Source organism: Clostridium paraputrificum (genome assembly GCF_900447045.1).
Lineage (GTDB): Bacteria > Bacillota > Clostridia > Clostridiales > Clostridiaceae > Clostridium > Clostridium paraputrificum.
Genome location: NZ_UAWH01000014.1, coordinates 547,843 through 605,513 on the forward strand (window position 1 = coordinate 547,843; position 57,671 = coordinate 605,513).

Here is a 57,671-nt window from a genome sequence, read left to right on the forward strand (position 1 = left end):
AGGCATGGGAATATGCCAATACAAGAAAAGGCCACTGGAAAATCTCCGGTAGCCCAATTCTAAGTAAATCACTTCATAATAAATATCTAGAATCAATAGGATTCGTTAGTCTTACACAAACATATCAAATGAAACATTAAATTCTAGTGAACCGCCGTATACCGAACGGTACGTACGGTGGTGTGAGAGGACGCTAAATAAAATAATTATTTAGCTCCTACTCGATCGTCTAGGAAAATATGAAAATTTTAAGTAACAAAATCTTATGGATACAGAGATTGAGTGTGAAAAAGAAAAGGGGTAACATTATGAAGAAAGTAGTAGATATAATTGTTGTAGGATTTGCAATATTTTCAATGTTTTTCGGAGCAGGAAACTTAATATTTCCCCCATACATAGGTATGGCTTCAGGAAGTGGCTGGTTAATAAGTTACCTAGGATTTATTATTTCAGATGTAGGTATGATACTTTTATCAATTATTGCTATTGCAAAGGCTGGTTCTTATCAAGCTGTTTTAGGAAGGGCAGGTAAGAAATTTGGACTTGCTTTGGAAGTTATTATAATGCTTTGTTTAGGGCCTATACTTATTATACCAAGAACTGGTGCAACGACTTTCGAAATAAGTATTGCTCCATTAACTAATTCAATTGGCCCTGTTATGTTTTCTATTGTATTCTTTGCTTTAACATTTATTTTAACAGTTAAGCCAAATAAGGTTGTTGATATTATAGGTAAGTTTTTAACTCCTATACTTTTACTTACATTAGCTGCATTAATAGTAAAAGGGGTATTGTCTCCATTGGGTGAATTAAGTAGTGCTAGTGATTTACAAAGTTTATTCTCAACTGGACTTGCTCAAGGGTATCAAACCATGGATGCACTTGGATCAGGTGGAATTGCCGCACTTATTATAGCTACATTTTTAGCTAAGGGATACAAAGATAAAAAAGAAGTTACAAGCCTTACTATAAAATCCTCATTAGTAGCAGCAGTAGGGCTTATATTGATATATTCTGGATTAGCGTACTTAGGAGCTACTGTTTCTAATATTTATAATACTAGTATATCTCAAACTGCATTACTAATTGCTATAACAAAAGGTTTATTAGGCTCCTCTGGAGGAATTTTATTAAGTATAGTAGTTGCTTTTGCTTGCCTTACTACATCTATAGGTTTAACTTCTGTTACAGCTAGATATTTTGAAGAACTTAGTAATAGAAAAATTAAATATCAGCATTTGGTTACGTTGATTTGTGTCTTTAGTGCTGTTATTTCTAATTTTGGTGTTGATAAAATAATTTCTATAGCAGCTCCAATATTAACAATACTTTATCCAGTAGCTCTTGTTTTAGTTTTAATGGTATCTTTTAAAAATATATTTACTAAGGATTCTATATATAAAGGTGCAGCTTATGCTACTTTACTTGTAAGTACTCTTACTGTTATAGATAGTTTAGGTATTAATATAAACTTTATTCATGCACTTCCTTTTGATAGATTAGGATTTAATTGGATAATACCAGCAATAATAGGAGGAATACTAGGTACTTTTATTTTTAAAGATAAGTCAATTGATTTAACGATGGATGTATCATAAGAATATAAGTGAAGTTTTACTGTGTATAATAAAATGACCCAACAGTTAAAATTAGCTGTTGGGTTATTTTGTGAATTTCACTATATAAAAAAATCCTTACATAATGTAAGGATTTTTTTTGGTTGCGGGAGCAGGACTTGAACCTACGACCTTTGGGTTATGAGCCCAACGAGCTACCAACTGCTCCATCCCGCGATATTAAGTTTTAAGTTTGCATCAGCTAACTTGTATTCTTAGTATATAGGTTAGGTATTATAATGTCAAAATTAAAATGCACCATATTATGTTGTGAGAGAAGAAGAGGTTATTTAGAAGCATATATACCTCTAAATGCTATATAAAACAAAAAACTAGAATAATCATAGAGATTAAAAAACAAAAGAAAATTATTGATTGGATATTACAGATGTATGAAATATCTAAGTATTAGCTAAATGCTAACTATTTTTACTTTTATATTCTTTAAAAAGAATAACTATAAGTGATATTAGCAGAAGTAAAGTCACAAGGGGAAGAAATAAAAAAAGTATTGAAAATCGTCCTATTAATGAATCATCTCTAAATATTGGAGCAAGACTTGCGTCAGAATATTTAACATTAAATAGTGGAATTTTACCTTCAGCAGAATCATTATATGTCCCAACAACTTTTCCATATATATAAAAGTCCCCTAATAAGACAGGGTCATTTACAGCATAATTAGGAAGATTACCAGTAAGTTGTATATATTTTGGATTAGCATCTGGATAAGTATTTTTAATAGTATTCCAAAGCTTATTTTTATCTTCTTTTAAGTAATAAAGAGGACCTGTTGTTACTTGTAAGTGAACTTTTATTTTAATGTCATCTTTAGATAACTCTTTTTTAGGAGTAATTCTAGTAGGAATAAAGTAATATAGTGTTATTGGAATAAATAATAACAATGCTATAATAATACACAATTTTATTTGCTTCATAAAATCAATCCTTCTAGTATTATAATAAAATATTATATTACTAGTTGAGATAAATGGCAAATTATATCGGGTGAGTGAATAAAGATAATAGAATTATATATTTTAATTTATACTTTAAATTAATGAGAAAAGTATTTAAAATATATACAATAAATGTAAAATTAGGTATAATTAAACTGTGGGAAACCATAGATATGATATTTATTTTTGTAGAGAGAGGAGGGAGATTAAAAAGTTAATAAATTAATTCGAAATCATATCTATTAATTATAGAAAGTGTTAAAAAGTTCATAGTAGGGTAAGGAGTAATATTAGAAAATAAAACTAGGAAGATTTAGGAGAGGAAAATATGAAAAGTAGAAATTTAAAAAATACGAAAAGATTTACCTCATTACTCTTAGCAAGTACTCTAGTATTATCTGTAGTAGATTTAGGTTCAGTGAAATTTGTAAAAGCGGTAGATACGCAATTTGCAGGAGAAGAATGGTATGACCAAATTAGCACTATAGAAGTAAATCGTGAGTCAGCAAGATCTACATTTACTCCATATGAAACTATTGAAAAAGCATTGAAGCATGAAAAGTCAGCATTAGATAATCTAGATGAAACAGGTTCAAAGTGGTATCAAAGCTTGAATGGAACATGGGATTTTAAGTGGGCTGAAAAACCTGCAGATCGTGAAAACGATTTAAGAGGTGATGAAGCTAAAAATTATAAGGAAGACTGGAATACAGAAGGCTGGGATAAGATTGAAGTCCCAAGTAATATACAAACTCAGAGAGATGAAAATGGTGATTTTAAATATGACACACCAATTTATACAAATCAGACATATCCTTGGGCAAATTATGAATCAGTAAACTATAATACAAATGGAAAGGATAAGCCTGTTGCACCAACTGTTAAAAATAGCGTTGGCCAATATAAGAGAACTTTCGTTTTACCAGAGGACTGGGACGGTAGACAAACCTTTGTTTCTTTCCAAGGCGTGGAATCAGCATTCTATTTATATATAAATGGAGAAAGAGTAGGGTATGCTGAAGATAGTTATACTGCTGATGAATTTAATATTACTGAATATCTTAAACCAGGAGAAAACACAATTGCAGTTGAGGTATATAGGTGGTCAACAGGAAGCTATTTAGAGAATCAAGACTTCATTCGTTTAAGTGGTATTTTTAGAGATGTATTTTTATATTCAAAATCAGATGTAGAGATTCGTGATATTTTCGTGAAAACTGATTTAGATGAAGAATATAAAGATGCTGTACTTACATTAGAAACTGATGTAAGAAGTTTAAGTCCAGAGAAGTCTGGCAAGTATACAGTAAAAGCTGATTTATACGAAATAGATAGTGATAAGAAACTTTGGAATGAACCACTTTCTTATGATATAGAAGTAAGTGCAGGAAAAGCTACAGTTGAAGAGAGAGCAGATGATAAGGGACAAAGGGGGACAGGATCTAAAGAGGTTACTAACCCTAAAAAGTGGTTTGCAGATACACCAAATCTTTATAGATTGTTAATTCAATTAGAAGATGAAAATGGTAATGTGATTGAAACAACTTGTCAAAGAGTTGGATTTAGAGAAATTGATAAAGTTGATATAAATGAAGCAGGTCAAGAGCAAGCTCAAATTAATGGTAAAAAGATCATGTTTAGAGGAACTAATAGACATGAGACTGATCATATAAATGGTAGAGCTCTTACAAGAGAAGATATAAAAGAAGACTTAGTAACAATGAAACAATTCAATGTTAATGCAATTAGGACATCACATTATCCTAATAATCCATATACTTATGCGTTAGCAGATGAATTAGGCTTGTATATATGTGATGAGTCAAATGTTGAATCACATAAAGGGGCAATTGAAGCTGATATACCATCAGGTGAGTCAGAGTGGAATAATTCTGTTATGGATAGAACAATAAATATGGTGGAAAGAGATAAGAATCATCCATCTGTTGTAATTTGGTCTTTAGGAAATGAAGCAACTTATAGAACTTACCCTATGAATGATAGTTATTGTTTTTATAATTCTACTCAATGGATTTTAGAACGTGATCCATCAAGATTAAGAAAATATGAAAGAGATAACCGTTATACAAAGGGAAATAGAGAACAATCAATGGTAGATATTTATTCATCACAATACTGGGGAGTATCATCAGTAGTTGGACACGTAACTAATACCAATAATAAGGCTCCTTATATTCAATCTGAATATGCACATGCCATGGGAAATGCACTAGGAAACTTTAAAGAGTACTGGGATGTATTTAGAAATTATGAAAATGCCCAAGGTGGATTCATATGGGATTGGATGGATCAGTCAATTGCTACAAAGATTAAAAATACTACAAAGTATTACGTGAAAAATGCAGATGGAACTGAATCAGAAATAAAAGGAACATTGGAAAATGGAAGAGAAGGAAAAGCCTTAAGAGGAAAGACTTTTGTTCCAAGTGTAAATGCAAATAGTGATGAATTAACATTATCAGCATGGGTGAAATTAGATGGAATGACAGGAAGCGATCAAGCGATCATTTCTAAAGGTGATAATGGTTATAATTTAAAAATATCTAAAGCAAACAATAAAATTGAGTTCTTTGTAGATGGATGGAGCAGTGGTACTTTAACTGTTGATTTTCCTAGTGAAAAAATAGGAAAGTGGACAAACATTGTAGGCACATATGCAAATGGCAAATATTCTTTATATATAGATGGAGAAATGGTTGGAGAAAAGAGTATCTCAAAGAATACTCCAGTAGATAGCGTAAGCTATAATATAGGAATTGGTGATGACCCACAATACAATGGCCGTGCTTTTAACGGTTTAATTGATAACGTGATGGTTTTAAAGAAAGCGCTTACTAAACAAGAAATTCAAGAAAACTACAAAGTTCCTCAAGAAGATATAGTATATTCTATGAATTTTAATGAAAATGAAATTAGAGAAGAAAGAACAAATTACCCAGAAGGAGAATATTTCTTTGGATATGGTGGAGACTGGGGAGAAAAAGTTACTGATAATGATTTTTGTGCAAATGGGCTAATGAATGCAGATAGAACTCCATCTGATGAGTTGTATGAAGTTAAAAAAGTACATCAAGAAGTTTCATTCTATGATGACGGACAAGCTAAAGATGGAACAGTTAGAATAGTAAACGAATTCTTAAATACAAACTTAAATGAATACGATATAAGTTGGAAGCTTTTAATTGATAATGGAATTAAAGCTCAAGGAAAGCTTTCAGAAGAGCAAAAAAATATTTTACCTGGTGAAGAAAAGACTATTCAATTAGATTTACCAGAAATGCAAATAGTAGAAGGTTCTGATTATATATTAGAATTCAGTGTAACATTAAAAGAAGATCAACCATGGGCAGGAGAATACTATGGACATAAGGGTGATGAGATAGCTTTCGAGCAACTTATGTTAAACTATACACCAGAAGTGGCTCGTCCATCTATTGATGTAAGTGAAAATGATCCAATAAATGTAGAAGAAAAAGAGGATTCAACAGTTATTACTGGTGGAGAAAATAGCGATAAATTCTCTGTTACAGTTGATAAAAATACTGGATATATAACAAATTATACAGTAAATGGAGAGGTTCTATTAAAAGAAGGACCAAAACCAAATTATTGGAGAGCAAGAGTAAGTAATGATCCAAACTTTACAGATGGTATGAAAAATGCAGCTGATAATTTTAAGGTTAATAATTATACTGTAGATGTAAAAGATAAGGTGGTTTCAGTACATGTAGATGGAACTATTGAAGGAATAGATTCACCAAACTCAATTGATTATATAATTTATGCAAATGGTGATATTGTAGTAAGCAATAGCTTTACACCAGCAAATTCTAATGCAGTTGGCGAAATTGCTAGAATTGGTATGAAGATGATAGTTCCAGAAGGATATGAAAATATCACTTATTATGGTAGAGGGCCTCAAGAGAACTATATCGATAGAAATACAGGGGCTAAGATTGGAATTTATAAGGATACAGTAACTAATTCCTTCTCAAATAAATATGTTAGACCACAAGAGAATGGAAATAAGACAGATGTTAGATGGACTGCTTTAACCAATGGTGAAAATGGTAAAGGTATAATGGTAGTTGCCGAGGATAAGATGGAAACAAGTGCACTACATTATAAAGCTGAAGACATCTATAATACTTGGAAGAACTTAGGCCACCCATACCAAGTTCCTACTATCGATGATACTGTATTAACAGTAGATTATGCTCAAAGAGGTCTTGGTAATGCAAGCTGTGGTCCTGGTCCATTAGGTGAATATATTTTAAATAAAGGTGAAACTTATACACATTCATTTAGAATTACTCCAATTACAAAAGCTGCATCTAATGATAGTGAATTTGTAAAAGAGAGAATGGAAAATAGTAAGTTAAATCCAAATTCAATAATGCCAGTTACTGATATAACTTTAGATGGTGTTTCTTTAGATGGATTTGAGCCTTTAAGAACTGAATATAATTATGAGTTATTTGATAAAGAAGGGCTTACATTCCCTAAGGTAGAAGCTGTTGCTACAGATGAAAATGTAAAATTAGAAATTACTCAGGCTACAAAGGAAAATCCTGTAGCTACAATTAAAGCAACTTCCTCTTATGGTATAGAAAAGATATATACTATAAAGTTTAATTTAGTAGATCAAATGTATGTAAGTGACATGGAGTGGATAGTTGATAAGGGCGGATACAGTTCAAACCAAAGGGATCTTTGCACATGTGGTAGTCCTTTAGGTGTTTGGGTTGATGGAGTTAAGACTTCATTTAAAAAGGGTGTTGGATCACATGCACCTTCTGAAGTAACAATTAATGTTGAAGGTAAAGATGCTACAAACTTTACTGCAATTGCAGGAATTGGAATGGAGCAAGGTGGAAATAGTAATGTTAACTTTGTAGTAAAGGTTGATGGTAAAGAAGTATTCCGTAAGAATGATGTGATGTTTAAAACTTCAGTTCCAGTAAATGTAGATATTCGTGGAGCTAAAACAGTATCACTTATTACAGAAACTAATGGTGCAGATTCAAATGATCATGCTGTATGGGCTGATGCAAAATTGGTAAATACTGTAACAAAAGTAGATTTAGAATCTGCTATAGCTGAATATGAAACAATTGCTGAATCAAAGGATGATTATACAGCTAATAGTTTTGAAGCATATACAGAGTCATATAATAGTGCAAAGGATATATTATTATCTGAGAATGCAACACAAAAACAAGTTGATGATGCTACAGAGACTTTAATTTCTGCTAAGAACTCTCTTGTTTATATTAAGGATTTAAAATTAAAGGTAGAAGAATATGAAGCATTAGATAAAGATCTATTTGTTGAAGAAAGTTATAATAAGTTACAAGATGCATTAGTAAAAGGAAATGAAGTATTATCAAATCCAGCAGCAACAAAAGAGCAAGTAACAGAAATAATGGCTCAACTACAAGATGCATTTGCAAATCTAATTCCATTAGATGAGAATAGAAAAGCTTTGATTAGTATTATTGATGAATTTAATAAGAAGGATGAAGAATCTTATACAGAAGCATCATGGAATGCTTATAAAGAGTTTATTGATAGTGTTATCGATACACTAAATAATCCAAAGGCTACTGATGAAGAAATTCAATTAATAATATCACAAGCACCAGGAAAAGTTGAAGCATTAGTAGATTTAACATTATTAAAAGAAGCTATTAATAATTTAGTTCCTCATGATGAAGTAAATTATACAGTAAATTCATGGAGTGAATATATTAGTACAGTAGAATCAGCAAAAACAATATTAAACAAATCAGATGCAAGTAAAGATGAGGTAAATGCAGCAGTAGAAAGCTTAAAATCAATAGATGATAAGCTAGTTGATGTATCTGAGTTGAAAGAGTTAATTTCACAAGCTGAAAAGTTAGAAGAGAAAAATTATGAATCTGATGCTTGGAAAACATTAAAAGAGCAAATTGAAGAAGCAAAAAATGCATTAATAGATGGCTCAAAAGATGAAATAACAGGTATCATGAAGGCGTTAAAGGATGCAATGGATAATACAAAAGTACCTGAAAAACCAGAAAATCCAAATCCAGAACCACCAGTTGATACTCCAACTGAAAAACCAGGGGAGACTCCTGGACAAGGAAATGGTAGTGGAACTAATGGAACTGTTACAACTGGAGATAGAAATAACGTATGGCCTATAGTAGCTGTAAATGGTATAGCTATGATGGTTGGTGGATTCCTATTTATGCTAAAGAAGAAGCATTAATTTTGAAATAATAAAGAATTAAGGGGCTGTATAAGGATAAGGTAAAAAACTTAATCTGATACAGCCCATTTTTATTTTTGTTAGTTATATACTAAAAAGTTATGTCTATTAGCAAACTACAAGAAGAACTTTTATTCTTCAGAGGTATTTTGAAAAGTATATTTTCGAAACTAAGAAAATGAAACATTAAATTCTAATGAACCGCAGTATAACGAATGATGAGATGAAGATAAATAAAATAATTGTTTAGCTTCTACTTGGTTTCTTGAAATTATTATTCCTTGGAACCTTGAAAGAGTCACATAGATAAATATAGGATAAAATACATAAATTGTAATTAAAAATTACAAAACTTCTATCTTATATTAAATTCAATTATTATATATCATTAAGAATGTAAGAGGGAAGTAATTGGAGGAGATTAAAGTGTTAAGTGGAAGAATGTTAAAGGTTATTGATTACTTACAAATTAATAATGAAACAACATATAAAAAGATTTCAATAGATTTGGAAATAAAAGAGCGATACATTAGATATGACATAGATAGAATAAATGATTTCTTTCATATTAAAAATCTACCTTTAATAGAAAAGCAATCAAAAGGGTGTATTGTCTTTCCGAAGTCAATTGAAGTTTCTGATCTAACTAAAGAAAACGACTTCATTTATTCTCAAGAAGAAAGAACCTCTTTAATTTTATTAATTTTATTAATAGATAACCAAAGGTTAAAGATTAATAGATTAAGTAAGGATTTTCAAGTGTCAAGGTCAACTATTAAAAATGATATGAGTTTTATTGAAGGAAAATTATTTGAGGAAGGTATAAAAATATCTTATACAGATAGATTTTTCTTAGATGGACCTAAAAATAAGAGAGTAGCCTTGATGACAAAGGAGCTTATAAAATATGTTTATTTGCTTAAGGATGAAAATCTAAGTTTAAACACCTTTGAAGCATATGCAGTAGAGGTAATAGAAAAGGCTTTTGAGGGAGTATCTTTAAAGGAGGTAATTGAATGGATTGATGATTTACTTGAAAGTATGGATTGTATATTAAGAGAGGATTTCTATAAGTGGTATGTAGCAAATGTATTTACTGTAATATGGTTTGTAATTAGAAGTAAGGAGAATCCGTTAGAGTCAACAATTAATAGTGAGTACTCAGATAAGTACAATGAATTTATGAAAAAACTTGAAGCAATTATTAATAAAGAGATTGATTATAAAAAACTTAAGGTACTTAATAGGCTGATTAATTATGTAAACAAAGATGTAGTACTAGATGGAGATTTTGATTTGATTTATATGGAAACTATAGTTTCTAAACTGATAGAAGCTATGTCCAAAGCTATGAATATTGATTTTACCAAAGATAGTATATTAATTGATGGACTGTCGAATCATATAGTCCTATTAATAAAAAGAGCTAAAGGTAGTATATACATTAACAATGAAGTACTCTCTATAATTCCTCAAAAGGATATTGTGGTAGTTGATACTTTAGCAGCGCTTATTAAAGATATCGAGGGATTAAGAGAAGTTACTGATTATGATGAAATATCATATTTAGCAGTTCATTTTATAGCTAGTATGAGACGCTTAACAAAAGCTACAAACAAGCAAGTATTATTAGTTTGTGGACATGGATATGGCAGCACTAATATGTTAAAGGAATCTTTACTAAATGAATACCAGATAGATATTGTTGATATAATTCCAGTATATAAATTAACTAGTTATAGCAATTGGAATAATGTTGATTATATTATATCTACAACAAAACTAAATAATTCATGTATTAAAAAATATGTTATCGTCAATCCGATATTATCCAATGATGATTATGCAAGTATTGATAGGCTTGGTATAGAAAGAAAGAGTACTGTATTAAATTACAACTCAATTAACGAAAAGTTAAATTTTTTAAAAGAAAAAGACAGAAGAAAGGTACTTGATATTATAAAAAATGAATTGGGTTATGGTAGTGTTATTACTTCTACGAGAGTTAATAGTATTAGTGGTTTATTATCGGATGATTGTATAGAAATAATGACTGGTAATAATGGATGGAGGGAAGTAGTTAAAGAGGGTATTGGATTGCTTGAAAGACAAAAATTTATAGATGAAAGATATGAAAAGGATATTATAAAGACGATAGAAAGTGTTGGATTTTATTCAGTTACTGATAATCTATTTGCACTTATACATGGTAGAGGGGATGAAGGAGTAAATCGTAGTTGTATGAGTCTGATTGTTAGTAATGAACCAGTGGAGTTTGGAGAAAAAAAGGTAAAAATAGTTTTTTGTTTAGCAAGTAAGGATAAAAAAGAGCACATTCCAGCTATGGTATTACTAATGAGAATGATAAAAAGTACTAGATTTATTGAAAGACTAGAGAATGCAAAGTCAATAAAAGAAATTAAAGAAATACTATATGAAACAGAAATGGAGGTTGCTTTTTGAATGGAGTCTATTATAAAGAGGGAATGTATCGTATTTGATATAGATGAAAAAGAAAAAGAAAAAGCAATATTAGAATTAGTAAAAAAATTAAAAAATCAAGGGAACATTACAGATACAGAAATGTTTTTGGAAGATGTCTTAGCAAGAGAAAAATTATCACCAACTTCATTAGGAAATGATATAGGACTACCCCATGGAAGGACAGAAAACGTTTTAAAAACAGCTGTATGTTTTGGAAGATTAAAAAATAAAATATTGTGGAATGAGGAAACAGGAGAGTTTGCTCAAATAATAATATTAATAGCTGTACCTAGTAATGATGAGGAAAACACTCACATGAAGATTATATCAAGATTAGCTAGAAAGCTAATGCATAAGGAATTTATAGATAAGTTATTTATTGGTGATAAGGAAGAAATATTTAATATATTAAAGGAAGGATTAGGTGAATAAAAATGGATTGGAAAAAAAGTTTAGCTACACTAAAAAAGCATGTATTGACAGGAACATCGCATATGATTCCATTTATAGTTGCAGGAGGTGTTTTATTTTCACTATCGGTTATGCTAAATGATGTTCCAGCAACACCAACTGAAGGATGGTTAGCAGGATTAGCAAAGATAGGGGAAGCAGGATTAACATTATTCATACCAGTTCTAGGAGGGTATATTGCGTATTCTATTGCTGATAAACCAGGTTTAGCTCCTGGTATGCTTGGTGCTTATTTAGCCAAAGAAGTAGGTGCTGGTTTCTTAGGCGGAATGGCTGCAGGGTTTATCGCAGGCTATGTTGTTAAGCAATTGAAGAAGATTAAATTACCAACTTCATTGAAGTCATTAGGATCTATATTCTTATATCCATTAATAGGAACATTTGTTACTGGAGCTATTGTAATTTGGGTAATTGGAACACCAATTGCAAGCCTTATGGAAGGATTAACAAATTGGTTAGCTGGAATGGGAGATGCAGGTAAAATTCCACTAGCTACGATTCTAGGTGGTATGACAGCATTTGATATGGGTGGTCCTATAAATAAAGTTGCTACATTATTTGCACAAACTCAAGTAGACACATTACCTTATTTAATGGGAGGCGTAGGTGTTGCTATATGTACTCCGCCAATAGGGATGGGACTAGCTACCTTATTAGCTCCTAAAAAATATAATACAGAAGAAAAAGAAGCAGGTAAAGGTGCTCTTTTAATGGGATGTGTAGGCATTACAGAAGGTGCAATACCTTTCGCAGCAAATGATCCACTACGTGTTATTCCATCAATTATGGTAGGAGCTGCAGTAGGAAATATTATACCATTTTTACTTGGGGTACTAAATCATGCTCCTTGGGGAGGTCTTATAGTACTACCAGTAGTTGAGGGTAAAATTGGATATATTATTGGCGTAGTTGTAGGGGCATTTGTAACTGCAATAATGGTTAATTTGCTTAAGAAGGAAAACACTAATAATGAGAAGATTAAAGTAGATGAGGAAGATTTTGAATTAGAGTTTGAAGAAGTATAAACATGGAAGGAAGATTGATTATGAAAGTTGTTGGAGTAACATCATGTCCATCAGGAGTTGCACATACTTATATGGCAGCAGAAGCGCTAGTTTTAGCAGGTAAAAAACATGGAGTTGAGGTTATTATTGAAACTCAAGGGGGCGCAGGAATAGAAAATCCTTTAACTAAAAAAGATATAGGTGAAGCAGTATGTGTGATATTAACTAATGATGTCTCAATTAAAGGAGAAGAAAGGTTTAAAGGTAAAAAGGTTATAAAAATGGGTGTGTCTGATGTGATAAAAAGAGCAGATGCATTAATAGAAAAGATAGTGAAAAAATTTAGCTAATATTAAAGATTAGTCAATTATTTAGAAAGTAGATATAGGTAATAAAATTATTGTATCTACTTTCTTTATTAGTACTAGATGAGACGATTTTCGTTATGTGGTCATAGAAGCTAAATAAATTAAATATAGAGAAAGGAAGAAAAAAATGAAAGTTAAGAGTAAAAAAATACTTACGACTTTATTAGTAACGGCTTTTACTGTTTCAACAATGAATTGTACTACTGTTTTTGCAATGGTAGATAAGTTTATTCCAGAAAAACAAGGAAAAAAGGTTCTATTTGAAACATCTTTTGAAGATAATGAAGAAAATAAAGAATTTTTAGAGACAACTATTGATAATACAAAAGGAAGTATTAATGTATCTGGTCTTGAAGAACCAGTTTTTATTGATGGAAGCATAAACAACAAAATTATAAAATCTAGTATTAAGTCATGCAAATCGCATAATGATAATGAAATTGCACAAAATTTATTTGATGATTCAACAAATACAAAATTTTTAGCTTATAATGGAAGCGCTATAAATGAATCAAATCCAGTTTGGGTTTCATTTGAAGTTAAAGATAAAGTAAAGGTGGATCGTTATCAAATTGTATCAGCTAATGATTCGCCAGAGCGTGATCCCAAGAGTTGGAATTTATTTGGATCAAATGATGGAGATGAATGGACAAAAATAGATTCACAAACAAATCAAGTTTTTAACAAAAGATTTGAGCGAAAAGAATATAGGATAGAGAATCCTTCAGAATATAAGTTCTTCAAGATAGTAATTAATGAAATAGCAGGCAGTAATCGTACTATGGGGCAATTTTCAGAATTAAATCTTGGAACTGGTATAAAAGAAGATAATAATACTATTGAGAGTATGACAACAACTATTTCTAAAGGACCAACAGGAACTTGGAATCAAGCTTCAGGTAAAGGATGGAGTGGAACTAATGCTTTAAAAGTAGCAGGTACCCATATAGGAAATGAAAGAGCTTATTCATATAATGTAATTTATGAAGATTTAAATATAAAAGTAAAAGAAAACACAAATTTAAGTTATAAAATTTTTCCTAGTATGATTGATGAATCTGATTATGATTATGATTATACACAAATGCATATTGCAGTTGATGTAGAGTTTACAGATGGATCATTTTTAAGTGAGTTAGGAGCAATTGATCAATATGATACTAAATTGAATCCTCAAGCACAAGGAGATAGTAAGATATTAACAACAAATCAATGGAATTATATAGCAAGCAATATAGGAAGCGTTGCAAAGAATAAAACTATAAAAAATATTCTAGTTGCATATGACAATGATGAAAACACTAAGTCTAATGATGCTGAATTTAAAACATTTATAGATGATATAGAAATTTATAATGAAAAGTTGGTTGAATTTAAGCATAAATCTGATTATGTAAATATTTTACGTGGAACGAATGATTCACCAAGTTTTTCACGTGGATTAACTGCACCAGCAGTAACAGTACCACACGGATTCAACTTTTTTGTGCCAGCTACAAATGGAGATGATAACAAAATTTACAATTATCAATTAAATGGTAACACATTTAAACATATTACTATATCACATGAACCATCATATTGGGTTGGAGACCGTGGAACATGGCAATTTATGATTAACACTTCAATAGATATTGGAAGTGTTAATAGTGGAGATGAAATTAATTCGTCTGCACGTCAGGCTGAATTTTCACATGATAATGAAATAGCAAAAGCACATTATTATTCAGTAACTTTTGATGAAGGTTCTAATGCAAGTAATTCACAAATGGAGGTTACTCCAACATTACATGGAGCTGTTTCAAGATTTACATTTGATAAAGATTCAGAAAATAGAAATATAATATTTGATTCTACAAGAGCCTCTGGAACATTAAAATATAATAAAGATGGAAGTTTTGAAGCGTCAAGTAATCATACTAGTAATGGTATGCAGACAATGTATATATATGGTGAGTTTTCAGAAAAGCCCGTATCTACAATAGTACAAAACTCTAAACAAGGAATTGCAAGCTTTGATAGTGATGTTGTTGAATTAAAACTTGCTACTTCATTTATAAGTATAGATCAAGCTAAAAAGAATCTTGAACTTGAGATTGGTAAAAATGATGATTTTAAGTCAATATTTAAACAAGCTCAAAACACTTGGGATGAGACTTTAGATACTATAGATGTTAAAGGAGCTACTAAGGATCAATTAACAACATTATATTCAAATTTATATAGATTAAATGCTTATCCTAATTTATTATCAGAGAATGCTGGAACAAATGATGAGCCGGTTTGGAAATATAAATCTCCATATGGAAACCATGATGTTGTAGATGGAACATTATATTATAATAACGGTTTTTGGGATACTTATCGTACAGCATGGGCAGCATATGGATTATTTACTCCAGAAAAAGCTACAGAATTATTAGATGGATTAGTTCAACATTATAATGATCAGGGATATGTACCAAGATGGATTGCACCTGGAGGTACTAATTCAATGGTTGGTACAAGTTCAGATATTATTTTTGGTGATGCCATTGCAAAAGGAATAGAATTTGATTGGCAAAATGCTTATGAATCTGCAATTAAAAATGCAGCAGTTGCAGTGGATTCCTCAAATTTAACGAATGGTGGACGTGCACAATTGAATACATCTATATTTGAAGGATATACAGCACATAATATACAACATGAAGGTTTTTCGTGGTCAATTGAAGGATATATAAATGATTATGGAGTTTATAAATTAGCTAAGAAATTAGGTTATGAAGATGAAGCAGCGTACTATTTAAACAGAGCACTAAATTACTCTAAGTTGTTTAAATCTACTGGTGATAGTGTAGAAGATAAGTGGTTAAGAGGAAAGAATGCTAATGGAGATTGGTCATACTCTGATGAAGAATTTAATCCTTTCTTCTGGGGAGATGATTACACTGAGACAAATGCATTTAATATGTCAGTTTCTGTACCTCATGATGGTCAAGGATTGGCTAATTTATATGGTGGTAGAGCTGCATTAGGAGAAAAGCTTGATACTATTTTTGAAACCAATGGAGACTATTGGGGATATGGAGCGGAAGAAAGTATAGGTGGTATCCATGAACAGAAGGAAGCAAGAGAAATTAAATTAGGACAATATGGACATTCCAATCAACCATCTCATCATATCCCATACATGTATAATTATGCTGGCCAGCCTTGGAAAACTCAAAAATATGTAAGAGATATCTTAGATCGTGCATATGTTGGAAGTGACTTGGGGCAAGGGTATATTGGAGATGAAGATAATGGTGAAATGAGTGCTTGGTATATATTCTCAGCACTTGGATTCTATCCAGTTTCAATGGGAAATGATGAGTATGCTATCGGTTCACCATTATTTGATGAAATAACTGTTCATTTAGATAATGGTAAAGACATTAAAGTAATAGCTAACAATAATAGCGATGAAAATATCTATATTCAATCTATGAAGTTAAATGGAAAAGAATATAATAAAAATTATATAAAACACTCAGATATTGCTAGTGGTGCTACTATTGAATTCGAAATGGGAAGTACACCAAATACAAATTGGGGATCAAGTGAAAATTCACTACCTACATCAATTACAGATGGAGATGAATTACCAGACCCATTAGAAGATGTAACTATAGCTAGTGTTAAAGAAACAAGTTATCCTAATAGCAGTGATCTTGTAGATAGCTTATATTCAAATGTAACAGAATCTAAGAATCTTTTTGATAACAATTCAAATACTGCATCTATTCTAAATGAGAGTGGTAAAAGTGAAGTTATTTATACCTTTGGTAAACCAACTAAAATTTCAATGATGACTTTGACCTCTGGAAAGGATGGAAGTGCTCCAAGTGGATATATATTAAGTGGTAGCCATGATGGAGAAGTCTGGAAAGTTATAGATGAAAGAGATGAACTTGAATTTGAATGGCAACGATATACAAGACCATTTAAACTACCGGAAGAGAATTGTGAAGGATTTATAAAATATAAAGTAGAGTTGATTGGCGGAGAAACATTAGCAGAAATTGAGCTGTTGGGACAAGAAGGAGATACTTCAACAATAGATAAAGATACACTTAATAAATTAATAATTAATGCAAAAGTTATTGATCAAAGTAATATGACAAAAGTAGCAAAAGAGTTACTAAATAATGCAATAAAGAGTGCTGAAGAAGTTGTTAATAATGAAAGTTCAACTCAAGAAGAAATTATTAATAAATATCTGGAGTTAAAAAAAGTTATAGACAGAGTTAATTCAATTAGGATAGCGAAAAACCGAATAGAAGCTGAGGAGTTTAGCTCTGCACATTCAGATATAGTAAATGATGGTGAGAATATTGGTGGCGTAAAGAAGAACACTTGGGCAAAATATAATGATATTGCTTTTGATGGTAATGAGGATAGTTTAGAACTTTATTATTCAGCTCAAAAGAAGGATGCTGGAGGATATGTTGAAGTTTATATTGACGGTATGGAGGGGGATCCAATTGCTAAGATAGATGTTCCTATAACAGGTGATAATTGGAGTACTTATGTTTTAGCAGAGGGAAATTTAATAAAGGATGTTGAGCCAGGATTACATGATATATATTTAGTATTTAGAAATGATACGGATACACCGTATGTTTCAAATGTAGATTATTTTAGATTTGGAAATAAAATAGATGCTAATGTCAATGTAATTGGAGAAGGTAGTGTCAGTGAAGGAATAGCATATGAAGGCAGACCTTATACAATAACTTTTGATGGTGAAGTAAGTCATGTATTTGTTAATTGTGTAGAAGTAGAATTTGATAAAGCAAAGAATTCGTATACAATAGATAATTTGACTTCAGAAACCGAAATTGTTGTTGTGTTTGGAGATTTATTACCTTATAAAATTATAACAGAAGTCCAGAATGGTGATGCTACTGTTGAATTAAGTAAATCAGAAGCAACTGGATATGAGGAAGTATCATTAATAATTAAAGATATTGAAAAAGGAAAAGTATTGTCATCAGTTAAACTTAACGGTGAAGAACAAACAATTCCAAATTCAGTTGATGGGGTTTATACAATTAAACTGGTAATGCCGTTTGAAGATGCAAAGGTAGAAGTTATTCTAGAAGATAGAGTTGAGATGATGAATGTTAAAGTGAATCCTTCAGAGAATGGTGAAATTTCTACATCGGCTATAGATAACCAAATTGCAAAAGGTGATGATCTACTTATTAGTATTATTCCAAACGAAGGATACAGATTAGAATCATTAATTATAAATGGAAATGATATGACAAGTCTAGTAGAGTCTAATAAATTAGTCTATAAAGGAGTAAGTGAAGATTTAGAGATTAGTTCTAAATTTGTTATCAATACAAACAAAGAAGAGTTACAAAAAAATATAAATTTAGCAAATGATGTGGTGGAAAAAGGATTTTTAGAAGGTGTAAGTAAAGAAATAGTTGATGAATTTAATAATGCATTAGCGGTAGCAAAAAATATAAATAATAATTCAAATTCTAATCAAGAGGATATTAGTAAGGCTAGTATTGATTTAAGGAATTCAATAAAAAAAGTTATGGAATTTGAGAGGGTTAATAAAGATGAGCTTAGACAATATGTTGGTGATATTGAAAATATTGATTTAAGCGTATATACAGAATCTACTGTAGCTGAATTCACTAAAGCATTAAAAAATGCTAGAGATGTTTTAAATAATGAATTAGCTACTCAAGAAGAGGTTGATAAAGCATTAAGTGATTTAAAGGTTACTAAAGGTTCTTTAACTAAAAAAGAGGAAAATACTAATAAAGAGAATGGAGAATCAGAAAAACCAGGCGGTATTAATAGTGATAGTAGTAATAGTCTGGATACTCCTAAAACAGGAGATGTTTCATCAATAAGTCAATATATATATGCTATTGTTAGTGCAGGTGGTGGATTATATTTATTATTAAAAGGAAAGAGAGAAAGTTAAATAAAATAAACTAAAGCTAATATCGAGAAGAGCTATAAAAAAGAGTTAGTCAGATGAAAGCTGATTTCTGTATTGTACAGGAGTCAGCTTTTTTTGATTAAGTTTTATTAAAAGAATAAAAGTGTTAACAGATATATTTTTAAAATAGTATAATATAATAAAATTTTTAGGGAGAAGGATTATGTTAAGTAGTCAAAGGTATTTAACTTTATCACTAGAACTACATTTGTTCTTTGGACGGATTATGAAGGAACACTCTATTTTTTTGGAGGCTAGCTTTACCCCAAAAAACTCCAAACTTTCCAAGGAGGCAGATAGTTATAAAGTAAGGTTTGAAAAACTTCTATTAGATACTATTCGAATAAGTGATGGATTTCCAAGGAAATCAGTAATAGATTCTGGAGAAATTTTCACTGACTATACTTTAAGTACAGAAAAAAAGACTCAGTACTACACAGGAATTGACATAAATTCTAAGATAACTATATTAGAGAAAGCTTTAGGTTGTGAATCTAAAAAACATATTGATTCTAAAATGTTAAAGTCTGTATGTGAAATTAATAATCGAGCTAAAAAGTTGGTTAGTGGCCTAATAGAGTTAAAGGAAAGAATTTTAGATGAAATGCTATGTTGCAAGCTATTTACAGTTAATTATCCTTTACTTATTGAGCATATTTTACGTGAAGCCAAGTTGTATTATTCATATATAGATGCACTTGAGAATGATAAAGATATTGAAGAAGAGGATATGGTAAAGGTTGAATTATTTTGGGATCAAATTATGATGGAACATTCTTTGTTTATAAGAGGACTTCTTGACCCAAGTGAAAAGGAACTGATAAGCACAGCAAACCAGTTTGCAAATGAGTATAGTGAGTTAATTAAAAAAACAGACAATAAGGATATTATGCTTATAGAAGGAGCTCCAAATGATACATTAGCTGAAACAATTAAATTAAGAGATTTTAAGAAAGCAGGTGCAGAAGGTATAGATGATTGTAAAATAAAATCTATAATATTACCACTTCTTGCTGACCATGTTCTAAGAGAGGCAAATCACTATATAAGAATATTAAATACTTATGAATAAAAGATAATTATAAGGATAAGAGTAGTTATTAATAAAGGAATTTGTTAAAAATTAAGTAAAAAAGGAAAAATAATAATGCTATTGACTAATTTCGACACTGTAATATATAATGAATCCAAGAAAACTAGTCCTTTAAATTAAATCCAGAGAGATTAATAAGGTCGAAATGATACGGCAGAGATAAAATAAAAAGATGCACGAGTGAATATCTTTTTATTAAGTATAACGACCTTTCTATATAGAAAGGTCGTTTTTTTAAAATATGAGTACTGGTTTTCCTAAATATAAAATTTAGGGGGATAAAAAATGGAACAAAAGACAAAAAAACATGATAGTGACTATGCACTGGAGCATGTACATAAAAGAGATAAAAAAGGGTTCTTTTCAATGTTTGTGGTTATGCTTGGATTTACGTTTTTCTCAGCAAGTATGCTGACAGGAGGAAATTTAGGGACAGGCTTACCATTAAAAGATTTCTTTATAGCAGTATTCATAGGAAATTTAATACTAGCATGTTATACAGGAGCATTAGCTTATATAGGAGCTGATACTGGACTTTCAATGCACTTATTAGCTAGATATTCATTTGGTGAAAAAGGTTCATATTTAGCATCATTTGTAACAAGTATTACTCAAATAGGTTGGTTTGGTGTTGGAATAGCAATGTTTGCAATACCAGTAGCAAATAGATTTAATATAAATCTATACTTATTAGTAGGAATTACAGGAATACTAATGACAGCAACAGCTTACTTTGGTATGAAGTCACTAACATTGTTAAGTGCAATAGCAGTACCAGCTATTGCAATATTAGGTAGTACATCAGCTATAATGGCAACAAATTCAGTTGGTGGAGTTCAAGGATTAATGAATATAGACCCAACAACAAAGATGACATTAGTAACAGCTGTAACATTATGTGTAGGATCATTTATAAGTGGAGGCACAGCTACACCAGACTTTGCAAGGTTTTCAAAGAATAAGAAGGTTGCAGTTTCAACAACTGTAATAGCATTCTTTATAGGTAACTCACTAATGTTCTTATTTGGAGCAGTTGGAGCAATGGTTACAGGAAATTCAGATATAGCGGATGTTATGTTCTCACAAGGGTTAGTAATACCAGCAATATTAGTTTTAGGTTTAAATATATGGACAACAAATGATAATGCAATATATACAGCTGCATTAGGACTTTCAAATATAACAAAATTGCCTAAAAAGCAAATGGTAATCATAGGTGGATTAATAGGAACTGTAGGTGCAATATGGTTAAACAATAACTTTACAGCATTCTTAACATTCTTAAATTCAATGTTACCTCCAGTAGGTGGAATAATAATAGCAGATTACTTCTTCGTAAAGAAGAGAAAGTATGATATTATAGAAAAAACAGAATTTAAAAATATAAACTGGGTAGCTATAGTAGCCTTCTTAGTAGGGTTCATAGTTGCAAATGTTGTTACAGTGGGAGTTATAGCATTAAATGCAATTATAACAACAGTGTTAGTTTATGTAATAGGAACAAAAATAACTAATAAATAAGGTGATGATAATATGTTAATCAAAAATGTTAAACTTCTAGATAGAGAAGGGTTATTTGATATAAGAATTTTAGAGGGAAAGTTTAAAGAAATAGATTCAAGCTTACAAGCAGTAGAAGGGGAAGAGGTTATAGAAGGAAATGGAGCTTTAGCATCTGCTCCATTTATAGAACCACATGTTCATTTAGATACCACTTTAACAGCAGGAGAACCTGAGTGGAATAAAAGTGGAACTCTTTTTGAAGGAATTGAAAGATGGTCTCAAAGAAAAGAATTTTTAACTAAAGAAGATGTAAAAACTAGGGCTAAAAAGGCAATAGAGTGGCAAGTAGCAAATGGAATTCAATTCATAAGAACACATGTTGATGTTACAGATGAGAGTTTAGTTGCTTTAAAGGCGATGGTTGAAGTAAGAGAAGAAGTTAAGGATTATGTTACATTGCAAATAGTAGCCTTTCCTCAAGAAGGAATTCTTTCATATCCAAATGGATTAGAACTAGTTGAGGAAGCTATAAAGCTAGGTGCAGATGTAATAGGTGCTATACCTCACTTTGAATTTACAAGGGAGTATGGAGTTGAATCTATAAATAAGATTTTTGAATTAGCAAAAAAATATAATGTATTAGTTGATGTTCACTGTGACGAAATTGATGATGAACAATCAAGATTCTTAGAGGTTGTAGCTACAAGAGCTTTAGAAACAGGTCTTAAGAACAAGGTAACAGCTAGTCATACAACTGCAATGGGATCATACAATAATGCTTATACTTATAAGTTATTTAGACTTTTAAAAATGTCAGGAATAAATTTTGTTTCAAATCCTTTAGTTAATACTCACCTACAAGGAAGATTTGATACATATCCAAAGAGAAGAGGTATTACTAGAGTTAAGGAGCTTGATGAAGCAGGAATTAATGTATGCTTTGGACATGATGATATCTTTGACCCATGGTATCCAATGGGAACAGGAAATATGTTAGAAGTAGTTCATTTTGGGTTACATGTATGTCAAATGATGGGATATGATGATATAAATGAATCCCTAAAGTTTATCTCAACTAATAGTGCAAGAACATTAAATATAGAAGATAAATATGGAATAGAAATAGGTAAGCCAGGTAATTTAATTTTATTAAATGCTGAAAGTGGTTATGATGCAGTAAGAAGAAGAGCAGAAGTTTTATACTCTATAAGAGAAGGTAGAGTAATAGCTAAAACATTGCCAAGTAAATCATTTATAAATTTAGAAGAGGAAAAAGAAATTACTTTTAAAAGATAATACTAAAAGAGCTAGTTTATGCTAGCTCTTTTAATTTTTAAAACAAAGCATCAATGGTATTAATTGTTATAATTGAAAGTATATTGTACAATAAAAATAATAAGAGAATTTATGGATGGGGGAGATATAGTGTATTCATATAAACAGTTAACAGATCCCAATAGTATAAATATGATTAAAAAAGCTCATGGAAAATTTTTGATTCCGCTTATAGTATCAATGGTATCTATGGTGAATATAATATTAGCTCTGTTATTTTATTTTGCTACTAAAGATATGTTTTTAAAAACATCTTATCCTATATACATACTTCTAGCTTTAATTGTACTACAGATAATTTTAGGGGTAACGATATATGGAAAGTATATAAATAAAGTAGTTATAGACTTGAAGAAATCCCATGGAGAAATTGAAATTAATTTTAATGAAAAGGGACTTACTATTAAGAAGAATGAAACATTAATAGAAATTTCATGGGAAGGAATTAAAGAAGTTAGAATATATGATGGCTATATAATATTTGTTAGTAAAAATTCTTGTGTATTAAACCGTATTATGACTTTTGATGGTTTTAATGTTGAAAGAGATGTAATAATTTCTGATATAGAAAAATATAAAGAGGTGAGGTGGTATTACAATGAATTTTAAATTTTCACCTTCTGAAAATGAATTTGAATATAGGGAGTATATTAACTATAGGGTAGGTAGTGCGGTGGTTAATAAAATCTATATGTCCTGTTGTGTAAAGTTATTAGGGTATATACTGGTATTTATAAACGTATTTAAGCTTTTTAATAAATATAAATTTGCATCTAATATTACTACAGCTATTTTATTATTATTTTTAGGAATAACAGTTATAGTAATTCTTATATGTTTATTAGGAAAAAAGATAGGTATGAAAAAATATAAAAAGCAATTTGTTGATATAGATACTATATATTCTTTTAAAGTGGATGAGAATAAAATATGTAGAGAAAATAAATATTCCTATATTGAAGCACCACTTAAATCAATAACTCAGATAATAAAGATCCATTCTGGATTAATTATTAAGTTAATAGATATTAAGGAAGATATATTTATTCCAAGTAAATCTTTGCCTATTGAAGTAAAGGAATTTATCCATTATATAGAGGATAAGAACAGTGAATTAGAAGTGAAGGAATATAAGAGCAGTAGTAAAAAGAAATTATTTAAACTATGTTTAGAGGGGTATGGATTACTTATTATTGCAATTATTTTAGGGCTTGCACTATAAAACAATATTTTAAAAGGGATATAGCATAAATATTTAGAACCACATCTCTTTTTCTTTTATTTAGATTTATTGATAAATTATATTGCTATTGAGATGTTATTCATTTGTATGGATTAAGAGAGTAATTCTAAAAGTAATATAGGGAGGGATTTAGTGTCAAATAAAAAAGTAGTGAAGAATTTATTTAGTATAGTTTTATTAGGAATAATATTAGTTTCTATTTTTATATTATCTTATTTGCAGCCTATTTATGCTGATGATTATAATTATGCTTTTATTTTTGGGACAAGCGAGCGAATTAGTAATTTTAGTGACATATTTAAGTCTTTAGGAATTTTTTATAATAGCTGGGGAGGAAGAGTAATTCCTATGTTCTTATCACATTTATTTTTATGGTGGGGACGAGGTATATTTGCAATTTGTAATACAATAGTATATTTTATATTTTGTTTTTTAATTTATAAATGTACATTAGGAATTAATGATGAAGAAAATGATTGGTTTAAGATATGGATAGTGCATATGCTAGTACTATTTGGGGCTCCTATTGTATCAGAAACTATATTATGGGAAGTTGGTTCTTTTAATTATTTGTGGTTGATGATGTTATCTATGTTATATATATATCCATATTTATTAGACTTTTTTGGCAAGAAAAAACTAAATGATAACTTAAAAACGTATATAGTTATTACTATATTAGGGTTTTTAGCAGGAATGGGGAATGAGAATGTTGTTCCTATTATTATAGGAGCTAATCTAGTTTATATTATTTATTCTAAAATAGTAGAAAAAAGAATTAAAATATGGAGTATTGTAGGGGGGATATCTGCATCTATAGGGGCAGCTGTTCTAATGTTATCTCCAGGTAATATTATTAGATCAGAAGTAGAATATAATGAATATAACATTCCAAGAGATATGAGTGTTAAATTTAAAGAAAACTATCTTCCTGTTTTAAAGATAGTACTACAACGGAATTACTTAATAATATGTCTTTTATTCTTTGCTTTATTAGCTATATATATTTATAAGTATGGGTGCAAGAATAAAGAATTAGTTATATCCCTACTATTAGTATTATCTGCGATTATCTCTAACTTAATGATGATATATCCAAGTACCTATTCAGTGAGATCATCTTTTGGTGGAGGAATATTTATTATTTTAGGAACATGTATACTTGGTTCTAAATTATATTATCTAATTAGTGAACATAATATTTTATTTTGGTCTATTACGTTAATTGGGTTTTTGTTGATATTTGGAACTATAATTCCGTCTATAAAAAATGGAGTTTATTATAATAAAGAGTATTCTTCAATGATTAATTTTGTAGAGAGTGAAAAATCTAAAGGAAACTTGAATATAGAAGTAAAGGCGATAAATTATAAGAAAAATAGGTTTTTTAGTGGATTTGATTTTAGTAATAACAAAGACTATGTTCATAATAAATACTTTAGTAAATATTATGGTATTGATAGTATAATAGCAAATTAGTGAATAAAAGTAGCTTAACGTAGAGTTAGGCTACTTTTATTTTTTATTTCTTAACACAAAAATAAGATTTTTTAATAAATATATTATAAGAAAATTATTTGGAGGAGAATTATGATAAGTAAGGAAAAGTACATTGACTTATCACTAGAATTGCATCTTTTTTGGGCTAGAATTATGAAAGAGCATTCAATTTTTTTAGAGGTGGGATTTACAGATAAAAATAAAAAGTTAGCAAAGATAGCTGATAACTATAAGTTTAAGTTTGAAAAGATATTACAGGATGTAGTAAAAGTAAGTAATGGGCGAATTGGACAAGAGCTATTAGATTCTGGAGAAATTATTACTAAATATACTTTGGATGCAGAAAAGAAAACAAGATATTATACAGGAATAGATATAAATACTAAAATTACCTTGATGGAAAATAAGCTTGAATGCAAAGTGAATAAAAATGATAATGACAGAATTATAAGTTATATAAAGAATATCAATAATAGAGCTATAAAATTACTAGATGGATTAATTGAGTTTAAGATAAAGATATTAAGTGATGTTTTATGTTGCGAACTATTTACACTAAACTATCCAATGTTCAATGAACATTTAATAGAGGAAGCAAAGACTTATAGAGCATACATAAAAGAATTAGAAAATAATAAAGATATAGAAAAGAGCGATATTAGAAAAACAGAATTATTTTGGGATGAGATTATGATGGAACATGCGTTGTTTATTAGAGGTTTACTAGATCCTAGCGAAAATGAATTAATTGTTAAATCAAATAAATTTGCTAATGAATTTGAAAAGTTAATAAAGAGAGCTGAAAGTATTACAGATGATACAAAGTTAAGTGTTACTGATGATACTTTATCACAAACTATTAAGCTAAGAGATTTTAAGAAGGATGGAACAAAGGGAATATTAGAATGTAAAATTAGATCAATAATATTGCCTCTTCTTTCTGACCATGTTATAAGAGAAGCTAATCATTATATAAGAATTTTAAAAAAATATAATAAATAGCCTTTAGGAGTTAGCCAATTGACTAACTCCTTTCTATTTTTATATAAGATCCCTTAAGGGACTTTTTGATTGCGTCTTTATTTGTCTGTCTAATGTATGAAGATAAATTAGATATTTTATTTAGTGTATTATTTATATAGATAGTAGGGTCAATTATTCTTAATTTATTGACTTTGTATATATCATAGTTTGAGTCATCTTCTACTACTTTTGTATTTGGAGAAATAGAATTTAGTAAATTAATTATTTCAGAGTTTCTTGAGGAACTTAAAATAGTTAATAAATAATTGTCATCCTTTAAAAAGTCTTCTAAGGTTATTATTTTTTTATTTAAGGCTAATTTCAAAACTTCTGCAAATTTATAATTAGAATATATATTTAAAGGGTCCATAAAGAAATCAAGAACTTCTTTGTAATAAGTTTCTACAAACCATTCGCCTGTTTCAAGGGATGTAACTACTATTTCATCATTAATAACCCTAATATTAGTTAGAAATTTTTTTATATCTTCAATAGTAATTATCCCATTGTTATACATATCTCTAAGAGTATAGTCTATTCTATCTGCACAAAGTTTAGGAGCTGATTTTTCTAATATGTTCCACCTTTCATGATGAAGCAAAATATCTTTATAATTGTAACCATTGCTTTCTAATATTTTGGGGATATCTGAGTTATTTATTACATCTTCTAAAATAATTTCATGGTAGTCTTCCTTTTTATTATCTAAAACAGTATCAATAACATGAGAAAAAGCAGTATGTGAAATATCATGAAAAAGTCCTGCAATCTGTTCTTCAATACTTCCACCTAACAATCTAATTAATAGCATAGTTCCAATAGAATGATCATATCTAGTAATATTCAATTTTGGATTAACTAAAAAACTAGCTCCACCTTGATGAATTTTTTTTAATCTTTGAATTTCCTTTGTATTTATTAAAATCTCAAATATGTCTTCTACCTGGAATTCTCCATATAATATATCTTTTATTATCATTTTTATCCTCCTTAATTAGGATTTTATAATATGAAATAATATTTTATCACAATTTTATTTTATAATGAAACTAAATATACAATTCTATCATCATTATAAGTGAAGGGTGGGAACGCGCGTGGAGATTAAAGCTATGAGTGAAGTAAGTTCAGAAGAGATATTAGTATCAGTTTATAACGAAACCTATGAGGATATTTTTAAATATATATTATCGAAATGTAGAAATATAGATGATGTAGGCGATTTGGTTCAAAATACATACCTAAAGTTTTATAGAGCATTATCAAATAAAAATATAAAAGATTATAAAAAGTATCTTATTAGGATTGCAAGAAATGAGGTATATAGACATTACGGTATTTTAAAGCTCAGTCAAAATTTTATTCCTGTTTTTTCCTCAGAGAGCGAGGAAGAGTTTCTTAATTTAAAAACAGATTTAAAGGTTGAACACAACTATGATGAAAAGCTACTTTGTGATTCTATATGGAAATATTTAAAGGATAAGGACTCATTAACTCTTAAAATATTTATTTTATATTTTAGCAAGGATTTAAAAATAAAAGATATAGCTAATATATTAAAGGTTAATGAGTCTACTGTAAAAAATAGGCTCTATAGAACTATGAAAGAAATAAATAAGGAATTTAATTTGTAGGTGATAATTATGAATAAAAAAGATTTAATAAAGAAATCAATAGATGAAAACTTAATTTCTAAAGACGAAATATTAACTAATATTTTAAAAAGAGTTAATGAAGAAAGAATAACTACAAATAGTGATATAGATATTATGATATTAACTTTGATTAGCAGAAAAGATATGTGTGGATATGAAATATTGAAGGAAATTGAAATTAAATTTAGGGGGAGTTTTACTTTAAAAGAAGGAGGAGTATATCCAATACTTCATGGACTAGAGGGGGAAGGGTTACTTACCTCTTACTGGATAGAGGATGAGATTAATAAAAAGTATTATAGATTAACTGATATAGGAAGAGAGTATATGTCCAAAAAGGAAGAGAGTACTGATTATAATAAAAGCACAAGAAGAGCGTTGAACTTGGAGGGTATGGGATGGAAGTAAAGGGAGAAGAGAATATAATTAAATATTTAGAGTCTGTTTGCCTTAAGATTAAAAGTAAGAGAGCACACAATCAAATTAAGGAAGAATTATATGCTCATATAGAAGAAAAGAAAAAGGATTATATTAAATGTGGTGATAGTGAAAAAATAGCAGAAGAAAAAGCATTAAGAGATATGGGAAGTTCTGATATCTTGGGAGAAGAATTGAACAAGGTTCATAAGGAAAAGTTTAATTATAGAATATTAATTACAGTTGCCTTTCTAATTATAACAGGGATAATTACTATGTATTCATTAAGAGGAAATGCATATAATTATTGGGGAAATGAATATTTTTTTATAAATAAGATGATTATTTACACTACTTTGGGGATAGGAGCATTTCTATTAATATCATTTTTTGACTATAGAAAAATAAAAAATAAGTCTGCGCATTTATATATATTATCAATAGCTTTATTTATAGTTTTATTTTTGTTTAATAGTCCTGTAAATAATATTAATAGTTGGATTAATATTGGACCAATATCTATTAATGTAAGAGATTTAGCAGTTAATATATTCTTAATTTCATTAGTAGGAATTTTTAAAGATATTAAATGGGATACAAAAAAAGGAATGATTTATGGAGTGATTTTAAGCTTTATTCCCTTAGGTTTGTTGATGATATTAAAGTATTCTTTAGGAGTAGCAATAGTATATACAGTAACATTAATATTTTTATTATATATAAGTACTAAAAATAAAAAACTTACTTTTTGGTTAATGTTTATGTTTATAATAGCTTTAATTTTAATCTATAGTCAGAACAGTTATGATAACTATTTACATAATATTATAAAAGAATTATTAGATTCATCGGTGTTTATAGGGAAAGGAACGAGAGTTAATCTAGAGATAATTCCTAATAATATCTCAGATTGTATTATATCATCATTAATATACAGCTTTGGATGGGCATTTGGAGTGTTAGTATTATGTTTAGTTTTATTTTTAATTATATATATGTTTAAAATTAGTGGAAAGATATGCGATATCTATGGAAAAAGATTAATTATTATAATATCAAGTATATTTGCATGTCAGTATATATTAGGATTTTTATATAATTTTGGAATTTTGAACTTTTATTCTGTTTCAATACCTTTTATAAGTTATGGAGGTTCCAATATAATAATAAGCTTTCTTGGGATTGGAATTATAATGAATATATACATGGGAAAAAGCTTAAGGGGAGAGTATTAATATGCTAGGAATGAAATTTGCATTTATAGTAGGAAGTATAATAATTCTTATTATAGAAATGATTAAATTTATAAAAAGGAATAAAGAAGAGAAGTTTTTGAACTTTAGAGAAGTTATGAGTTTAATGTTTAAATTTTATATACTTATGGTTATTATAGTAACATTTTTTCCTTTAGTGATAGGTGGTTATATAGGAAAACCATCTATGAATATAGTACCGGTTTTTAATACTATAAAAGATATATATGAAGTACCAATAGAAATGGAGAGTTATATGGTTAGATTTTGGATTAAAAATATACTTGGGAATATTCTTTTATTATTGCCTCTAGGAATATTCATACCAATGTTTTTTAAAAGACTAAGAAGTTTTAAATCAACAGTAATTACTTGTGCATTGGTATCATTATCTATAGAGGTGGTTCAGTATATATCTATGTATTTTGGAAATTTTAGATCTTGTGATATAGATGATATTATTTTGAATACTCTTGGTGGAATGATTGGGTTTATAATTTATAAGGTGATTGATAAAAAAGCTGATTTAAGAATAGAATTTTAGTGTAAGAGAAGAGTGAGTTATCATTTCATTAGTTATTTCTAAAAGAATAGAAATATAGAGTACTCCTAGAAAAGCTTATATTGGTTATTTTTTATATTAATAAAAGATATGACAAATTAATATAAATTGATATAATAAAGTTATAATCATAAAAAGTGGGGTGCACTTAGATGCTAAAATATGAAGAAATAGCAGAGGATATAAAAAATAGGATAGAATCTGGAGAGTATCGCCCTAATGACCAATTACCATTAGAAAAAGAAATGTGTGAGAAATATGGAGTAAGTAGGATTACTATTAAAAAAGCTATGGACAAATTGGTGATGAGGGGATTAGTAGTGAAGAGAAGAGGAGCTGGAACTTTCGTAAAGGACATTGATGATAAAGAGGTTTCTCATATTAGTACATCATATCAGTTTGAAGGATTTTCAAAGACTTTTAGCGATAAGACAATTATATCTAAAATTGTAGAATTTAAAGTGATTAATGCTGAGGGAGAAATAGCAGAAAAATTAAAAATTTCAGAAGATGAGTTTGTATATTATATAGTAAGAGCAAGGTATGCAGATAAAGTCCCATATGTAATGGAATATACATATATGCCAATAGATCTTATACCTGGTGTAAAATTTGATACGCTTAAAGGCTCTATATATGAATATATAGAGAATAAATTAAATCTAAAGATAAAAAGTGCTCATAGGACAATAAGAGCATCTTTACCAACAGCAATAGAACAAGAGTATTTAGAGATAAATGAAAACTTTCCTATTCTAGAAGTAGAACAGACAGCCTATTTGGATACTGGTCAAGCATTTGAATATTCAAAATCTAGGCATAGAAGTGATAAATTTGAATTTAAAAGCATTAGTATAAAGTAAGGTAAAAAGAGACTTTGGATAAGTCTCTTTTTATTATTTTAGCAAATAACATTACCTTATTAATTAAAAGATATATCTTTTTATTGACAAAGGATATGATGTATTGTATATTTAATGTAATGGATTCCATAAAAGGTGATATCACTATCTAAATATTTTGGGAGAGATGATAATTATGAATAAATTTACGTCTTTAATTGAAGAAAAGTTATTACCCATTGCAGGAAAATTAGCTTCTAGTAGAATATTGTCTGTATTACGTGATGCATTTATGCTAAGTTTTCCATTAACTATCGTTGGTTCACTTGCAGTAGTAGTTATGAATTTGCCTTATTTGGACAAGCTTATAGGAGCAGATGGCGTTGCAGCAATTAATAATATTTTTGGTATATTACCTTCGGCTACTATGAGTATAGCTACATTGTTTGTGGTAATAGGTATAGGATATTATTTAGCTAAAAGCTATGATGTAGATGCAATATTTGCAGCAGGTGTAGCGGTTGCAGCATTCTTAGTATTAACTCCACTTACTGTTACTGCGGATAATGGAACAGTAATTAATGATGTAATTCCAATTGCTAGATTAGGGGCAAAAGGAATGTTTGTAGGTATTATAGGATCCTTTATATCGACAAGAGTTTATGTTTGGGCAATTAAAAGAAATTGGACAATTAAGATGCCAGATGGAGTGCCACCAACAGTTGCAAAATCATTTGCTGCATTAATTCCTGGATGTATTGTAATCGGTTTATTCTTAGTTATAAGAACTATTTTCACTTATACACCATGGGGAAATATACATGATTGTATATATGAAATAATTCAAATGCCATTAATATCATTAGGTAGTGGACTTCTAGCAACTTTAGTTGCAATATTTGCAATTCAAATATTATGGTTCTTTGGATTACACGGTCAAATAATTGTAAATTCAGTATTAGATCCAATTTGGAATACTTTGTCATTAGAAAACTATGAGGCGTTTGTAGCTGGAACAGATATTCCTAATGTAATTACAAAACAATTTATTGAAACATTTACTGTTGGAATGGGTGGTACAGGTATGACCCTAGCAGTAATAGTTGGAATATTTATATTCTGTAAGAGTAGACAAATGAGAGAAGTGGCAAAACTTGCTGCACCATCAGGAGTTTTTAATGTTAATGAACCAATAATATTTGGTTTGCCAATAGTAATGAATCCAACAATTTTAATTCCTTGGGTTATAGCACCAATGTTAGTTGTAGCGGTGTCTTATTTTGCAATGAAGACAGGATTAGTTCCAAAAACAACAGGTGTTGCTGTACCTTGGACAGTTCCAATGTTCTTTAGTGGAATTTTAGCAACAAACTCATTAAGAGGGGGATTATTGCAAATAGTTAACTTTGCCATAGTATTTGTTACATGGATGCCATTTATAAAATCATTAGATAGATTTACAATCAAAAATGAAGAAAAATTAAAAGCTGAAGAAATAAATTAAATAATTAACTTTAAAGAAAGTGAGTAGTAGTATGAATAAAAAATATGTATTCCCAGAAAACTTCTGGTGGGGCTCTGCAACATCTGGCCCTCAATCAGAAGGGAGATTTAACAAAAAACATGATAGTGTATTTGATTATTGGTATGATATAGAGCCAGAAGCTTTCTTTGATAGAGTAGGACCAAACATAGCATCAAATTTTTATAATAGTTATAAAGATGATTTAGCTATGCTAAAAGAAATAGGTTTAAACTCTTTTAGAACGTCAATTCAATGGACAAGATTAATAAAGGATTTTGAGACTGGAGAAGCAGATGAGGATGCTATAAGGTTCTATAATGATGTTATAGATGAGTGTATAAAAAATGATATGATTCCAGTCATGAATCTACACCACTTTGATATACCGGTAGATTTGTATGATAAGTATGGGGGATGGGAATCGAAACATGTTGTAGACTTATTTGTTAGGTTTGCAGAAACAGCATTTAAATTATTCGGGGATAGAGTTAAGTACTGGACAACATTTAATGAACCTATAGTTGTAGTAGAAGGTGAATATTTATATCAATTCCATTATCCAAAGTTAGTTGATGGTAAAAAAGCTGTACAAGTATTATATAATCTTAATCTTGCATCAGCTAAGGTAATTGAAGCCTATAGAAAACAAGGGCAAGATGGCAAAATAGGTATTATTCTTAACTTAACACCTTCATATCCAAGAAGCAATGATAGTAAAGATTTAGAAGCTGCAAAATTTGCAGATGATTTCTTTAATAATTCATTCTTAGATCCTGCTATTAAAGGAGAATTTCCTAAAGGATTAGTTTCTACATTAGAAAAAGATAATGTATTATGGAATTCAACTGAAGAAGAAATGAGTATTATAAAGAATAATACAATAGATTTCTTAGGAGTTAATTATTATCAACCAAGAAGAGTTAAAGCTAGGGAAGTAGAATTTGATAATAGAAATGGTTGGATGCCAGGTAAGTACTTCGAAAATTATGAGATGCCAGGAAGAAGAATGAATCCATATAGAGGGTGGGAAATATATCCTCAATGTATGTACGATATTGCTATAAATATAAGAGATAATTATAACAATATTCCTTGGTATATATCAGAAAATGGTATGGGAGTAGAAGGAGAAGAAAGATATATTAATAATGAAGGAATTATTGAGGATGATTATAGAATAGAATTCTTCGAGGAACATCTACAATATCTTCATAAGGGAATAGTAGAAGGATCAAACTGCTTTGGATTCCATTCATGGACTCCAATTGATTGTTGGTCATGGTCTAATGCTTATAAAAATAGATATGGATATATAGCTGTAGATTTACCTACACAGATAAAGACTATTAAAAAATCTGGAAGATGGATAAAAGAAGTATCACAAAATAATGGATTTTAATAATAAGGGTGGCAATTATGCCACCCTATTGTTGAAAGGAGAGCTTTATGAAGGAAAATATGATTTTTAATGATGACCAGTATCAGTTAAGAGAATTTCAAGTTGATAGGATGAAAGAGGTTATAGTTAATAATAGAATTTCCAAAGAAAATGGAGTTGTTTTTTATGGAGATTCTATTGTTCAAGGATATGATATTAATAAATACATTCCTGAAATAAATGATAAATATAACTGTGGTATAGGGGGATTTACATCAGAAACATTGCTATGGATTTGTGATGAGGCGGTTATAAAATACAAACCATCCTTAGTATATATTTCAGTTGGAACAAATGATTTAGGAAATACTAATATGAGAAGTCCTAGAGAAATAGCGTTAAATATTGAAAAGTTAATTAGATTAGTTAGAGGAAATCTTAAAGAAGTAAAGATAATGATTGCTTCTACTACACCATGTGATGAAAACAAACAAGGCCCTAAGGCGGGAAAATGTTTAAGAACTAATTTCAATATAAGTATAGTAAATAAAGAAATTCAAAATATTTGTAATAGATATGAGAATGTTGAGTTTATAGATATATATAGTACATTATTAGATAAAATTAGTGGGAATATCAAAGAGATTTATACTACAGATGGATTACATCTGACAGAAAAAGGATATGAAAAAATAACAGATATAATAAAACCTAGAATATTACAGTTATATAACGATTAATTTTTGGAGGGAAATATATGAGTAATTATATTGTTTTTGACATTGGAGGTTCATCAGTAAAGTGGTCCATAATGAGTAAAATGGGAGATATATTAACGAAGGATAAGATAAAGGTTGTTGACAGTGTAGATCAATTTTTTGAAGAACTATCTAAAATAGTTAATATTAATAAAGACAATTTTAATTTAAAAGGAATAGCTATAAGTTCACCAGGTGCTGTTGATTCTATAACTGGAATTGTAGGTGGTGCAAGTACAATTCCTTATATTCATGGACCAAACTTTAAAGAAATATTAAAAGAAAAAACAGGATTAGATGTTGCCATAGAAAATGATGCTAATTGTGCAGCATTAGGTGAGTGTTGGCTTGGAGCAGCTAAAGAAGAAAATGATTGTGCTTTTGTTGTTTGTGGCTCTGGAATTGGAGGGGCAATAGTAAAAGATAAAAAAGTTCATACTGGAATACATAAGCATGGCGGAGAGTTTGGTTATTGTATTGTAGATTATGATAAAGATGGTGAAGAAAAATACTTAACATGGAGTAGAGTTGGATCAACATCTGCTTTAGCTAGAGCTATTTCTCAAAGAAAAGGTTTAGAAGAAAAAGATATTGATGGGCTTAAAGCATTTCAATTATATGATGAAGGAGATATCATAGCTGTTGAAGAGGTTAATAAGTATTTTAGATATATGGCTATTGGAATATACAATATTCAATATACTTATGATCCTGAGGTTATAGTTTTAGGTGGAGCTATAAGTGAAAGAGAAGGGTATATTGAAAGTATTAATGAAAAGTTAGATGAAATTATGTGTAATAATACTGATGGTAAAATAAAGCCTATTGTTAAGAAGTGTATACATGGAAATGATGCTAATATGATAGGCGCATTATATAACTTGTTAAATGAAAGGTAGGAATATATAGTTATGTATCCGATAAAATTTGAAAATTTATATTATGAAAAGATTTGGGGAGGAAGAGATTTTGAAAGTTTTAGAGAAAATTTACCACATGGAGATATAGGTGAAAGCTGGGATATAGCATGTCATCATAACGGAATGAGTATAGTTTCTAATGGATATTTAAAAGGAAAGACTTTTGAAGAATTAATTAAAGAGTATGGAACAGAATTGTTAGGAGAAAGTTTTGAAAATAAAGAGTTTCCTTTATTGGTAAAGTTAATTAATTCAAAAGAAAAATTATCTGTACAGGTTCATCCAAGTGATGAATATGCAAAGAGGGTAGAAAATTCTTTAGGAAAAACTGAAGCATGGTATGTGGTAGATGCAAAGCCAGGAGCTTCTTTAATAGTTGGAACAAAGAATTGTGATAAGGCGATTTTTGAAAAGGCTATAAGAGAAGGTAAGACAGAAGAATATTTAAATAAAATTGAAGTGAAAAAAGGGGATTGTTTTCTTATAAATAGTGGATTAGTACATGCTATTTGCGAAGGTGTTATTATAGCGGAGATACAACAAAGTAGTGATATAACATATAGGATTTATGATTATGGAAGACCAAGAGAAATTCATGTGGAAAAGTCAATGGATGTAATTGATTTTAATTTAAAGCCTATAAATGCTAGTGGAAAAAAGCTTGTTAGTTTTTGTGGTTATGAGAAAGGAATATTATGCGCTAGTGAATATTTTACTATAGAAAAATATGTTGTTAGTAGTGAAGTATCAGAAAATAGTGATATAAATAAATTCTTTATATTTACTTGTGTTGATGGGAAGGGAACTATTATTTCAGAAGATGGGACAAAGATGGATATACTAAAGGGAGATAGTATTCTAATACCTGCTAAATTAGGAAAGTACACAATACAAGGAGAGTTAACTTTGTTAAAGAGCTATGTATAGAGGTAATAAAGAGATGAAATATTATATTGGAATAGATATAGGTGGAACAAACCTAAGAGCAGCTTTATTTGATGAAGACTTTACGTTGATAGATAAATTTAAAGTTGGAAATGAGGTGCCAAAAGGGCCAGAGTATAATTTAAATAAAATAGTAACTAGAATTAAAGAGGTATGGAATTATAAGAGTATAGTTGCTGTAGGGGTAGGTTGTCCAGGGCCTTTAGATATAAAAAAAGGAAAGATTTTAGTAGCACCCAATTTAAGAACTTGGGAATGTTTTAATGTAAAAGAATACTTTGAAAAAGAATTAAATTTACCAGTTAAAGTTAATAATGATGCTAATGTAGCAGCACTTAGTGAAGCTATAATTGGTGCAGGAAAAGGCTGTGAAAGTGTATATTATGTAACTTTATCAACAGGAGTTGGTGGAGGCTTTATATATAAAGGAGAGATTGTATCTGGATTTAATAGTATCGCAGCAGAAATAGGAAATATGATTATAAATGAAGATAATTATAAACATTCAAATATGAATCTTGGCGGTCTTGAAGGGCAATGCAGTGGAAGCAATATTGCAAGAATTGCTAGTTCTAAATTAGGAAATAAATTAACTGCCAAAGAAGTATTTGAGGGAGCAAAAGAAGATAATAGTGTCTTAAGTGATATTATAAGAGATTGGGTAATTAATGTGTCAAAGGCTATAGCAAATATAATAGTTACAGTAGATCCTGAAGTTATAGTATTAGGTGGATCAGTTATTATTAATAACCCTGATTTTATAGAAGATATTAAAGTTGAAGTAAAGAAAAGAGTTTTTGAAGGAATAGAAGTGAATATTAAATTAGCTAATATGGGTGATGATGCAGGATTAGTTGGCGCTGGAATACTAGCTGAAAAGTAGAGAGAGTAATTCTATAGGTACTATAAAGATAAAGTAAATCAAGAAGACTTGGCATGTGGCCAAGTCTTTTTTAGATTATGTTACCATAGAATGCATAAATATAATTGAAAATAAATTACTTTTATAGTAACTTTACTATTATAATAAAATATAGATTAGATGTAGGAGGATAACTATGGCAACTAGTACATCAATAACTGAGAAGACAAGAGTTAAGGTTAAAGAACCTAAAAGATATAAGGTTATTATGCATAATGATGATTTTACCTCAATGGAGTTTGTTATATTTGTTTTAATGAATATATTTAATAAAAATGAAATGGAAGCTAATGATTTAATGATGAAAGTACATAAGGGTGGAAGTGCTATGGTAGGTACTTATTCTTATGATATAGCAAGAAGTAAGGTAGAAGAAACTACATTATTAGCAAGACAAGAGGGATTTCCATTTAAGGTTACTATGGAAGTTGCATAGGAGGAAAGAAAATGAGACTATCTGCAGTAGTAGAAGAAATAGTTGTTAAAGCTATAAATTATGCCAAAGAAAATAATCATGAATATATAACTCCAGAACATTTATTATATATGACAACATTTAATGAGGATTTTAGTAAGGCTTTCAAAAATGTTGGTGGAGATACTATTAAATTACGTGAGGACTTACAAGGATATATTAATGAAAATATAAATATTATTGAAGGACATGAGCCTCAAGGAAGCCACTCTTTCAATGAAGTGATTTTATATTCATCATCTAGAGCACAAGCTAGTGATAGAAATCAAGTTGAGTTATCACATCTTTTAGATGGTATTATAAATTTAGAAGAGAGCTACGCTGCTTATTATCTGTTGTCTCAAGTTGAATGGACTGACCTTTTATATGAGTTATGTGATTTGCAGGGGGAAGAAAGAGTAAATAAAGAGGTTATAGCTGAAGAGGGGGAGAAAAAAGAAATAAAGGATGAAGGATGGAAAGCTTATGTAACCTGCTTAAATGATGTAGTAGAGGGTTATTCACCTCTTATAGGTAGAGAGTTAGAACTTGAAAGAACTATGCAAATTTTATGCAGAAAATATAAGAATAATCCTATACACATAGGTGAGGCAGGGGTAGGGAAGACTGCCATTACCTTTGGGCTTGCAAGACTTATTAATGAAGGAAAGGTTCCAGAGAAATTAAGTGATTCTAAAATATTTTCAATAGATTTAGGTGGGCTTTTAGCTGGAACTCAATATAGAGGAGATTTTGAGAAGCGTTTTAAAATGGTTATGGATGGAGTAGCAGAGTATTCTAATCCCATTCTTTATATAGATGAAATTCATAATATTGTTGGGGCAGGAGCAATTAACGGAGGAACTTTTGATGTATCTAATATGTTGAAGCCATACTTAACAGAAGGTAAGATAAGAGTAATTGGGGCAACAACTTATGATGAGTTTAATAAGCATTTTTCTAAGAATAAAAGTTTACTTAGAAGGTTTCAAAATATAGATATAAAGGAGCCTTCAGTGGAAGAAACTATAAAGATATTAAGCGGGTTAAAAGGTTATTATGAAGATTATCACGGAGTAAAATATTCTAAAGGAACCTTAGAACATGCGGTAGAATTAAGCCATAAATATATAAATGAAAGATATTTACCTGATAAAGCAATTGACTTAATTGATGAAGCAGGTGCTTATAGAGTAATGCATCCATTAAAAAAGAAGGTTCAAACTGTTGATAATAATCTAATAGAAGAGGTTTTATCTAAGATTTGTAATATACCAAAACAAACAGTAGAAATAGATGAAGTTGAAAAGTTAGGAAAGCTAGAAGATGAACTAGAGTCCCAGGTATTTGGTCAAGAAGAAGGAATAAAAGAAGTAGTTAAGGCAATAAAGCTATCAAGGGCAGGACTTAATGATGACAATAAACCTGTTGCTAGCTTATTATTTGTAGGACCAACAGGTGTTGGTAAAACTGAAATTGCAAAAACTCTAGCTAATATTTTAAACATAGAACTTATAAGATTTGATATGAGTGAGTATGTAGAAAAACATACTGTTGCTAAGTTAATAGGAGCACCTGCTGGGTATGTAGGATATGAAGAGGGAGGACTATTAACAGATAGTGTAAAAAAGAATCCTCATTGTGTGCTATTACTAGATGAAATAGAAAAAGCCCATAGTGATATATTTAATATTCTTCTTCAAGTTATGGATTATGCTACATTAACAGATAACCAGGGGAGAAAAACGGACTTTAGAAATGTAATTCTTATAATGACTTCAAATGCAGGAGCAAGTAAGGTTGGTAAAAGTTTAATTGGGTTTGGAGATAGAGAGGTCACTAGGGAAGGAATAACTGAAGAGGTTAAGAAAATTTTTACTCCAGAGTTTAGAAATAGATTAAGTAAGGTGGTAGTATTTAATCCTATAAATAAAGAAATGAGTAGAAACATTGTAGTAAAGCAACTTAATTTATTAAAAGATAAGTTAAAGGAAAAGAAGATAGATTTAAGCTGGGGAGATTCTTGTATAGATTTTCTTGAGAATAAAGGAATTAGTGAAGAATATGGTGCAAGAGAGATAATAAGAGTTATAGATAAAGAAATTAAATCTCTACTTGTAGATGAAATTCTTTTTGGAAAATTAAAAAATGGTGGTAAATGCACAATAGAATATGAAAATAATGGAGTAAAGGTGATACAGCAGTAAGCTGCATCACCTTTTAAATTAGAATTTGTTGTAATGAATTTTATTAAAGTTAAATGAGTTTTCATCATAAGGTATTTTTTCTTCATCCTTATACCCTAAAGCAATTATGCTTAGTACACCATAATTATCTGGTATGTTTAATACATTTCTTACTTCTTTTTCAGAATCATCATTTTCACCTTGTCGACTTCTCATTTGTATCCAACAAGATCCTAGGCCTAGACTTTCAGCTTCAAGTTGAATTAAGGTTGAAGCAATAGAAGCATCTTCTATCCAAACATCACTTGTTAAAGAGTCACCAATTACAACTATAGCAACAGGTGAAGTTTTCAAAGCAAGTGTGCCCCTGTTTTTACACTTTTCAAGTTTTTCTAAAGTAGACTTTTCATTTACTACTATTAATTCTACCGGCTTTTTGTTCATAGAAGATGGTGCAAGAAGTGCCGATTTTATTATTTTATCTATTTTGTCTTTTTCAATAGGTGTATCTTTATATTTTCTTATGCTTCTTCTACTTTTTAATAGTTCTAACATATAATCACTCCATAATTTCAGATTAATTATATTATATCATTTACTTATAAAGAATTTATAAATAGATATACTTTTAGATATAGATTTTCATATAATATTAAAAAATTAACTTTAAGGAGAGTATATGTTTAATAAATCATGCTTAATAAAAAAATATATGTTGTATGGCGTTATTGCTATAGTTCTTATTTCATCATTAAGTCACTTTTTATATGGTTTTAGTGGCAATATAAAGATTGTAGGAATTTTTACACCAATAAATGAAAGTATATGGGAACATCTAAAATTAGCTTTTTATCCTACGGTATTATGGTGGGGGATTGGATATTTTATATACCGCGGAAAAATGTATATAGATATAAGAAAGTGGATTGTATCTATGGCAATATCCATAATTATAAGTCCTATTATAATAATAACTTTTTTTATACTTATACAGGTGCCTTTGGCATACAAAACTTAGTACTTGATATATTTTCGCTTATACTGGGGGTTTTTATAGGACAATTAATTGAATTAAAGTATTATGAGAATTATAAATATAATAAAGTAGTATTTTATTCTTTGTTGTTTATTTGTTTACTTGGTGTAGTTCTATTTACTTACTTTACATTTAATCCACCTAATATTCCACTTTTTGTTGACTCAACTACTGGACTTAGAGGAATTTATTTGTATTAATAAATATATAGAGAATATGGATGGGAGTATAAAAATGAAGACTAAGTTTTTAGAAGAATTAAATCAAGAAGACTTAAGACCTAAAATTATGGGATTAACTTTTAAAGGTGATGAGGGATATTATAATAGATATAAGAATGAAATTTTTCCTGAAAGGGTTATGAAAGAAAAAGGGAAGGGGGAGTATTATAAAGAGTTTGAAAGGTGTATTAATGACTTTAAAGAGATACAGTATAATGAGAATTTTATATTTATCTTTTCTAATATACTAGAGGAAGATATTTATGTGGGAAGTAGATTTAATACTTTAAGAAATTTAGATAAAAGTGAAGAGATAGAGGTAGATGTAGAAATAAAAGCTATAATACATGAGTGGTTTTTACTTCCTTATAAATGTATAAATAAATATCATAAAGGTATTTGTCTTTTAGAATTTAAAAATGGAATACCTGATATAATTAGGAATATGAAGGTGTACCATAATGATTTCAATAATGATTATGCAAATATTGTATTATTAAATAGAGGTGTTACTAATGATTAAATATAATTTTAAAGAATTAACAGGAGATGTTGTTACAAGGGATGACTTTAGATATGAAGAGAGCAGAATGAGTTGGAATAGGGCTATAGAGAAATATCCTCTTGTAATTATTTATTGCAAAGAAAAAAACGATGTTAGAAATTCAGTTCTTTGGGCAAGAAAAAATGAGCTTCCAATAAGAATTAGATCAGGATGTCATAACTATGAAGGGTATTCCACAGGAAATGATGTGGTAGTTATTGATGTTAGTAAAATGAATAATATTTACATAGATGAAAATAAAGGAAAAGTAAAGATTGAAGGTGGAGTTAGAAATAGAGAACTTTATGAAGCAACAGGATCTAAAGGGTATCCATTCCCTGGAGGAGGATGTCCTACAGTAGGAGTTCCAGGACTAGTACTTGGAGGGGGCTGGGGATATTCTACTAGATTATTAGGATTGTCTTGTGATAGTTTAGTAGAACTTGAATTAATTGATTATATGGGTAACTTAATAATAGCCAATGAGAGAGAAAATAGTGACTTATTTTGGGCTTGCAGAGGTGCAGGAGGAGGAAATTTTGGTGTTGTAGTATCAATGACTTTTAATATTCCTAAAAAGATTGATATGGTTACATTAATAAATATGGATTTTCCTAATATTGATTTAGAAGAAAAGATAGAATTCATAAAGATGTGGCAAAATGAATATAAAAATTTGGATAGAAGAGCTAATTTCAAGCTAGGAATATATAATTCAGAAACAAAAGGAAAAGGAATAAAGCTTACTGGATTATTTTATGGGGATAAGGAAGAGGCTAAAAAGATAGTTGAACCATTTAAAAAAATTCCAAGCTTTGGAGAGTTTTCTTTAGATTATACAACTGTTTTAGATGCTAATAGAAAGATTCAAGATAGTCATCCAGATTATGAAAAGTATAAATCATCAGGAAGATTTGTGTCTAGAGATTATTCAGAAAAAGAGATTAAGGAAATAATAGAATTAATAGATGATAGAGCTGAAGGTGCATATTATGCAGCAGTATCATTTTATGGATTAGGTGGAGCTGTAAGAGATAAAAGTAGTGAAGATACGGCTTTTGCGTTTAGAAATTCTAACTTTATAATTGGCTTTCAATCTGTATGGGAAGATCCTAAACACGCACCGGCTAACAGGGCATGGGTTGTAGATAAATTTAAGAATATAATGGCAATGACAGAAGGTTCTTTTATTAATTTTCCTTATGCAGAGTTAGGGGATTATGAAAGAGAATATTTTGGTAAAAATACTAATAAATTAAGAGAAATCAAGAAGAAATATGATCCACAAAATATTTTTGGATTTCCACAAGGAATTTCTATTAAAAAGTAATAAAGGAAGCTGAGTGTAATATCAGCTTCCTTTTTTATCTTTAGTATGAGAGAAAAATCTGTAAAAATATCCACTCCATTTTTTTATTGACATAAATATTACAAATGATATTATATTAGTATATTTTAGCAAAGCAATAAAAGGGGAATTTGGAATATGATGACATTGGAAAAGTTTGAAGAAGCTTATGAAGTTGTACAAAAAGTAATTTTGCAAACAAAGCTAGTTTATAGTGATTTTTATTCGGATTTAACAGGCAATAAGGTATATATTAAGCCTGAAAACATGCAAAAAACAGGGGCATATAAAATAAGAGGAGCTTATTATAAGATAAGTACTCTTACAGATGAAGAGAGAAATAAAGGATTAATAACTGCATCAGCTGGAAATCATGCTCAAGGAGTTGCATATGCAGCAAAGTCCTATGGTGTAAAGGCAGTAATTGTTATGCCAACAACTACACCTTTAGTTAAAGTTAATAGAACAAAAGCTTATGGTGCAGAAGTAATTCTTTATGGGGATGTATATGATGAAGCATGTAGTTATGCTCTAAGGCTAGCAGAAGAGAATGGATATACATTTATTCACCCATTTGATGATTTAGATGTAGCAACTGGACAAGGATCCATTGCTATGGAAATAATAAAAGAACTACCTACTGTTGATATTATTTTAGTTCCAATAGGTGGAGGTGGATTAGCTTCAGGTGTATCTACTCTAGTTAAATTGCTAAATCCTAATATAAAAGTTATAGGAGTAGAGCCAGCTGGTGCTAATTGTATGGAGGTTTCATTGAAAGAGGGACATGTTGTTACATTACCTAAAGTTGAAACTATTGCAGATGGGACAGCAGTGAAAACGCCAGGAAGCAAGATATTTCCATATATAAAAGAAAATATAGATGAGATAATAACAATTGATGATAATGAACTTATAGGTGCATTTTTAGATATGCTTGAAAACCATAAGATGCTAGCAGAAAATTCAGGGCTTTTAACAGTTGCAGCATTAAAGCATTTAAAGTGCAAAGGGAAAAAAGTTGTTCCAATAATAAGTGGTGGAAATATGGATGTTATTACATTTTCATCATTAGTGCAACATGGATTAATTGAAAGAGGGCGCATATGTACAGTATCTGTATTATTACCAGATAAGCCAGGGGAATTAACTAATGTTTCAAAGGTTATAGCTGATGCACAAGGAAATATAGTTAAACTTGAACATAATCAATTTGTAAGTATAAACAGAAGTAGTGCAGTGGAATTAATAATAACTATGGAAACATTTGGACATGAACATAAAGAAAAGATAATTAAAGCATTAAAGGATAATGGATATAATCCAAAATCAATTAAGCCTACAATGATATACGAATAGAAACTAGGAGGATAATAAAATGAATAAAGAAGTTATTTTTACAGAAAAAGCGCCTAAGGCAATAGGTCCATATTCACAAGCACAGAAGGTAGGAGATTTATTATTTACATCAGGTCAAATTCCATTAAATCCTTCTACAGGAGAGCTAGTTACTGAAATAAAAGCTGCAACAAAACAATCTTTAGAGAATATAAAAGCTATTTTAGAGGCTGCTGGAACTTCATTAGAAAATGTGGTAAAAACAGTAGTATATATTAAGAATATGAATGATTTTGGAGATGTTAATGAAGTATATGGTGAATATTTCAAAGAAAATGCCCCTGCAAGAAGTTGTGTAGAGGTAGCAAGATTACCAAAAGATGCATTAGTTGAAATAGAGGCAATAGCTATAATGAAATAAAAAAAGGTGCGAGGATTTGATTTTCTTCGCACCTTCTATATTATTTACAGTATAGGTTCATAGGTTTAACATTATCTTGTACATCCATTAAAGCTTCACCAAATCTTTGATAGTGAACAACTTCTCTTTCTCTTAAAAATCCTAAAATTTCTTTTATATCAGGATCATCTGTTAGGTTTATTAGCCATTCATAAGTTGCTCTTGCTTTTTGTTCAGCACCCATATCTTCATGTAAGTCAGCGATTACATCACCTTTAGCTTGTATATAAGTTGCAGTCCAAGGGTTGCCTGTAGCATCTGTATAGAATAAAGCTTTTCCATGGTCAACATAGTGCCCATCTAAGCCTGCAGCTTTAATTTCATCTATAGAAGCATTTTCCATTAGTTGATTAGCCATAGTAGCTATCATCTCTACATGAGCCATTTCCTCTGTTCCAATGTCAGTTAATAATCCTTTAGATTTATTAGTTGGCATTGAATATCTTTGGTTAAGATATCTAAGAGCAGCACTTAACTCTCCGTCTGGTCCACCATATTGAGATATTAAAAGTTGGGCCATTCTAAGGTCTTTGGACTTTAAGTTAACTGGATGTTGTAAAGTTTTAACATAATACCACATTATTTATTTCCTCCTTACATTCTTTCCCATGGCCAAGGTGTATCTATCCATTTTTCAGGATTTTCTACATAAGCTGAACCGAAGTTAGTTAGTGGGCCAAAGTTTTCTTCGTATTCGCATTTTACCTTATCTAGTTGTTTGGAAATAAATTTGTAGTCTTCTTGAGCTTTTGAACAACAAGGGAAGTTATCTAAATAAAGGTTTAAGTCAACAGCAAAAAATTGTAGTTTCATAAATTGTTCTAAACATTCTTTCCTATTCACAAGCTTTACCTCCCTTAGTATATTTAATGTTGCAGTATGGATCGTACATATTCTTGAAGATTGTTCCAGCATGAATAGCATCATCTAGGTCAAATAGTGTTTCGTAAGGTTGGCATACTATATAAGCTTTTCCATAAATTTTTGGAGCAAAGGTTTTATAGTTTTCATAACAGTTTTTCTTCTTATCTGCACAAGCAGTGCTGCATTTAGGATCTGCAGGATCTTTTATACAATCCTTACAATCAATGCAATGTCTTTCATAGTACATAATTGTTTATCCCCTCGTAAATGTTTATCTAAAATCAATTTATGCAGAAAAAGAAAGAATTGTGAATGAAAAATAAATCATAAAATTTATAAAAAAGTTTAATAAAAGTAAAAAAATAATAATATTTGTAGTATATGTAACTTGGTGGGACTATAGTCCTTGACTTGATTATTTAAAAAATATACGATAATAAGTAGAAAGAATTGTGTAGAGATATGAAAAAAGAGGAGAATAATGAAAAAGGGAAGACGATTTAAGAAGAAAGAGAAAAAAACATATAATATTTTGATTTTCATATTTACATGGTTTTTTTTGTTATGTTTTTTAGCTGTGGCATTTAGTTTGATATTTTTTAATCAAAATGATCTTGTTCACTTTAGAATGATACCATCATTAATATTAGGAGGAGCTTTTCTAGGAATCCTAATATTAATATATAGTTTAGTTAAAAGAGATATTATGAAAGTAACTTTGGTAAAAAAGCATTTTAGGATTACAATCCTAATTTTTTTCATAGTACTTTTATTATTGCAAATCATATTAGTAAAAGGTATATATTTTCTTCCTGGATGGGATGTAGGAGGCTTAATAGATCATTCAATTAATATTGTTGATAACCCAGAAAAGTTTAATAGCAGCTACTTCATGATGTATCCTAATAATTTATTTCTTATGCTTATATTTAGTAAAATTTATAGTATAACTAAACTCTGTAGGTATATAGATTTTACATTTATTCTAGTTATAATTAATGTGATTTTTGTAGATTTAACTATTTTTGTAACATTTATTACAGCAAAAAAGATATATGGGAAAAAAGTTGCTGTAATAATACTTTTAGTTTTTACATCTTTATTTGCATTCTCTCCTTGGTTAGTTATACCGTATTCAGATACATTAAGTATGTTATTTCCAATATTGATATTTTATTTATATATATGTGAAAAGCAAATAATAAGTAAGGCTATGAAAAGTTTTTATATACTTCTAATGGCAGTTTTAAGTGTAGTTGGATTAAGTATTAAGCCAACTGTAATAATAAGTATCATAGCTATAGTGATTAGTGAATTACTATTTATAACTAGAAAAAAGAAGAATTTTTTAGAAGTATTTTTTCTTATATTTATTTTATCTTTAGGGGGAATAACTACTAGTTTTATTGTTAATAAATTTACAAGTAATATTGTGGTTAATAGTGTTAATTTAGATAATAGGGATCATTTAGAGGTTCCCTTTACACATTTTATTATGATGGGTATGCAGAGTGTAACTGTTGAAAATAGAGGGACTATATACGGTGCATATGATGAAGATGATGTTAGGTTGACTAATAGTAAGCACTCAAAAGAAGAAAAAATAGAAGCAAATATTGAAGAGATAAAAAAAAGATTGAAAAACTTTGGAATTAAAGGGTATATTGAATTTTTAGCTAAAAAAGTAAATTGGTTTTTATCTGATGGGACTTTTTATTATGGTGGCGAAGGAAATTTTATTAGACAAGGACCATATGCTGTAGATGATATAAGTATAAAAATGCAGAACTATTATAATCATGAGAATAAAGATTATTTTAAGTTAGCCAATATTCTTCAAGGTTTTTGGTCTGTAATTATTATCCTTATAGCATATCCTGTTTTTGTTAGAGATAAAGATTATAACAATAGAGAAATATTTGTAATTAGATTAAATATAGTAGGTATAATATTATTTTTAGCATTTTTTGAAGCTAGGTCAAGATATTTAATAAATCATCTTCCATATTTTTTATTGCTATTTGGATATGGTTTTATAAAAATAAGTGATAAATATGAGGAATTAGTACAAGAAGATAAGATTAGATAGGAGAGTTGCAGTATGGAGTGTTCTTATAAATTTAAGTTCTATATTAATGCTAGACACTCAGTAAATTTGGGTGGCAATCAATCAGATATTCATCCACATACATGGGAGACTGTTATATACATTGCAGTAAAATCACAAAATTATATAAACTTTACTAAAATGGAAAAGATGTTAGAGGCTTATTTTCATCAATATGAAGGAAAATATTTAAATGATTTAAAATGTTTTAAAGAGTCAATACCTACAATGGAGAATATAGGAAGAAAAATTTTTGTTGATATAAGTAATGTCCTTGAGAGTAATAATTTAATTCTTAATTCTATTGAGATAAGTGAAAATCCTACTAGGACGTACATAATAAAGAAATAGATATGAATATTGATAAAGGCGTAAACTATTTTACTCGGGGCAATGCTAGTAGAAAAGATATGTTGAAAGATAAAAAACAACAATATAAAAATAAGGTATTAACATTAATACTTTATTTTGTAATATTATGTATGTTTGCTATCATTACAATACTCACTATTAATAAAATAGGAAACTATCCATGGGGATCAGAAACTTTTGGATATTTATATAAAGGTAATATTTTGTATGATTCTTTTATAAATGGAGAATCATTCATTAGTTATGATATTAACTGGTATAATGGAACTCAACTTTTAAAAGGTAGTGAACCAATACCATATTATTTATTAGCGCTTATCAATTTATTAACTAATGATATTTACGTTACTTTTAGTGTTTTTATTACTTTAGTTTTCATTGTAGGTGGAACTGGATTTTTATTATGGGGCTATTATTGTAATAGATTTAAATTAGGTTTGTTTTTTGGAATACTATGGTTTTTTATTCCCAATAACTTAAGAGTACTTTTTTCAGAAGGAAATCTTCAATTAGTTATAATAAATGCATTAATACCATACTTATTGTTAATTTATTATAAAGCTACTAGGGAAAATAAATTTAAAAATTATGTATTTTTATCAGTCATTATTTGTATAATTTCTTTAAATTCTATGCACATTGTTATAATGATTTTACTAGCATTATTTTTATTGGCAGTTTTTGATACAATAAGAAAAACCTATTTTGGAAAGAAATTTTTTATTGTTTTATTATCATTATTAGGTATTTTATTATCAGCCTTTTGGCTTGTTCCTGCTTTAGGTGAAGGTTTGCTTAATAGTAATAAAAGTGAAGTGATACAAAAGTTAACTCAAAATTCCTATAGTTTATTAGACTCAATTTCACCAGTTTTAAGGTTCTATAATGTAGAAGTTTATTATTTTGGTCTAAGCTTCTTTTTAGTAGGAATTTTTTCTGTTTTATTTATGAATGGTAGAAGAGATATCAAGAATTTAAGTTTTTATGGAATACTTATTTTTATAGGAACTAGTAATGTTTTTATTAAAGTGCTTAAGAATATTCCTTTTAGTGAATTTCTTATATTTTCCAAAGTGACTAGTATAGCAATAGCTTTGATATTAGTATCAATTTTATTGTGGAGGAATCTTAGAAAGGTATTGATAGTAATAATATGCTTCATATTATTATCAGACTCTATGTTGACATTTGACTTAATTGGGCATAATAGAGAATTTCCAGAAGGATTAGTATACTCATTAGATTATGCTAGCGAAATAGCCACTCAAAGAATAGGAATATTAGATTTATCACAGTATGGTGCATTACCAAGTTATTATTTAAAGTATGGAGTAAAAGGAAAGAGTAGTAACCAGGTATTTGGATGGCAATGGAAAAGTGCTAACACTTCAGAGAACATAGTAATGATTAATACAGCATTGGAAAATAATTATTATTTAGTTATGTTTGATAGATGTATTCAATTGGGAGCAGACACTTTACTAATAAAGAAAGATTTAATAAATGATTTTAATTACTTAGATGAATGTGCAAACCAAAATGGCTATATTAAAGTTTATGAAGATACAAACGACATTATTTATAAGTATCCAATAGAAGGTACTTTTGGAACGACAGTAAAGTTTGATGGAATTGCAATAGGAAAATATGCAGAAAATATATGTTACAGCTTTCCTAATTTCACTAAAGGGGACAAGGACTATATAGATGACTATACAGTTTCAGAGTTGTCTGAATTTAAAGCAATATTTCTATCTGGATTTAAATATAGGGATAAGAAAAAAGCAGAAGATATGTTAAAGGAGATTTCTGAAAAAGGCATTAGGGTAGTTGTAGATAGTAATGAGCTTGGTGATGAAGAGTTTTTAGGAATTTCATCAAAAAAGATAGATTTAGAAGATAATTATGGGGAATTTTATTTTAAAGGAGAACGTGTTAAAATTGGCGATTTTCCTGAAGATGAGAAAATATTTAGATGTAGTTATTTGTTAGGTGGCAAAGATGATAATAACAATTATATTAATGTAGATACAAGAATGCTTGAATATATGAAATACTATAATGAAAATCTAGTGTTTTTAGGATTGAATATTCCTTACTTTGAGATGATAACTAAGGATGATGTTGCTTTAGAAATATTAGAAGAAGCTACTAATATGGAATCGTATATTTTACCAGATAGAAAATGTGTAAATATACGAATTGATTTTGAATCTAATAGGATAATGGTAAATTCAGAAAATAATGATGTAATAGTTCCTATAGCTGCACTTAGTTCATTCGAAACAATTGAAGGAAGTTATCAAGTATTTAATAATTTAGTTAATTTAAAAAGTAAAGAACTAGTCATTGAAGTTACATACCCTAAATTAAGTGCAGGGATAACAATATCATTAATATCAGTATTGTTAATTTTAATTATTTCTAAATCCATGGTGAATGGACGAATAAAAAGCTACTTGACAAATAATGAGGAGTTGAGCAAATGAATGAAGGGCTTTGGCTGATTTTTATTTTAGCATTATGGATAACGGCAATATTATTATTTAGAAATTTAAAAATGGAATTTTTTAAGTTTTTAGTAGGGAGTTTGGGGATATTTGCCATAGGAATGATTTTCTTTAGAGATCCCATAGAAAATGGTTTTCTTTACTTGATAAATAGTATATTAGCTTTTATATCTGATAAAAGTGACATGTTTGAAGTTATGAAGAATTACTCAATAGTAAATTTTTATGTAGATGGTAGTATTTTATCTATGTCAATTAATTATCAATGCTCAGGTGTGATTGAATCCTTAATATTTACTTCTTTAGTAATATTTTTTCCATTTGTTAAAAGCTTTAAGAAAGTTTTAGTTGTATTAGTAGGTAATATATATTTGATCTTTATAAATATATTAAGGATACTTATGATTATTGTATTAACAAGACAATTTGGACTAGAAAGTTATGATTTTATACATATGGTGCTTGGAAGAATTTTTTTCTTTGTATTTACTGTTTTATTATATTATATAGTTTTTACTAAGAATCAGCTTAAAGGACAAAAGGTTGGTGAAATAAAATAATGGATGAAATAATTAAAGAGTTTGTCTTTTGGGGTATATGGCTAGTTATACCATTAATTATTGATTTTGTTATTGGGATTGTAGCAGCAATAATAGTATCTTTTGATTATTTCACTAAAACTGATGATAGAAAGTTGAGTTTCTATCCATATGTAACTATACTTATACCAGTTTATAATTCTGAAAAAACATTATGTCAATGTGTAAAATCTATAGTTAATCAAAGTTATCCAATTAGTAATTTACAAGTATTATTAATTGATAATGGCTCTAAAGATGAATCCTATAGAGTTTATTGTGAGCTTCAACAACAATATCCTAAATTAAGATTGTGGTGGCTTGATTCGTCTAAAGGTAAAGCAAAAGCCTTAAATAAGGGATTATATATGGCAGATGGGAAATATATAATAAATATTGATTCTGATGGAGTTTTGGAAAAGGATGCTATTTTCAATATGGTATATAAGTTTGAAAAAAAAGATGATGTAATAGCTATGACTGGTGTGGTATTAACAAATTATAAAGATATCGAGAAAACCAATATAGGTATTAAAAAAGTATTTCAAAAGTGTGAGTTGTTTGAATATAGTGAAGCTTTTTTGATAGGGAGGGGATTTCAATCAAAAACCAATACTATGTTTACTTTAGCTGGTGCTTTTTCAGCATTTAGAAGAGATAGTGTTTTGAGAACTCAATTATATAATGGAGAGACTCTTGGAGAGGATACTCATATGACCTCTCAAATTAGAGCTTTTTTAGATGGACGAGTAGAGTTATGTGAAGATTCCTTTTTCTTTGTAGATCCTGTTGAAAACTTAGATAAATTATATATACAACGTCAAAGGTGGCAAAGAGGTCAAATAGAAGTTTCAACTTTATTTTCAGGTAAAAATATAAAAAAAGGTTTAGTTAATATACTTAAAATAAACATAATTAAAGATCATACTTTAGTATTTCCAAGATTAATCTGGATTTTTGCGCTTATCTTTTTAATATTTATAGATTACCCAATGAAACTTATTGTAGGTGCAAATTTAATAATGTATCTTTCTTATGTTTTATTATCAGTAGTTAATTTTATTGTAAGTAAGCTTTATTTAAAAGAACAAAAAGATTTAAGAAGATTCATGAATAAAAATTTTATGATTGTATTTCTTTTGCCAATCTATAGAATAGTAATATTTTTTATGAGAGTTGCTGGAATTTTAAACTCAACAAATGAAAAAAGTCACTGGAATACTAAAACATTTAATCAAGAAAAAGAAATGATAAATGAAAGGATGAAAAATGATTATTCTTGGTTTTATAGAATAAAATCTTGGGTTAATTGTTACAAGTAATTATAAATTTAATAAATAGAGGTGGTAGTATGAAGAGGGTCAGAAAAATATTATTAGCGAGTGTTATTTTTTGCACAATAAGTGGACAAGTTACATATGCATCAGCTACTACAGAAGAAAATACGCCTATAATAATTGATGGGATATATAGTGATTGGGATGGTATTCCAAATTGTATAGATAAAGAATCAGATTCAGATAAAAAAAGTGAGGATTTAAAAGAAATAAAGTATTATGTCAACAAGGATTATCTGTATTTGTATATAGAAAGATTTCCTTCACATAGTGGTGAATATCCGGATTCAGGATTGTGGGATATGTGGATTCCAATAATAAATGGAAATGGAAATGGAAGTCATAATTGTTTTTTCCCTTGGGATACTAAAGAAGGAGAAGTGTGGCATCCTCAAAAGGTATCGACTTTTAAGATAACTTGTGGCTTTGTAGAATTATGGGATTCTGAATCAGGAAGTATGGTGAAAAAATTTAATATAAGGATAAAGTTAGATGGAAACAGTGTAGGAGAAGATCGATTATTTACTAATTCAGATGGATCCAAAATTGAAATAAGATTGCCTTTAAGTATAATAGGATTGAATGGGGATTTAGATGAAGTTGAATTTAATGTTGCATCTGATATACATGCGTCTAATGAATTTGTAGATTGGGCAAATGATGATGGACCAATAGTAGTAACTAAAGGACCTATATTTGGTAAGTTGACGACAGTTGTGGCTTTATCTGGATTTCTTGGAGTAGCATTAGTAGCTAAAAAGAAAATTGAAAGACATGAATAGCAGAGCCTAAAGAGAAATTGTGCTACAATATATAAACATATAAATATAACAATATATAAATATATAGTACAAAAGGGACTTGATGACAAATAGAATATTATTTCAATTGAAAAAATATTATGTGATGATATAATATCATGTGTACGAGGTGATATAGATGAGTGGAATAGCAGGAACAGGTTGTGAAAGAATAATTCCAACAGAGGAAAAGAAACCTTTAGAAGAAATAGAAAAGAGCATTATAAAAAGATATAGAAAGCCAATTTGGTCAAAGTTTATAAAAGCTATAAAGCAATATGATTTAATACAAGATGGAGATAAAGTTGCTGTAGCAATTTCAGGTGGGAAGGATAGCTTGCTTATGGCTAAATGTTTCCAACAGCTTCAAAGATATAGTGATGTTAAGTTTGATTTAGAATTTATAGCTATGGACCCAGGATATCATCCACAAATAAAGGCTTTACATAAAGAAAACTTAGATTATTTAGGAATACCAGCTCATATCTATGATTCTAAAATATTTGAAGTTATAGATAAAAAAGCTCAAGATTACCCATGCTATTTGTGTGCTAGAATGAGAAGAGGATCACTTTATGAAAAGGCTAAGGAACTTGGGTGTAATAAATTAGCTTTAGGACATCATTACAATGATGTAATTGAAACAACTATGTTAAATATTCTTTATGCAGGTAACTTTAAAACAATGTTACCAAAGCTTAAATCTCAAAACTTTGAAGGCATAGAGTTAATAAGACCTTTATATCTGATAGAGGAAGAAGCTATAAAAAGATTTATAAATTATAGTGGAATATGGCCACTGAATTGTGCTTGTATGGTAGCAGCCAAAAAAATTGGTGGTAAGAGATATGAAATAAAAGAGCTTATCGCAAATCTAAAGGAAAACTTTAATGATGTAGATAAGTCTATATTCAAAGCTGCTGAAAATGTAGCTATGGATTCTATTTTAGGATGGGAAATAGATGGAGAAAAGCATTCGTTTTTAGAGCGTTTTGAAGAATAATTATATTTAAAAAAAGAAGCCATATATATGACTTCTTTTTTTGATGTAATTTGGAGCGTAGTGCTAGAATAAACAAAATAAATATCCACTCTATACTTTTTTATTTATTTAGAGCAAAAGTTTTAATTGCATGTCCAACACCATTTTCTAGATTTGTTAGTGTTGTGTATCTGCATAAGTTTTTTATATCATCATTAGAATTTCCCATTGCAACACTATGGTATGCATGTTCAAACATTGATACATCATTATAGTTATCGCCAATTGCCATTGTATCATCTAAAGATATATGAAGGTAATCTGCAATAAATGCTAATGATTTTCCCTTAGAAGTTTCATAGCTTTGAAATTCAAAGTTGTTATATGCTGAAGAAACAACATTTACTCCTTTAATTTTAGAGGCTTCAGCAATTCCATCTTTTATTCTATTAGGGTCAAATGAAAGAGCAGATATATTAAATAAATCAGTATTTAAGTTTAGTATATCCTTATATGAATCTACATATAGTGCACTATCACTTTCGATAAAACTTACTAGAGAATCTAAATGGTTTCTATCTAAGTCAGGAATAACTGATTGATTTCTATTAAATTCATCTGTAAGACGTTTTGAAATATCTCTAAAATGTATTCTATGTTTATCAGAAGAAAGGCCATAAGGATAATTATTAGATTCTAGAAAATCTAGTATTTCCTTTACGGTGTCTTCTTTTATTGGATATGAACAAATTTTTTTATTATCTTTAACTGAATAAGCACATGACCCATTATCTGTGATTATGTAATCAGGTTTGAAGTTAGATTTAGATAAAAGTTCAAGAGCTGCAGTGTATTGTCTTCCTGTAGCCACAATGACTTTAATACCGGACTCTTCGGCTTTATTAATCCATTCTAAGTCATATTTTGATATTGTTGAGTCTGGTTGAAGTAACGTGCCGTCTAAATCTGTTGCAATTAGTTTCATTAAAAAAGTCCCCCTACAAAAAAATATTACATCTATATTGTACTATTTTTGGATAAAAAAATATATGGAGTGTATTAGGTTTTACAAAAAAATGTATCTAATTAAACTTCAAATTAAATATGGAAAAATAAGTATGGAAAAATTATAATATAAGGATAATAGTATTTAAGAAGGGAAGTTTATTATGAAGGTTGCTGTAATATCTGATGTACATGGAAATGTAGAAGCATTAAAATATTTCATAAACTATATAGATGAGAACAATATAGAAGTTGTTCTTAATTTAGGGGATATAATGGGTGGGATTAATCCTAGAGAGACCTTGAAGATAATAATGAATGATAAAAGGTTCATAAATGTATGCGGTAATCATGAGAGTAATCTATATTATATAGATGAAGAACTTTCAAAAGAAGAGTTAAGTTGGATAAAAAATATACCTTTAAAAAGGGTAGAAGAAGTAGCAGGAAAAAGGTTTTTAATGGTACATAGCAGAATAAATAGTAATACTGATATACCTTACTTATATAATGGAGGGATATTAGAAGAATTTTTAAATGATTATAATGGCGAATGGGATTATGTATTGTTTGGCCATACTCATTATCAATGTTATTTATCTTTTTATGAAGGGAAGATTATGATTAATCCTGGATCATTAGGGTTATCATACGATGAAAAGATAAGCTTTGCAGTAATTGATATTGATGATGAAAGGTTTAATATAGAGTTTAGAAAAATTGATTACAAAAGATAGTAAGGAAGGTACAAATGAAGAAAGTTAATTTATTAGAAGACAGTATAGGATCTTTAGCTGTAAGATATATGATTCCAAGTGTTTTAGGAATGCTTGGGTTATCTATGTGTATATTTTTTGATACTATGTTTATAGGAAGAGGAATAGGAAATCTAGGTTTAGCAGCCCTAAATGTGGGGATTCCTATGTACAGTATATTTAATAGTATAGGGTTAATATTTGGTGTTGGAGGTGCTACTGCACTTTCAATTTCAATAGGAAAAGGAAGGTTGGATTCAGCAAACAGTATTTTTACTTTTTCAGTAATATCATCATTTATATCAGGCGCGATATTATCTGTATTTGGAATAGTCTTTTTAGAGCAATTTTCATTATTTTTAGGTGCATCACAAGAGACTTTACCATTAGTGAAAGAATACTTATCAGCTATATTATCATTTGGAATAGCTTTTATTGTTATACAAACTCTTTCTGTATTTGTTAGAAATGATAACAACCCCAAATTGGTAATGTGGGCTGTTATTTGTACTAATTTAACTAATATTATTTTAGATTATGTATTAATTTTTCCATTAAATAAAGGGATGAGGGGGGCTGCTTTAGCTACATCCATAGCTCAATTAGTAGGGGTAAGTATATTATTATTACATTTTATATTTAAAAAGAATTCTATACATTTATATATATCGCAATATAAAAAATCACTAAGATATGCAAAAAGAATTATCTTAAATGGTATACCTAGTTTGG

At 29.1% G+C, this 57,671-nt stretch carries 48 protein-coding genes, 1 tRNA gene and 1 pseudogene (2 of these 50 only partly in view); 42 read left to right on the top strand and 8 right to left on the bottom strand.

All coding sequences use genetic code 11. The features are described 5' to 3' along the window. Nucleotides 1-140, top strand: the 3' end of a protein-coding gene (locus DR024_RS18230) for a group II intron maturase-specific domain-containing protein (RefSeq protein ID WP_341456876.1). Its footprint begins 196 nt before the window's first position; only the last 140 of its 336 coding nucleotides appear in the window; its start codon lies beyond the left edge, outside the window; its stop codon occupies nucleotides 138-140. A gap of 168 nt (nucleotides 141-308) precedes the next feature. Beyond that, nucleotides 309-1,598, top strand: coding sequence for a branched-chain amino acid transport system II carrier protein (gene brnQ, locus DR024_RS07575; RefSeq protein WP_049179535.1), 1,290 nt, complete (start codon nucleotides 309-311; stop codon nucleotides 1,596-1,598). 119 nt (nucleotides 1,599-1,717) lie between these two features. On the opposite strand, the gene DR024_RS07580 is transcribed toward brnQ, so the two are convergent. Together DR024_RS07580 and DR024_RS07585 are read right to left on the bottom strand one after the other, a co-directional pair. Beyond that, nucleotides 1,718-1,793 (bottom strand) — tRNA-Met (locus DR024_RS07580). Between the two features lie 242 nt (nucleotides 1,794-2,035). Continuing rightward, nucleotides 2,036-2,554: a hypothetical protein gene (locus tag DR024_RS07585; RefSeq protein WP_049177965.1), complete on the bottom strand. Its 519-nt coding sequence runs from the start codon at nucleotides 2,552-2,554 to the stop codon at nucleotides 2,036-2,038. Nucleotides 2,555-2,903: 349 nt separating this feature from the next. Between DR024_RS07585 and DR024_RS07590 the strand changes: the two genes are divergently transcribed. The 13 genes from DR024_RS07590 (at nucleotide 2,904) to DR024_RS07650 (ending at nucleotide 26,844) form a co-directional block, all read left to right on the top strand. Further along, on the top strand, nucleotides 2,904-8,849 hold the full coding sequence (locus DR024_RS07590) for a glycoside hydrolase family 2 TIM barrel-domain containing protein (RefSeq protein WP_111918450.1): 5,946 nt from the start codon (nucleotides 2,904-2,906) through the stop codon (nucleotides 8,847-8,849). A 411-nt stretch (nucleotides 8,850-9,260) separates the two neighbouring features. Then, nucleotides 9,261-11,312 carry a BglG family transcription antiterminator gene (locus tag DR024_RS07595; protein ID WP_146742885.1) on the top strand — a complete coding sequence of 684 codons (2,052 nt, stop codon included), beginning with the start codon at nucleotides 9,261-9,263 and terminating at the stop codon, nucleotides 11,310-11,312. After that, a complete protein-coding gene (locus DR024_RS07600) occupies nucleotides 11,313-11,765 on the top strand; it encodes a PTS sugar transporter subunit IIA (RefSeq protein WP_049177961.1) in 453 nt (150 codons plus the stop codon). A 2-nt stretch (nucleotides 11,766-11,767) separates the two neighbouring features. Then, nucleotides 11,768-12,829 carry a PTS fructose transporter subunit EIIC gene (locus DR024_RS07605; RefSeq protein WP_049177960.1) on the top strand — a complete coding sequence of 354 codons (1,062 nt, stop codon included), beginning with the start codon at nucleotides 11,768-11,770 and terminating at the stop codon, nucleotides 12,827-12,829. A gap of 20 nt (nucleotides 12,830-12,849) precedes the next feature. Beyond that, nucleotides 12,850-13,158, top strand: a complete 309-nt coding sequence (locus DR024_RS07610) for a PTS fructose-like transporter subunit IIB (protein WP_049177971.1) — start codon at nucleotides 12,850-12,852, stop codon at nucleotides 13,156-13,158. 145 nt (nucleotides 13,159-13,303) lie between these two features. Continuing rightward, nucleotides 13,304-19,150, top strand: coding sequence for a GH92 family glycosyl hydrolase (locus DR024_RS07615; RefSeq protein WP_111918452.1), 5,847 nt, complete (start codon nucleotides 13,304-13,306; stop codon nucleotides 19,148-19,150). A gap of 181 nt (nucleotides 19,151-19,331) precedes the next feature. After that, a complete protein-coding gene (locus tag DR024_RS07620) occupies nucleotides 19,332-20,240 on the top strand; it encodes a DUF2935 domain-containing protein (RefSeq protein WP_111918454.1) in 909 nt (302 codons plus the stop codon). 306 nt (nucleotides 20,241-20,546) lie between these two features. Further along, nucleotides 20,547-21,782: a cytosine permease gene (gene codB / locus DR024_RS07625; RefSeq protein WP_111918456.1), complete on the top strand. Its 1,236-nt coding sequence runs from the start codon at nucleotides 20,547-20,549 to the stop codon at nucleotides 21,780-21,782. Between the two features lie 12 nt (nucleotides 21,783-21,794). Continuing rightward, nucleotides 21,795-23,060, top strand: a complete 1,266-nt coding sequence (locus DR024_RS07630) for a cytosine deaminase (protein WP_111918458.1) — start codon at nucleotides 21,795-21,797, stop codon at nucleotides 23,058-23,060. Nucleotides 23,061-23,189: 129 nt separating this feature from the next. After that, on the top strand, nucleotides 23,190-23,708 hold the full coding sequence (locus tag DR024_RS07635) for a hypothetical protein (protein ID WP_143331532.1): 519 nt from the start codon (nucleotides 23,190-23,192) through the stop codon (nucleotides 23,706-23,708). Next, nucleotides 23,698-24,321 carry a hypothetical protein gene (locus tag DR024_RS07640; protein ID WP_099327822.1) on the top strand — a complete coding sequence of 208 codons (624 nt, stop codon included), beginning with the start codon at nucleotides 23,698-23,700 and terminating at the stop codon, nucleotides 24,319-24,321. Before DR024_RS07635 ends, DR024_RS07640 begins: the two co-directional genes overlap by 11 nt. A 153-nt stretch (nucleotides 24,322-24,474) precedes the next feature. Then, the gene (locus tag DR024_RS07645; RefSeq protein ID WP_055253548.1) at nucleotides 24,475-25,821 is read left to right on the top strand and encodes a DUF3329 domain-containing protein; all 1,347 of its coding nucleotides are present in this window, start codon (nucleotides 24,475-24,477) and stop codon (nucleotides 25,819-25,821) included. A gap of 111 nt (nucleotides 25,822-25,932) precedes the next feature. Next, on the top strand, nucleotides 25,933-26,844 hold the full coding sequence (locus DR024_RS07650) for a DUF2935 domain-containing protein (RefSeq protein ID WP_027099402.1): 912 nt from the start codon (nucleotides 25,933-25,935) through the stop codon (nucleotides 26,842-26,844). Between the two features lie 22 nt (nucleotides 26,845-26,866). Here the strand turns inward: DR024_RS07650 and DR024_RS07655 are convergent, their stop codons facing one another. Next, nucleotides 26,867-27,844, bottom strand: coding sequence for an HD domain-containing protein (locus tag DR024_RS07655; RefSeq protein WP_027099403.1), 978 nt, complete (start codon nucleotides 27,842-27,844; stop codon nucleotides 26,867-26,869). A 118-nt stretch (nucleotides 27,845-27,962) separates the two neighbouring features. Between DR024_RS07655 and DR024_RS07660 the strand changes: the two genes are divergently transcribed. From DR024_RS07660 to DR024_RS07720, 13 genes are all read left to right on the top strand, one after another. Further along, nucleotides 27,963-28,499: an RNA polymerase sigma factor gene (locus DR024_RS07660; RefSeq protein ID WP_242829741.1), complete on the top strand. Its 537-nt coding sequence runs from the start codon at nucleotides 27,963-27,965 to the stop codon at nucleotides 28,497-28,499. 9 nt (nucleotides 28,500-28,508) lie between these two features. Continuing rightward, entirely contained in the window at nucleotides 28,509-28,928 is a 420-nt protein-coding gene (locus DR024_RS07665; protein ID WP_051196055.1) for a PadR family transcriptional regulator, read from the top strand. Next, entirely contained in the window at nucleotides 28,919-30,172 is a 1,254-nt protein-coding gene (locus tag DR024_RS07670; RefSeq protein ID WP_027099406.1) for an FtsW/RodA/SpoVE family cell cycle protein, read from the top strand. Before DR024_RS07665 ends, DR024_RS07670 begins: the two co-directional genes overlap by 10 nt. 1 nt (nucleotide 30,173) lies before the next feature. Continuing rightward, on the top strand, nucleotides 30,174-30,734 hold the full coding sequence (locus DR024_RS07675) for a VanZ family protein (protein WP_051196056.1): 561 nt from the start codon (nucleotides 30,174-30,176) through the stop codon (nucleotides 30,732-30,734). Between the two features lie 170 nt (nucleotides 30,735-30,904). Further along, nucleotides 30,905-31,615 (top strand): GntR family transcriptional regulator, encoded by a 711-nt coding sequence (locus DR024_RS07680; RefSeq protein WP_027099408.1) that lies wholly within the window; start codon nucleotides 30,905-30,907, stop codon nucleotides 31,613-31,615. Between the two features lie 175 nt (nucleotides 31,616-31,790). Next, complete coding sequence (gene celB, locus DR024_RS07685; RefSeq protein WP_055184695.1) at nucleotides 31,791-33,098, top strand: PTS cellobiose transporter subunit IIC; 1,308 nt, start codon at nucleotides 31,791-31,793, stop codon at nucleotides 33,096-33,098. A 31-nt stretch (nucleotides 33,099-33,129) separates the two neighbouring features. Then, nucleotides 33,130-34,518: a glycoside hydrolase family 1 protein gene (locus DR024_RS07690; RefSeq protein ID WP_027099410.1), complete on the top strand. Its 1,389-nt coding sequence runs from the start codon at nucleotides 33,130-33,132 to the stop codon at nucleotides 34,516-34,518. Nucleotides 34,519-34,565: 47 nt separating this feature from the next. After that, on the top strand, nucleotides 34,566-35,237 hold the full coding sequence (locus DR024_RS07695; RefSeq protein ID WP_027099411.1) for an SGNH/GDSL hydrolase family protein: 672 nt from the start codon (nucleotides 34,566-34,568) through the stop codon (nucleotides 35,235-35,237). A gap of 17 nt (nucleotides 35,238-35,254) precedes the next feature. Further along, on the top strand, nucleotides 35,255-36,154 hold the full coding sequence (locus DR024_RS07700) for an ROK family protein (RefSeq protein WP_111918460.1): 900 nt from the start codon (nucleotides 35,255-35,257) through the stop codon (nucleotides 36,152-36,154). A 12-nt stretch (nucleotides 36,155-36,166) separates the two neighbouring features. Further along, nucleotides 36,167-37,102: a type I phosphomannose isomerase catalytic subunit gene (locus tag DR024_RS07705; protein WP_027099413.1), complete on the top strand. Its 936-nt coding sequence runs from the start codon at nucleotides 36,167-36,169 to the stop codon at nucleotides 37,100-37,102. A gap of 13 nt (nucleotides 37,103-37,115) precedes the next feature. Continuing rightward, nucleotides 37,116-38,003: an ROK family protein gene (locus DR024_RS07710; protein WP_055253668.1), complete on the top strand. Its 888-nt coding sequence runs from the start codon at nucleotides 37,116-37,118 to the stop codon at nucleotides 38,001-38,003. Nucleotides 38,004-38,178: 175 nt separating this feature from the next. After that, complete coding sequence (locus tag DR024_RS07715) at nucleotides 38,179-38,478, top strand: ATP-dependent Clp protease adaptor ClpS (RefSeq protein ID WP_055184697.1); 300 nt, start codon at nucleotides 38,179-38,181, stop codon at nucleotides 38,476-38,478. Nucleotides 38,479-38,489: 11 nt separating this feature from the next. Further along, nucleotides 38,490-40,703 carry an AAA family ATPase gene (locus DR024_RS07720; protein WP_111918462.1) on the top strand — a complete coding sequence of 738 codons (2,214 nt, stop codon included), beginning with the start codon at nucleotides 38,490-38,492 and terminating at the stop codon, nucleotides 40,701-40,703. 18 nt (nucleotides 40,704-40,721) lie between these two features. Here the strand turns inward: DR024_RS07720 and DR024_RS07725 are convergent, their stop codons facing one another. Further along, on the bottom strand, nucleotides 40,722-41,237 hold the full coding sequence (locus tag DR024_RS07725; RefSeq protein WP_027099417.1) for a nitroreductase family protein: 516 nt from the start codon (nucleotides 41,235-41,237) through the stop codon (nucleotides 40,722-40,724). Nucleotides 41,238-41,394: 157 nt separating this feature from the next. Between DR024_RS07725 and DR024_RS07730 the strand changes: the two are divergent. The 5 genes and pseudogenes from DR024_RS07730 (at nucleotide 41,395) to DR024_RS07750 (ending at nucleotide 45,590) form a co-directional block, all read left to right on the top strand. Continuing rightward, nucleotides 41,395-41,918: pseudogene (locus DR024_RS07730) on the top strand (DUF6512 family protein). 34 nt (nucleotides 41,919-41,952) lie between these two features. Further along, nucleotides 41,953-42,462: a hypothetical protein gene (locus tag DR024_RS07735; RefSeq protein WP_027099419.1), complete on the top strand. Its 510-nt coding sequence runs from the start codon at nucleotides 41,953-41,955 to the stop codon at nucleotides 42,460-42,462. After that, nucleotides 42,455-43,813, top strand: coding sequence for an FAD-binding oxidoreductase (locus DR024_RS07740; protein ID WP_027099420.1), 1,359 nt, complete (start codon nucleotides 42,455-42,457; stop codon nucleotides 43,811-43,813). The genes DR024_RS07735 and DR024_RS07740 overlap by 8 nt, the downstream gene beginning before the upstream one ends. 156 nt (nucleotides 43,814-43,969) lie before the next feature. Further along, entirely contained in the window at nucleotides 43,970-45,190 is a 1,221-nt protein-coding gene (gene ilvA, locus DR024_RS07745) for a threonine ammonia-lyase (protein WP_027099421.1), read from the top strand. Nucleotides 45,191-45,209: 19 nt separating this feature from the next. Continuing rightward, entirely contained in the window at nucleotides 45,210-45,590 is a 381-nt protein-coding gene (locus DR024_RS07750) for a RidA family protein (RefSeq protein WP_027099422.1), read from the top strand. A 40-nt stretch (nucleotides 45,591-45,630) separates the two neighbouring features. On the opposite strand, the gene DR024_RS07755 is transcribed toward DR024_RS07750, so the two are convergent. From DR024_RS07755 to DR024_RS07765, 3 genes are read right to left on the bottom strand one after another with little or no spacing between them, the layout of a single operon-like run. After that, the gene (locus tag DR024_RS07755; RefSeq protein WP_027099423.1) at nucleotides 45,631-46,209 is read right to left on the bottom strand and encodes a manganese catalase family protein; all 579 of its coding nucleotides are present in this window, start codon (nucleotides 46,207-46,209) and stop codon (nucleotides 45,631-45,633) included. A 14-nt stretch (nucleotides 46,210-46,223) separates the two neighbouring features. Then, complete coding sequence (locus DR024_RS07760; RefSeq protein WP_027099424.1) at nucleotides 46,224-46,472, bottom strand: spore coat protein CotJB; 249 nt, start codon at nucleotides 46,470-46,472, stop codon at nucleotides 46,224-46,226. Continuing rightward, entirely contained in the window at nucleotides 46,465-46,740 is a 276-nt protein-coding gene (locus DR024_RS07765) for a spore coat associated protein CotJA (RefSeq protein ID WP_027099425.1), read from the bottom strand. The genes DR024_RS07760 and DR024_RS07765 overlap by 8 nt, the downstream gene beginning before the upstream one ends. A gap of 234 nt (nucleotides 46,741-46,974) precedes the next feature. On the opposite strand from DR024_RS07765, the gene DR024_RS07770 reads away from it, so the two are divergent. The 7 genes from DR024_RS07770 (at nucleotide 46,975) to DR024_RS07800 (ending at nucleotide 55,200) form a co-directional block, all read left to right on the top strand. Next, a complete protein-coding gene (locus DR024_RS07770) occupies nucleotides 46,975-48,582 on the top strand; it encodes a glycosyltransferase family protein (protein ID WP_027099426.1) in 1,608 nt (535 codons plus the stop codon). Nucleotides 48,583-48,594: 12 nt separating this feature from the next. Continuing rightward, the gene (locus DR024_RS07775; protein WP_027099427.1) at nucleotides 48,595-48,951 is read left to right on the top strand and encodes a 6-carboxytetrahydropterin synthase; all 357 of its coding nucleotides are present in this window, start codon (nucleotides 48,595-48,597) and stop codon (nucleotides 48,949-48,951) included. 2 nt (nucleotides 48,952-48,953) lie between these two features. Beyond that, the gene (locus DR024_RS07780) at nucleotides 48,954-51,461 is read left to right on the top strand and encodes a 6-pyruvoyl-tetrahydropterin synthase-related protein (protein ID WP_111918464.1); all 2,508 of its coding nucleotides are present in this window, start codon (nucleotides 48,954-48,956) and stop codon (nucleotides 51,459-51,461) included. Continuing rightward, nucleotides 51,458-52,042: an exosortase family protein XrtG gene (xrtG, locus tag DR024_RS07785; RefSeq protein WP_055184708.1), complete on the top strand. Its 585-nt coding sequence runs from the start codon at nucleotides 51,458-51,460 to the stop codon at nucleotides 52,040-52,042. Before DR024_RS07780 ends, xrtG begins: the two co-directional genes overlap by 4 nt. Beyond that, a complete protein-coding gene (locus DR024_RS07790; protein ID WP_242983094.1) occupies nucleotides 52,042-53,382 on the top strand; it encodes a TIGR03111 family XrtG-associated glycosyltransferase in 1,341 nt (446 codons plus the stop codon). The genes xrtG and DR024_RS07790 overlap by 1 nt, the downstream gene beginning before the upstream one ends. Nucleotides 53,383-53,411: 29 nt before the next feature. Then, nucleotides 53,412-54,179 (top strand): hypothetical protein, encoded by a 768-nt coding sequence (locus DR024_RS07795; protein WP_027099430.1) that lies wholly within the window; start codon nucleotides 53,412-53,414, stop codon nucleotides 54,177-54,179. A 157-nt stretch (nucleotides 54,180-54,336) separates the two neighbouring features. After that, complete coding sequence (locus tag DR024_RS07800; protein WP_027099431.1) at nucleotides 54,337-55,200, top strand: tRNA 2-thiocytidine biosynthesis TtcA family protein; 864 nt, start codon at nucleotides 54,337-54,339, stop codon at nucleotides 55,198-55,200. A gap of 100 nt (nucleotides 55,201-55,300) precedes the next feature. On the opposite strand, the gene DR024_RS07805 is transcribed toward DR024_RS07800, so the two are convergent. After that, nucleotides 55,301-56,164, bottom strand: a complete 864-nt coding sequence (locus tag DR024_RS07805) for a Cof-type HAD-IIB family hydrolase (protein WP_051196058.1) — start codon at nucleotides 56,162-56,164, stop codon at nucleotides 55,301-55,303. 184 nt (nucleotides 56,165-56,348) lie between these two features. Between DR024_RS07805 and DR024_RS07810 the strand changes: the two genes are divergently transcribed. Both DR024_RS07810 and DR024_RS07815 read left to right on the top strand, forming a co-directional pair. Further along, complete coding sequence (locus DR024_RS07810; protein WP_051196059.1) at nucleotides 56,349-56,921, top strand: metallophosphoesterase family protein; 573 nt, start codon at nucleotides 56,349-56,351, stop codon at nucleotides 56,919-56,921. Nucleotides 56,922-56,935: 14 nt separating this feature from the next. Beyond that, on the top strand, nucleotides 56,936-57,671 hold the 5' portion of the coding sequence (locus DR024_RS07815) for an MATE family efflux transporter (RefSeq protein WP_027099432.1). It continues 602 nt past the right edge of the window; only the first 736 of its 1,338 coding nucleotides appear in the window; its start codon is at nucleotides 56,936-56,938; its stop codon lies off the right edge, out of view.

Coding starts and splice junctions, on each gene's coding strand:
- DR024_RS07605 (WP_049177960.1), top strand. CDS start 11,768: ATGGATTGGAAAAAAAGTTTAGCTACACTAAAAAAGCATGTATTGACA.
- DR024_RS07780 (WP_111918464.1), top strand. CDS start 48,954: ATGAATATTGATAAAGGCGTAAACTATTTTACTCGGGGCAATGCTAGT.
- DR024_RS07630 (WP_111918458.1), top strand. CDS start 21,795: ATGTTAATCAAAAATGTTAAACTTCTAGATAGAGAAGGGTTATTTGAT.
- DR024_RS07620 (WP_111918454.1), top strand. CDS start 19,332: ATGTTAAGTAGTCAAAGGTATTTAACTTTATCACTAGAACTACATTTG.
- DR024_RS07615 (WP_111918452.1), top strand. CDS start 13,304: ATGAAAGTTAAGAGTAAAAAAATACTTACGACTTTATTAGTAACGGCT.
- DR024_RS07755 (WP_027099423.1), bottom strand. CDS start 46,209: ATGTGGTATTATGTTAAAACTTTACAACATCCAGTTAACTTAAAGTCC.
- DR024_RS07770 (WP_027099426.1), top strand. CDS start 46,975: ATGAAAAAGGGAAGACGATTTAAGAAGAAAGAGAAAAAAACATATAAT.
- DR024_RS07765 (WP_027099425.1), bottom strand. CDS start 46,740: ATGTACTATGAAAGACATTGCATTGATTGTAAGGATTGTATAAAAGAT.
- DR024_RS07590 (WP_111918450.1), top strand. CDS start 2,904: ATGAAAAGTAGAAATTTAAAAAATACGAAAAGATTTACCTCATTACTC.
- DR024_RS07690 (WP_027099410.1), top strand. CDS start 33,130: ATGAATAAAAAATATGTATTCCCAGAAAACTTCTGGTGGGGCTCTGCA.
- DR024_RS07585 (WP_049177965.1), bottom strand. CDS start 2,554: ATGAAGCAAATAAAATTGTGTATTATTATAGCATTGTTATTATTTATT.
- DR024_RS07750 (WP_027099422.1), top strand. CDS start 45,210: ATGAATAAAGAAGTTATTTTTACAGAAAAAGCGCCTAAGGCAATAGGT.
- DR024_RS07665 (WP_051196055.1), top strand. CDS start 28,509: ATGAATAAAAAAGATTTAATAAAGAAATCAATAGATGAAAACTTAATT.
- DR024_RS07675 (WP_051196056.1), top strand. CDS start 30,174: ATGCTAGGAATGAAATTTGCATTTATAGTAGGAAGTATAATAATTCTT.
- DR024_RS07705 (WP_027099413.1), top strand. CDS start 36,167: ATGTATCCGATAAAATTTGAAAATTTATATTATGAAAAGATTTGGGGA.
- DR024_RS07795 (WP_027099430.1), top strand. CDS start 53,412: ATGAAGAGGGTCAGAAAAATATTATTAGCGAGTGTTATTTTTTGCACA.
- DR024_RS07725 (WP_027099417.1), bottom strand. CDS start 41,237: ATGTTAGAACTATTAAAAAGTAGAAGAAGCATAAGAAAATATAAAGAT.
- DR024_RS07600 (WP_049177961.1), top strand. CDS start 11,313: ATGGAGTCTATTATAAAGAGGGAATGTATCGTATTTGATATAGATGAA.
- DR024_RS07800 (WP_027099431.1), top strand. CDS start 54,337: ATGAGTGGAATAGCAGGAACAGGTTGTGAAAGAATAATTCCAACAGAG.
- DR024_RS07695 (WP_027099411.1), top strand. CDS start 34,566: ATGAAGGAAAATATGATTTTTAATGATGACCAGTATCAGTTAAGAGAA.
- DR024_RS07710 (WP_055253668.1), top strand. CDS start 37,116: ATGAAATATTATATTGGAATAGATATAGGTGGAACAAACCTAAGAGCA.
- DR024_RS07680 (WP_027099408.1), top strand. CDS start 30,905: ATGCTAAAATATGAAGAAATAGCAGAGGATATAAAAAATAGGATAGAA.
- DR024_RS07610 (WP_049177971.1), top strand. CDS start 12,850: ATGAAAGTTGTTGGAGTAACATCATGTCCATCAGGAGTTGCACATACT.
- xrtG (WP_055184708.1), top strand. CDS start 51,458: ATGAATGAAGGGCTTTGGCTGATTTTTATTTTAGCATTATGGATAACG.
- brnQ (WP_049179535.1), top strand. CDS start 309: ATGAAGAAAGTAGTAGATATAATTGTTGTAGGATTTGCAATATTTTCA.
- DR024_RS07655 (WP_027099403.1), bottom strand. CDS start 27,844: ATGATAATAAAAGATATATTATATGGAGAATTCCAGGTAGAAGACATA.
- DR024_RS07715 (WP_055184697.1), top strand. CDS start 38,179: ATGGCAACTAGTACATCAATAACTGAGAAGACAAGAGTTAAGGTTAAA.
- ilvA (WP_027099421.1), top strand. CDS start 43,970: ATGATGACATTGGAAAAGTTTGAAGAAGCTTATGAAGTTGTACAAAAA.
- DR024_RS07775 (WP_027099427.1), top strand. CDS start 48,595: ATGGAGTGTTCTTATAAATTTAAGTTCTATATTAATGCTAGACACTCA.
- DR024_RS07700 (WP_111918460.1), top strand. CDS start 35,255: ATGAGTAATTATATTGTTTTTGACATTGGAGGTTCATCAGTAAAGTGG.
- DR024_RS07790 (WP_242983094.1), top strand. CDS start 52,042: ATGGATGAAATAATTAAAGAGTTTGTCTTTTGGGGTATATGGCTAGTT.
- DR024_RS07740 (WP_027099420.1), top strand. CDS start 42,455: ATGATTAAATATAATTTTAAAGAATTAACAGGAGATGTTGTTACAAGG.
- DR024_RS07720 (WP_111918462.1), top strand. CDS start 38,490: ATGAGACTATCTGCAGTAGTAGAAGAAATAGTTGTTAAAGCTATAAAT.
- DR024_RS07805 (WP_051196058.1), bottom strand. CDS start 56,164: ATGAAACTAATTGCAACAGATTTAGACGGCACGTTACTTCAACCAGAC.
- codB (WP_111918456.1), top strand. CDS start 20,547: ATGGAACAAAAGACAAAAAAACATGATAGTGACTATGCACTGGAGCAT.
- celB (WP_055184695.1), top strand. CDS start 31,791: ATGAATAAATTTACGTCTTTAATTGAAGAAAAGTTATTACCCATTGCA.
- DR024_RS07670 (WP_027099406.1), top strand. CDS start 28,919: ATGGAAGTAAAGGGAGAAGAGAATATAATTAAATATTTAGAGTCTGTT.
- DR024_RS07650 (WP_027099402.1), top strand. CDS start 25,933: ATGATAAGTAAGGAAAAGTACATTGACTTATCACTAGAATTGCATCTT.
- DR024_RS07640 (WP_099327822.1), top strand. CDS start 23,698: ATGAATTTTAAATTTTCACCTTCTGAAAATGAATTTGAATATAGGGAG.
- DR024_RS07735 (WP_027099419.1), top strand. CDS start 41,953: ATGAAGACTAAGTTTTTAGAAGAATTAAATCAAGAAGACTTAAGACCT.
- DR024_RS07810 (WP_051196059.1), top strand. CDS start 56,349: ATGAAGGTTGCTGTAATATCTGATGTACATGGAAATGTAGAAGCATTA.